The sequence below is a fragment of the Cupriavidus sp. 8B genome (assembly GCF_054589115.1).
Window position 1 is genome coordinate 30,282 of record NZ_BAAILO010000432.1, and the last position, 41,038, is coordinate 71,319.

31 protein-coding genes and 3 pseudogenes are annotated in these 41,038 nt (G+C 66.9%); 20 read left to right on the forward strand and 14 right to left on the reverse strand.

Features of this window, described 5'->3' with window-relative positions:
* Positions 1-89: 89 nt before the first annotated feature.
* Both ACYP5B_RS41150 and ACYP5B_RS41155 read right to left on the reverse strand, forming a co-directional pair.
* Positions 90-656, reverse strand: coding sequence for a TetR/AcrR family transcriptional regulator (locus tag ACYP5B_RS41150; protein ID WP_400096022.1), 567 nt, complete (start codon positions 654-656; stop codon positions 90-92).
* 310 nt (positions 657-966) lie between these two features.
* Positions 967-1,440 carry a copper resistance protein CopQ gene (locus ACYP5B_RS41155; protein ID WP_459573467.1) on the reverse strand — a complete coding sequence of 158 codons (474 nt, stop codon included), beginning with the start codon at positions 1,438-1,440 and terminating at the stop codon, positions 967-969.
* Positions 1,441-2,093: 653 nt separating this feature from the next.
* On the opposite strand from ACYP5B_RS41155, the gene ACYP5B_RS41160 reads away from it, so the two are divergent.
* The 7 genes and pseudogenes from ACYP5B_RS41160 (at position 2,094) to ACYP5B_RS41190 (ending at position 7,219) form a co-directional block, all read left to right on the forward strand.
* Complete coding sequence (locus ACYP5B_RS41160; protein WP_459573468.1) at positions 2,094-2,453, forward strand: hypothetical protein; 360 nt, start codon at positions 2,094-2,096, stop codon at positions 2,451-2,453.
* A gap of 415 nt (positions 2,454-2,868) precedes the next feature.
* Positions 2,869-3,306 (forward strand): MarR family winged helix-turn-helix transcriptional regulator, encoded by a 438-nt coding sequence (locus tag ACYP5B_RS41165; RefSeq protein ID WP_400096026.1) that lies wholly within the window; start codon positions 2,869-2,871, stop codon positions 3,304-3,306.
* Positions 3,307-3,346: 40 nt separating this feature from the next.
* A pseudogene (locus ACYP5B_RS41170) lies at positions 3,347-4,267 on the forward strand (TolC family protein); the annotation flags it as partial.
* Positions 4,266-4,832 (forward strand): annotated as a pseudogene (locus ACYP5B_RS41175) (efflux MFS transporter permease); the annotation flags it as partial. The pseudogenes ACYP5B_RS41170 and ACYP5B_RS41175, both read left to right, overlap by 2 nt.
* A 184-nt stretch (positions 4,833-5,016) precedes the next feature.
* Positions 5,017-6,447: a MocR-like pyridoxine biosynthesis transcription factor PdxR gene (pdxR, locus tag ACYP5B_RS41180; RefSeq protein ID WP_459573469.1), complete on the forward strand. Its 1,431-nt coding sequence runs from the start codon at positions 5,017-5,019 to the stop codon at positions 6,445-6,447.
* A gap of 129 nt (positions 6,448-6,576) precedes the next feature.
* Complete coding sequence (locus tag ACYP5B_RS41185) at positions 6,577-7,014, forward strand: carboxymuconolactone decarboxylase family protein (RefSeq protein ID WP_267602297.1); 438 nt, start codon at positions 6,577-6,579, stop codon at positions 7,012-7,014.
* 19 nt (positions 7,015-7,033) lie between these two features.
* Entirely contained in the window at positions 7,034-7,219 is a 186-nt protein-coding gene (locus tag ACYP5B_RS41190) for a hypothetical protein (protein ID WP_459573470.1), read from the forward strand.
* A 58-nt stretch (positions 7,220-7,277) separates the two neighbouring features.
* On the opposite strand, the gene ACYP5B_RS41195 is transcribed toward ACYP5B_RS41190, so the two are convergent.
* Positions 7,278-7,715 carry a carboxymuconolactone decarboxylase family protein gene (locus ACYP5B_RS41195; RefSeq protein WP_400096032.1) on the reverse strand — a complete coding sequence of 146 codons (438 nt, stop codon included), beginning with the start codon at positions 7,713-7,715 and terminating at the stop codon, positions 7,278-7,280.
* A 119-nt stretch (positions 7,716-7,834) separates the two neighbouring features.
* On the reverse strand, positions 7,835-8,359 hold the full coding sequence (locus ACYP5B_RS41200; RefSeq protein WP_400096033.1) for an RrF2 family transcriptional regulator: 525 nt from the start codon (positions 8,357-8,359) through the stop codon (positions 7,835-7,837).
* A gap of 301 nt (positions 8,360-8,660) precedes the next feature.
* Here ACYP5B_RS41200 and ACYP5B_RS41205 point away from each other — a divergent pair, with 301 nt between their 5' ends.
* A complete protein-coding gene (locus ACYP5B_RS41205; RefSeq protein ID WP_459573471.1) occupies positions 8,661-9,872 on the forward strand; it encodes a globin domain-containing protein in 1,212 nt (403 codons plus the stop codon).
* Between the two features lie 41 nt (positions 9,873-9,913).
* Here the strand turns inward: ACYP5B_RS41205 and ACYP5B_RS41210 are convergent, their stop codons facing one another.
* Positions 9,914-11,338 (reverse strand): heavy metal sensor histidine kinase, encoded by a 1,425-nt coding sequence (locus ACYP5B_RS41210; protein WP_318233514.1) that lies wholly within the window; start codon positions 11,336-11,338, stop codon positions 9,914-9,916.
* Positions 11,335-12,006 carry a heavy metal response regulator transcription factor gene (locus ACYP5B_RS41215; protein WP_318233539.1) on the reverse strand — a complete coding sequence of 224 codons (672 nt, stop codon included), beginning with the start codon at positions 12,004-12,006 and terminating at the stop codon, positions 11,335-11,337. The genes ACYP5B_RS41210 and ACYP5B_RS41215 overlap by 4 nt, the downstream gene beginning before the upstream one ends.
* Before the next feature lie 147 nt (positions 12,007-12,153).
* Here ACYP5B_RS41215 and ACYP5B_RS41220 point away from each other — a divergent pair, with 147 nt between their 5' ends.
* From ACYP5B_RS41220 to ACYP5B_RS41235, 4 genes are all read left to right on the forward strand, one after another.
* Positions 12,154-12,807: a hypothetical protein gene (locus ACYP5B_RS41220; protein ID WP_400096035.1), complete on the forward strand. Its 654-nt coding sequence runs from the start codon at positions 12,154-12,156 to the stop codon at positions 12,805-12,807.
* Positions 12,808-12,819: 12 nt separating this feature from the next.
* Positions 12,820-13,467 (forward strand): cytochrome b/b6 domain-containing protein, encoded by a 648-nt coding sequence (locus ACYP5B_RS41225; RefSeq protein WP_459573472.1) that lies wholly within the window; start codon positions 12,820-12,822, stop codon positions 13,465-13,467.
* 29 nt (positions 13,468-13,496) lie between these two features.
* Positions 13,497-14,249 carry a molybdopterin-dependent oxidoreductase gene (locus tag ACYP5B_RS41230; RefSeq protein ID WP_267606341.1) on the forward strand — a complete coding sequence of 251 codons (753 nt, stop codon included), beginning with the start codon at positions 13,497-13,499 and terminating at the stop codon, positions 14,247-14,249.
* A 244-nt stretch (positions 14,250-14,493) separates the two neighbouring features.
* Positions 14,494-14,805 carry a hypothetical protein gene (locus ACYP5B_RS41235; protein ID WP_318233518.1) on the forward strand — a complete coding sequence of 104 codons (312 nt, stop codon included), beginning with the start codon at positions 14,494-14,496 and terminating at the stop codon, positions 14,803-14,805.
* 200 nt (positions 14,806-15,005) lie between these two features.
* Here ACYP5B_RS41235 and purL read toward each other — a convergent pair whose 3' ends face one another.
* From purL to ACYP5B_RS41275, 8 genes are all read right to left on the reverse strand, one after another.
* Positions 15,006-19,052 (reverse strand): phosphoribosylformylglycinamidine synthase, encoded by a 4,047-nt coding sequence (gene purL / locus ACYP5B_RS41240; RefSeq protein WP_459573473.1) that lies wholly within the window; start codon positions 19,050-19,052, stop codon positions 15,006-15,008.
* A gap of 376 nt (positions 19,053-19,428) precedes the next feature.
* Positions 19,429-19,887 (reverse strand): (2Fe-2S)-binding protein, encoded by a 459-nt coding sequence (locus tag ACYP5B_RS41245; protein WP_400101405.1) that lies wholly within the window; start codon positions 19,885-19,887, stop codon positions 19,429-19,431.
* Between the two features lie 16 nt (positions 19,888-19,903).
* Complete coding sequence (locus ACYP5B_RS41250; RefSeq protein WP_459573474.1) at positions 19,904-22,180, reverse strand: xanthine dehydrogenase family protein molybdopterin-binding subunit; 2,277 nt, start codon at positions 22,178-22,180, stop codon at positions 19,904-19,906.
* Positions 22,180-22,611, reverse strand: a complete 432-nt coding sequence (locus ACYP5B_RS41255) for a hypothetical protein (protein ID WP_400101409.1) — start codon at positions 22,609-22,611, stop codon at positions 22,180-22,182. Before ACYP5B_RS41255 ends, ACYP5B_RS41250 begins: the two co-directional genes overlap by 1 nt.
* A gap of 28 nt (positions 22,612-22,639) precedes the next feature.
* Entirely contained in the window at positions 22,640-24,517 is a 1,878-nt protein-coding gene (locus ACYP5B_RS41260; RefSeq protein ID WP_459573475.1) for a GMC family oxidoreductase, read from the reverse strand.
* Positions 24,518-24,538: 21 nt separating this feature from the next.
* Entirely contained in the window at positions 24,539-27,040 is a 2,502-nt protein-coding gene (locus ACYP5B_RS41265; RefSeq protein ID WP_459573476.1) for a hypothetical protein, read from the reverse strand.
* A 319-nt stretch (positions 27,041-27,359) separates the two neighbouring features.
* Positions 27,360-31,004: a hydantoinase B/oxoprolinase family protein gene (locus ACYP5B_RS41270; RefSeq protein ID WP_459573567.1), complete on the reverse strand. Its 3,645-nt coding sequence runs from the start codon at positions 31,002-31,004 to the stop codon at positions 27,360-27,362.
* Positions 31,005-31,117: 113 nt separating this feature from the next.
* Positions 31,118-31,765: a winged helix DNA-binding protein gene (locus tag ACYP5B_RS41275; RefSeq protein ID WP_459573477.1), complete on the reverse strand. Its 648-nt coding sequence runs from the start codon at positions 31,763-31,765 to the stop codon at positions 31,118-31,120.
* Positions 31,766-32,071: 306 nt separating this feature from the next.
* Here ACYP5B_RS41275 and ACYP5B_RS41280 point away from each other — a divergent pair, with 306 nt between their 5' ends.
* From ACYP5B_RS41280 to ACYP5B_RS41315, 8 genes and pseudogenes are all read left to right on the forward strand, one after another.
* Positions 32,072-33,415 carry an amidase gene (locus ACYP5B_RS41280; RefSeq protein WP_459573478.1) on the forward strand — a complete coding sequence of 448 codons (1,344 nt, stop codon included), beginning with the start codon at positions 32,072-32,074 and terminating at the stop codon, positions 33,413-33,415.
* Positions 33,416-33,560: 145 nt separating this feature from the next.
* Positions 33,561-34,523: a TRAP transporter substrate-binding protein gene (locus ACYP5B_RS41285; RefSeq protein ID WP_267606340.1), complete on the forward strand. Its 963-nt coding sequence runs from the start codon at positions 33,561-33,563 to the stop codon at positions 34,521-34,523.
* Positions 34,524-34,688: 165 nt separating this feature from the next.
* Positions 34,689-35,240, forward strand: a complete 552-nt coding sequence (locus tag ACYP5B_RS41290) for a TRAP transporter small permease subunit (RefSeq protein ID WP_459573479.1) — start codon at positions 34,689-34,691, stop codon at positions 35,238-35,240.
* A complete protein-coding gene (locus tag ACYP5B_RS41295; RefSeq protein WP_318233528.1) occupies positions 35,240-36,550 on the forward strand; it encodes a TRAP transporter large permease in 1,311 nt (436 codons plus the stop codon). The genes ACYP5B_RS41290 and ACYP5B_RS41295 overlap by 1 nt, the downstream gene beginning before the upstream one ends.
* 63 nt (positions 36,551-36,613) lie before the next feature.
* Positions 36,614-37,903, forward strand: a complete 1,290-nt coding sequence (locus ACYP5B_RS41300; RefSeq protein ID WP_459573480.1) for a D-amino acid dehydrogenase — start codon at positions 36,614-36,616, stop codon at positions 37,901-37,903.
* A gap of 2 nt (positions 37,904-37,905) precedes the next feature.
* Complete coding sequence (locus tag ACYP5B_RS41305; protein ID WP_459573481.1) at positions 37,906-39,531, forward strand: NAD(P)H-hydrate dehydratase; 1,626 nt, start codon at positions 37,906-37,908, stop codon at positions 39,529-39,531.
* On the forward strand, positions 39,528-40,490 hold the full coding sequence (locus tag ACYP5B_RS41310) for a DMT family transporter (RefSeq protein WP_459573482.1): 963 nt from the start codon (positions 39,528-39,530) through the stop codon (positions 40,488-40,490). Before ACYP5B_RS41305 ends, ACYP5B_RS41310 begins: the two co-directional genes overlap by 4 nt.
* A gap of 240 nt (positions 40,491-40,730) precedes the next feature.
* A pseudogene (locus tag ACYP5B_RS41315) lies at positions 40,731-41,038 on the forward strand (glucose-6-phosphate isomerase); the annotation flags it as partial.

Below are 41,038 nucleotides of genomic sequence, written 5' to 3' on the forward strand. Positions count from 1 at the left end.
AGGGGAGAGGGAGTAACTGCCGTCGTCATGGCGCGCGGCTTTGGCCCGTTCGGCGGCCTCGGCCGATGCTTTCAGGTTTGCTATATGTCTTACTCGGATACCGAAGCCATCAGCAGGTCCGCGGCGGACTCCAGCCGCTCGGGCGCCCCGAACAGCCGCGCCACGATCAAGCCGTTCTGCAGCGCGCCGTAGATCACCTGCGCCAGCGCGCGTGGCGTCACCGGATAGACCTTGCCGTACTCCTTCTGCGCGCGCTCGATCAACCCCATCAGCCAGTTCTCGTTCATGCGGTAGAACGCCTTGAGCTCGGCGTGGACCGATTCCGGCAGGCACAGCGTCTCGGTGGACAACATGCCCGCGAGGCAGATCTGGTCGCCGCAGGCCGCGGTACGCAGGAAGTTAAGGTAACCCTCGGCCTGCACGGCAGGGGCAAGCGAGGCGTCCACGCTGCGCAGCCGTTCGGAGATACGGGCGCTGTATTCCTTCACTGCCTCCAGCACCAGGTCGTCCTTGGCGGGGAAGTAATAGTGGATGCTCGACGTCTTCACGCCGACCAGCTCGGCCAGGTCGCGATAGCTGAAACCATTGAAACCGCGCCGGCGGATCAGCACCAGCGTGTGTTCGAGCAGTTGTTCGCGTACGGATTGCGTTTTCATAGCGCGATCTTATCTATCTATCGATAGATCCTCAAGCCAATTTCATGTGCAGTCGCAACAAGCCAGCTTAGTTGGGCCTAAGTTGCACCTTAGTTGCGCTTAAAAGGCCTTAAGTCGGCTCACGCCGGGAGCACTTGCGCCACCACGGTGACCACAGAGCCACTGGCAACGCATAGAACCACCCAGCCAGCCAGGATCAGGAAACCGTCCCGTAAATTCATGATGCACTCCCACTCTATTTCACTCTCACTCTGTTTCCCAAGCGCTATCGGGCATCCGGGCGGCGATCGCCGGGATGCCCTGGCAGCGCTCAGGCATTGGCGCCATCGCTGAACACGTCGAACTTGCCACGCGCGCCATCGGTGTAGGCGTCAACGCTGCGGGCCGGGCTAGCGGACACCCCGCTGCGGTCCAGGCCGGCCACGGTGCGGGCACCGTCCGTGAACGGGTCGAACTTGCCGGTGCGGGCGCCATCGGTATAAGCGTCAACGCTGCGGGCCGGGCTAGCCGACACCCCGGTACGGTCCAGGCCGGCCACGATGCGGGCACCGTCCGTGTACGGGTCGGCCTTGCCAACGCGCAAACCGTCGGCGTATGGGTCGAACTTGCCGGTGCGGGCGCCATCGGTATAAGCGTCGGGTGTGGTGGTGCGGAACACGTAGCCGTACTTGTCACCCGAGAACGTGCTGTCCTTCGGGCCCGAAGCCTGGGCGGTACCCGCCACGAAGGCGGCAGCAAGGGCGGCGGCGGTGATGAGGGTCTTGGCGAAGAGGTTCGAGGTCATGACGTTCTCCATTCACATTGAGGATCCGCGCTTCGGGCGGAATCGATTCGGTACGCTTTGGAACCCTTGCTTTGACTGGCTGTTATCTACCAGTAGATAGATAAGCTGGCCAAAAAAAACGGGGACTCCCCGGGTGCTGCGTTGGATCCTCTTTCCTGCTTCAGCTTTCCTTGCTGGGGCGGAGCAGCGGCTTCCATGTCGTGAATATTATCTACTGGTAGATAGATAGTCAAGGAGTTTTTCAGACCGGATGTCAAATGCCCATAATATGGCGTGAAGTGCACATTGACCAAGTGGAGACGCTCGAAGAAGAAACCGGAAAAACCGGAAAAAGCACCGGTCGTTGCCCATTTTTCACGCGCCGGGAAAGGACGCGGCTGAAAGGAAAAAACGCAACAAGGATTTACAACGTTTTACTACGGCCTCTGCGCATTCACTCCTAGGATGAACTGTGCGGGACGCGGCATAAGCAGGCGTGGGGCGAGTATTCATGCGCCCTGGCCTGCCTTCGCTTGCGTGCCCCGCTGGCCCCACCGAGGTTACCGCCCCAGTTTGTCTGGCGTGGCGCAGATGCCAGCTATTCCAGCCAGCCTGTGCCCATGCGTTCCCTGGCTGAGCCACAGGCGACCACCTCCTTACCACCGGAGCAAGAGATGCGCAGAGTACTCACGTTGACGTTACTTGTCGCCGCCGCAACGGCTTCAGGCTTGAGTTATGGCCAGCAAAAGAAGGTCGACCCATACACCGACGGTGCCAAGGCCGGCAAGGCAGATCCTTATACGGATGGCGCCAAGTCCGGCAAGTTCGACCCGTACACGGATGGCGCGAAGAAATCCACGCAAATGGACCTGAATGCCACGCAGGGCAAGCCCGATCCCTACACGGACGGAGCCAAGGTCGGCAAGACCGACCCCTATACGGAGGGGGCCAAGGCAGGCAAGGCAGATCCCTATACCGATGGCGCCAAGGCCGGCAAGGCCGACCCGTACACGGACGGCGCGAAATCGAAGTAGCGAGCAGCCGCTAGACGCGGCCACCCACGTCGTTGTCGCCGCTACGCGGCGATGCTGACCCCGGGGCAGAGCCCCGGCCCGGAGCCTTTTCAACGGCAAACCCGCGCGGCCCCTGCCTTGGCCGCGCGGGATACGCTTGCGTGCGCAAGCTAGTCATCCCCCTCCCCGTTAATCACGCCTAGCCGGCCAGGATCCGCTCCGGGTGCCGGCCGCTGGCGCCGAGCAACACGTCCGTGCCCCGCTGCGATGCTTCGCGCGCGCCGACGATCGCCCAGTAGAAGTTGTCGTCGGGCATACCCAGGCGGTAGCTTGCAAGCGGCACGTTCGGCACCCTGTAAAGAATGTAGATTCTGACCTTGAATTTATCTGACTTATCAGATACTATCCGGCCAGCAGACGGAAGACAGGAGCCAGCATGAAGCACTACACGAAAGAGACCTATAACCTGACGCAGAGCGTCGGGTTCTACCTCAACAGGGCCCGCAATCTTGTGCTGATGGAGATGGACGCCGCCCTGAAGGAACTTGATATCACCGCCCAGCAGATGGGCATCCTGCTGTCGCTGTCGCTCGGCACGGCCACCACCCCGTTCGAGCTGAGCAAGCTGCTGGTGATCGACACCGGCCTGATGACCCGCATCCTCGACAAGCTGGAGCGCAAGGGCCTGCTGACCCGCTCGCGCAGCGTGGATGACCGCCGCGTGGTGAACCTGAAGCTCACCGCCAAGGGCCACAGCGTTGCCAACCAGATTCCGGAGATTGCCCCGGAGGTGCTGAATGCGCGCCTCAAGGATTTCAGCAAAAGCGAGTTCGACGAATTGTTACGCCTGCTCGACAAATTCTCGGCCGCCTGAGCGCGCGTCTTTTTTTAACCATTTATCTGCAAATCAGAAAATGAAAACGCAGACTTCTCGAATGACCGGCCGCGCCCTGCGCTCCGCCAAGGTCCTGCCCCTGCTGCTCAGCGCCTGGCTGGCCGGTTGCGCCAACTACGCGGGCATCTCCAGCGACAAGCACGTCACCGCACCCACCGCGCTGGAAACCACCGCCAGCCTGCCCGCCGAGCAAGGGCACTGGCCCGCGGCCGACTGAGCCGCCCAGTTCGGCGACGCGCAGTTGCGTGCGCTGATTGCAGAAGCGCTCGAAGGCAGTCCGTCGATCGACATGGCCAAGGCACGCCTGGCCGCCGCCGCGGCCTACAGCGAAGGCGCCAATGCCAACACCTTGCCGCGCGTGGACGCCGGTTACACGCTGACCCGCCAGCAATACTCGGGCACCGCCCTCGCGCCCCCGCCCATCGCCGGCTCCTGGCAAACCGAAAACCGTGGCGTGATCAGCGCCAGCTATGAACTCGACCTGTGGGGCAAGAACCGCGAAGCCCTGGCCTCCTCGATTTCGGCACGCCGTGCCGCCGAGGCGGAATCGGAACAGGTCCGCCTGTCCGTCAGTTCGGCCGTGGCCCGCGCCTACAACGAACTGGCCCGCCTGTACGCCCTGCTCGACATCGCCCAGGACGAAGTCAGGCAGCGCACCGCGCTGGCCCGTATCACCCACGCCCGCGCCGCCTCCGGCCTGGACACCGAAGTGGAACAACGCACCGCCGACGCCAACCTCGACGCCAGCAACGCGGCGGTCACGGCGCTTAACGGCGCCGTCCTCAACACTCGCTACCAGTTGGGCGCCCTGCTCGGCCGCGGCCCGGACCGCGGGCTGGCCGTCGCGCGACCCACGCTGAGCCCCGGCGACGAAGTGCGCCTGCCAGACAACCTCCCGGCCGACCTGGTCTCGCGCCGCCCCGACATCGTCGCCGCGCAAGATCATGCCGCGCTCCGATGCGCGGGTGCTGGCGACCATGGCCTTTGCCGGCTTCGCCGCGGTGTTCTTCATGCGCTCGGGCTACACCACCACCGTCGACACCTGGACGCTGGTGCTGCCCACGCTGTTGCAAGGCATCCCGACCGCGCTGTTCTTCGTGCCGTTGACCGCCATCCTCCTGTACGGTCTGTCGCCCGACAAGATCCCTGCCGCCGCGGGCCTGTCGAACTTCGCTCGCGTGTTCACCGGCGCGGTAGGCACGTCGCTGGCCAGTACAGCCTGGAACGACCGCAACATCCTGCATCACTCGCAACTCGCTGAGCAGGCCAGCCAGCACAACCCGCTTTTCGTGCACTCGCTGGAAGCCTTGCAGGCCACGGCCGGCTTCAGCCATGACCAGGCGATGGCGTTCTTCGAGCGCAGCCTCACCACGCAAGCGACCATGCTCGGCTTGAACGATATCTTCTGGATCTCGGGCGTGATCTTCATCGTGATCATCCCGCTGATCTGGTTCACCAAGCCGGCCAAGGGCGGTAATGCTGCCGCCGCTGCGGCCGCGCACTGAAGGTGGCGGGAGCTTGAATGACCTGACCCGGCCCCGGGGCCGATCGACGGGAAGGACAAAGCGTCAGTGCGCAATGGCGCACAAGCAGCAAAGCCGGGCAGCGCCGCTGCACGCCGGCAGCACTGGTACTAGAATTCGATCCAATCCCCGCCACTTCAGGTAACCACCAACACAAGATCAAGAGATGGATATCCATGTGAGCATGCACGGCCGGCAGGGCCTGGCCGGCCAACTCTATCGCCAGTTGCGGGCGGGCATCGTCGACGGCCGGCTGGCGCCGGGCGAACGGCTGCCGTCGACCCGCGACCTCGCCACCCAGCTTGGCGTATCGCGCAAGACCACGCTCGACGTGTTCGAGCGGCTGATTGCCGAGGGCTATCTGCGCGCCCGCGCCGGCGACGGTACCTTCGTCGCCCACGAGATGACGGGCCTGGCGCCCTCGCCGTCGCCGCTGTCCCCCAGCCCCGGCGCCGGCTCGATCTGGGAGCACCTGCCCGACGTCTTGCCCAGGACCGCGCCCGGCGCCGCGCCCGCGTTCGACTTCGTAGGTGGCGTCACCGACAAGGGCTTGTTCCCGTTCGACAAATGGCGCAGCTGCGTGAGCCACGCGCTACGCGTGCAGGCCCGCGGGCTCGGCAGCTACCGCGACCCCGCCGGGGAGCAGGAGCTGCGGCTTGCCGTGTCGCGCTACCTGGCGTTCAGCCGTGCCGTGGTGAGCAACTGGCAGGACGTCATCATCACGCAGGGCGCGCAGCAGGCGATCGACCTGATGGCGCGGGTGGTCATCCGCCCGGGCGATGTGGTGGCGGTGGAGGATCCCGGCTATCCGCCCGCGCGCATTGCGTGCTCCGCGCTGGGCGCGCAACTGGCCTATGTCCCGGTGGACGCGCAGGGGCTGGTGGTGGACGCCCTGCCGGACAACGCGCGCATTGTCTACGTCACGCCGTCCCACCAGTTTCCGCTGGGCATGGCCATGAGCCTGGAGCGGCGCGTGGCGCTGCTCGAGTGGGCGCAACGCCGCGGCGCGCTGGTGCTGGAGGACGACTACGACGGCGAGTACCGCTTCATGGGCCGCCCGATGGAGTCGCTCAAGAGCCTGGACAAGACGGGGGTGGTGGCGTACGTGGGCACCTTCTCCAAGACGATCTTCCCGGAGCTGCGCATTGGCTACGTGATTCCTCCTGCGCCGCTGGGCACCGCCGTGCGCCGGGCCAAGCAGGTCGGCGACTGGCACAGCTGCACCATGACACAGACGGCGCTGGCCAAGTTCATGCTCGACGGCTACTTCGCCAAGCACCTGCGGCGCATGCACAAGGAATACGCCGCGCGCCGCGCCAAGCTGCTCGAGCACCTGGAAGGCCCGCTGAGCCAGTGGTTCACGGCCCACGCGCCGGCCGCGGGGATCCACATGGTGGCGCACCTCAAGATGCCGCTGGACGAACGGGCGCTGATCGCGCGCGCCGCTGCCGCTTCGATCGGTCTTTACGGCATCGCAGGCATGTATGGCGGGCAGCCCCCGGCGCCGGGGATCCTGTTTGGCTACGGTGGCATCAGCGTGGCGGACATCCACGCCGGCATGGAAAAGCTGGCCGGGGCGCTAGCGGCGGCCGGCTAGCGGACAGCTTCCCACTGGTTACCTCATATTAGAGAAAACTGGCTATTTTATATAACCAGTTGCCGTCCTAATCTTGTTCCTGTCGCGCCCCCACCCTGCGGCGCAAAGCACAAAAAACAGGAGCAAACCATGGAACAACGCCTCGACTTCTACAAAGCCAGCCCCGCCGCCATCAAGGCCCTGATCGGCGTGGAAGAACGCATCGGCAAGAGCGGCCTGGAACAGCCGCTGGTGGAGCTGGTGCGCCTGCGCGCCTCGCAGATCAACGGCTGCGCCTATTGCATCGACCTGCACACCACCGACGCGCGCAAGGGCGGCGAAGACGACCGCCGCCTGGCCACCCTGTCGGTCTGGCGCGAAACGCCCTTTTTCTCCGAACGCGAACGTGCCGCGCTGGCCTGGACGGAAGCCGTCACGCTGGTCGCCCAGGACCATGTGCCCGATGCCGCATGGGAAGCGGTCCGCCCCCACTTCGGCGACGCCGAACTGGTCGACCTGACCCTGCTGATCTCCGCGATCAATAGCTGGAACCGCTTCGCCATCTCGTTTCGCAAGACGCCGGCCTGAACCCGGGGAGACGAAAAACATGACCCATTCGAAGATTGGGCGGGCCGTGTCCCGCCTGGCGATTGCCAGCATGATGCCGGCCGTGCTGGCACTGCTGGGCCCGGGCACCGTGCTTGCCCATGCGCCGGACGGCCAGCCTGGCAAAGCCGAGGAAACCGTGCAGCCGCTGATGAAGCAGCCGATCAAGCTGCCGCTGCCCCAGTGAACTGGCGGCCAGCCCCGGCCGCAGCCGCAATCCCCCTGCCCGCCGTCCCCGCCGTCCCCTACCCGGGAGACCGGCGGAACGCGATGCCAAAGCGGTTGAGGCTATTGACCGCGGTGACCAGCAAGGTCAGGTCCACTATCTCCCGCTCCGAAAAAACCCGCCTCACCGCTTCCCACACGGCGTTCGGCACCCCCGTGCCGGCGATGTCCGTCACCGCCTCGGCCCACGCCAGTGCCGCCCGCTCGCGATCCGTGTAGAGCGTGGTCTCGCGCCAGACTTCCAGCATCTCCAGCCGCGCCGCCATCTCGCCGTCCTTGCGCGCCCGCGCCGAATGCAGGTCCACGCAGTACGGGCAGCCGTTGATCTGCGACACGCGCAGGCGCACAAGGTCCACCAGCGAATGCTCGAGCCGGTAGCGCTCGCTGCGTCTGTCGAGGCGAAGCAATAGTTCGGTGCTGAGCCGGTTGGCCCGGTGGCTGTCGAGCCGCAATGTCATGCCGATCTCCCCTGCCGGCCCGGCCGGACGGCAGGACCCATGCCACAGGCTAGAGCCGCCGACCGGTGCAAACAATAGCCATTTTTACGCCGATGCAGGTAGCCAGCGGCAGGAGGGGCTTACCGCTCGCCGGCGTCCTCGGATGCCGCCTGCGAAGCCCTGGCCTTGCGCGTCACGCTCCTGACCGGGATGCCGATCATGGTGGCCGCGCCGCCGTCGCCAAGCGCCCGGGTGAGCGCGGCGGGCTTCTCCACCAGATCCTGCAGGCTATATGCGTCCAGCACCTCGAAATAAGCCCGCAATGCCGCGGACAGCACGCCGCGCAAGCCGCACACACGGGTGATGATGCAGTGGTTGTCGTCGCCCTGGAAGCACTCCACCAGGTTGAAATCCGACTCCATGGCCCGGATCACCTCGCCCACATTGATCTCCGACGCCGGCCGGCCCAGCTCGATGCCGCCGGCGCGCCCGCGCACCGTATGCAGGAAACCCGCCTGGCCAAGCTTTTGCACGATCTTGATCAGGTGGTTCTTGGGAATGCCGAACGCATCCGCGATGCGCTGGATGGTGACCAGCTCGCCCGGATGGACCGCGACATAGATCAGGGTCCGCAGACTGTAGTCGGTGTAGTCGGTCAGTCTCATGGAAAAGTCCGGTTCGCGGCGGTGATGTATGGGGCGGCCAGGATGGGGTTCCGGCGGGCATTGCGCCTTACTGTGAAGGCCGTCGCAGTCTAACATGGACTCCCGATGCATCTTTGCGCGCCGCCGCAAATTTTATGTTGCATTGAAAATGCATGTTTAATAAAATGGGCGCCAAGGCGTCGCCACCCGGCCGCATCCACACTGCACCAAGATTGCACCTGGACCGCGCGCCGCAACCGCACCAAGGTGCGGCGTCTTTTATCTTTTTTGTTGCATTATTTGTACATCTTTGGAGGTTGCCGTGCTGTCTGAACAATCGAGACCCCTGATCGACGCAAGCGTCCCCGTGCTGCGCGAACATGGCCTGGCCATTACCCAGGCCTTCTATCGCAACATGTTTGCCGATCGGCCCGAGCTGACCAATCTGTTCAACATGGGCAACCAGGCCAACGGCTCGCAGCAGCAGTCGCTCGCCTCCGCGGTGTTCGCCTACGCGGCCAACTATGGCGACAACAGCGCCCTGGCCCCGGTCGTCAGCCGCATCGTGCACAAGCACGCGTCGGTCGGCATCAAGCCCAGCCACTACGCCATCGTCGCCCGCCACCTGCTCGGTGCCATCGGCGAAGTGCTTGGCGACGCCGCCACCCCGGCGCTGGTCGCCGCATGGGACGAAGCCTACTGGCTGCTCGCCGCCGAACTGATCGCCGCGGAATCCCGCCTCTACGAGCGCGCGCAGACCGGCCCCGATCACCGCCAGCCCGTGCGCATCGTCGAGCGCGAAGCGCAAAGCGCCGACATCACCGCCTTCACGCTCGAAGCCATCGGCGGCACCACGCTGGCCGACTTCCTGCCCGGCCAGTACATCTCGGTCGTGGTGGAACTCACGCCCGGCGCCTTCCAGCAACGCCAGTACAGTTTGTCCGACGCACCCAACGGCAGCACCTGGCGCATCTCGGTCAAGCGCGATCGCGGCAATGGCGAGGACCTGCCCGCCGGCGCAGTCTCGAACTGGCTGCACGAAAACGCCCGCGAAGGCGACGTGCTGATGGTCAGCCAGCCCTTCGGCGACTTCGCCCCGCGCATCGAGCCCAGCACGCCCATCGTGCTGCTCTCGGCGGGCGTCGGCGTCACGCCCATGATCTGCGCGCTGAACGCCGTCGCGCAGCGCAACCCTTCACGCAAGGTCGTGTTCGGCCACGCCGCGCGCATGGTCTCGCACGTGGCGCACCTGAAGGACATCAAGCATGCCGCCCGCAACCTGCCCAGGCTGCGCACGCACTTCTTCCTGGAGTCCGCAGAGCCGGCGGAATTCCTGGCGCAACCCGCCCTGCCCGGCCGCATGGATATCGACGTGATCCTGGCCGACGACGATCTTGCCGATGCGGACTTCTACCTGTGCGGGCCGCTGCCGTTCATGCAGGCACAGCGGGCGGCGCTGCACGCGCGTGGGGTAAAGGCGGAACGGGTGCACCGGGAGGTGTTTGGGCCGGATTTGCTGGATGGATTGGTGTAACGCCAAAAGCGCACGGCCGGCAGGCGCCGGCCCTCACAACCTCAGGAAGCCAGCCCTTGCTGCCGCGGGAACCGCAGCGCAAACCGCACCAGCCCGGGCGTTGGGCAGCTGGCCTCCACGCCGCCGCCATGCAGCGCCATGATGGCCTTCACGATGGCCAGCCCCAGGCCATTGGATTCGGTGACCCGGCTGCGTGCGGCGTCGCCGCGATAAAAGCGGTCGAACAGCCGGTCCAGCTGGCCCTGTGGAATGGCTTCGCCCTGGTTCTCCACCGAGATGACGACCCCATCAGGCTGCTCGGTGCCGCTGAGCCGCACCACGCTGCCCGGCGCGCCATACCGCACGGCGTTGACCACGAGGTTGTTGATGGCGCGGCGGCACAGCAGCGGATTGGCCCAGAGCGTGCCGAGCGCCTCCACCTCGAATGTCATCGCCTTCTCGTCCGCCGGCCCTTCGAAATACTCGGCGATCTTGTTGAGCTCATCGGGCAGCGACACCTGGGCGCGCTCGATGACCAGGCCGGCGTGGTCGGCCTGCGCCAGGAACAGGATGTTCTCGGCGATATGGCCGAGCCGGTTCAGCTCCTCCAGGTTGGACTCGAGGACTTCCTGGTACTCCTCGGGATGGCGCGACTGGCTCAACGTCACCTGGGTCTGGCCGATCAGCGCGCCCACGGGCGTGCGGATCTCGTGGGCGAGGTCGGCGGAGAACTGGGATAGCCGCTCGTAGCCATCGGCCAGGCGGTCCAGCATGGCGTTGAATGCGCCGACGAGGCTGCGCAGCTCGGCCGGAGCATCCCGCTCGTCAAGGCGCACCGCGAGGCTGGCGGGGCTGATCTCGGCGGCGCGCGCGGCGATGCTGCCAACCGGCTTGAGTCCGCGCCGGATGGCGAAGAACGCGAGCGCGGTCGCCGCCAGCATGCCGACCAGCGCGGCCAGCACCACGCGGTCGCGGTAGGCGGCGAGCATCTGCACTTCGTTGCTCATCGGATGCGCGGCGATCACCTCGACCACGCTGCCGTCCTCATTGGAGCGCGCCATCGCGGCCGCCCAGTGCACCGGCACGCCGTTGTCCAGCCGGGTGCGCAGGATGCTGGCCGCGGTCGGGCCGGCGCCATCGCCCGGCGCCCAGGCGCCGAGCTTTGCCGGCACCGGCAGGTTGTCCGGGTTGACGTGGATAAACGGCGGTTCTCCCGGCTTGCGGAAGATCAGCACGTCGCGCTCGGCGCCAAGCATGGATTCGAACAGCAAGGGCCGGTCCTTGAGCTCGCCGACCGTGTACACATCGCTGGCCAGCCGGCGGAAATGCGCCACGCGCCCGATCAGCTGCAGATCGGCACGGGCTTCCATCGAGGTCTTGGCGGACTGGTAGAAATACATGCCCAGCGCACCGATCACCACGCAGGCAATCGCCGCGAACGACAATGTGGTGCGCGCGGTCAGCGAGCGCGAGGACCAGGCTTTCACGCGCCCTCGCCAAAGGTATAGCCGATGCTGCGCACCGTATGGATGAGCTTCTTGTCGAAGGGCAGATCGACCTTGGCGCGCAGCCGCTTGATGGCCACGTCGACGACATTGGTGTCGCTGTCGAAGTTCATGTCCCACACCTCGGCGGCAATCAGCGTGCGCGACAGCGCCTCGCCCTGGCGCTTGACCAGCAGGTGCAGCAGCAGGAATTCCTTGTTGGTCAGCACGATCTCCACGCCCTGGCGCGTCACTTTGCGGCGCAGCACGTCGAGCTTGAGGTCGGCGAACTCGAACAGCTCCGCCTCGCGCACCACGCCGCGCCGCAGCAGCGTGCGGATGCGCAGCACCAGCTCGATGAACGAGAACGGCTTGACCAGGTAATCGTCGGCACCGAGCTCAAGCCCGTGGATGCGGTCGTTGACGTGGTCGCGCGCGGTCAGGAAGATCACCGGCAGGTCGCGCCGCGCGCGCAGCGTGCGCATGATTTCCCAGCCGTCGATGCCGGGCAGCATCACGTCGAGCACGACGAGGTCGTAGGAATGCTCCAGCGCCATGTGCAGGCCGTCCGTGCCGGTACGCGCGAGATCCACGGCGTAGCCGCTTTCGCGCAACCCCTTCTTGAGGTAATCGCCAGTCTTGGGGTCGTCTTCGATGACGAGGATGCTCATGATGCGCAATGCCATTCAACGGTATGCTGCCATTCTAGCGGCGGCCGGAGCCGCGGTTTATGACATTTTGGTCATCAAAAAGTCACTCGGGCGACCTGCCCACTACCCTAACCTACGTAGCACTTTCCACGCACCAGGAGTTCCAGGATGAAGATCGTTTCGAGCAGTTTGACGCGTACCTTGGTTGCCCCGGCGCTGCTTGCCGGCGCCATGTTTGCCGCAGCCCCCGCGGTGCTGGCCCAGCCCGCTCCCCCCGCCGCTCCCGCCGCCACGCCCATCGGCGTGCGCGGCACCGTGACCGCCTTCGCCGGCGACACGCTGAAGGTGCGCACGCGCTCGGGACAGGACCTGGAAGTGGGCCTGACCAAGGACACGGCGGTGCGCGCGGTGACGCTGTCCAAGGTCGATGAGATCAAGGCCGGCAGCTACATTGGCTCGGCCGCCGTGCCGCAGGCGGACGGCTCGCTCAAGGCGCTCGAGGTGCACGTGTTCCCGCCCAGCATGCGCGGCAGCGGCGAAGGCCACCGAGCGTGGGATCTCGGCAAGAACAGCAGCATGACCAACGGCACCGTGGGCAACGTGGTGGTCAGCAACGGCCGCACCATCACCGTGAAGTACCCCGACGGCGAGAAGCGCATCGTGATCCCCAACGACGTGCCCATCGTCAACCTGGAACCCGGCGACCGCTCCTTGCTGGTTCCCGGCGCGCACATCGTGCTGTTTGCCAGCAAGGGCGCCGACGGTGCGCTGACCGCGCGTTTCATCTCCGCGGGCAAGGGCGGCGTCGTCCCGCCGATGTAAGGCCTGCTAGCCATGCGCAAGCTACCCTCCTCCAAACCCGCGCGGCGCGCCATCGTCCACCCGCTGGTGGTACGCGCCACGCACTGGGTCAACGCCTTCGCCATGACCTGCATGGTGATGAGCGGCTGGGCGATCTACAACGCCTCGCCGCTGTTTGCCTTCAAGTTTCCGGCATGGGCGACCGTGGGCGGCTGGCTGGGTGGCTCGATCGCATGGCATTTGGCGGCCATGTGGCTGCTGTTTGCAAATGGCCTCGTCTACCTGGTTTATGGACTCGCCACGCGGCATTTCCGGCGCCACTTCCTGCCGCTTGGCGCGCGCGGCGTCTTGCGTGATGCATTACTGGCCATCCGCCTGCGCCTGCCGCATCGGCCCGGTGCCTACAACGCGGTGCAGCGGATGATGTATGTGGGCGTGCTGCTGCTGGGCGTGCTGGTGGTGGCGTCCGGGCTGGCCATCTGGAAGCCCGTCCAGCTGGACTGGCTGGCGGCGCTGTTTGGCGGGTTCGACACGGCGCGCCATGTGCATTTCTTCGCCATGGCGGGAATCGTCGGCTTTGTGGTGGTTCACCTGGCGCTGGTCATCCTGGTGCCGGCCACCTTGTTGCCAATGCTGACCGGACGCGCCGGGCGCGCTGGCCATGGAGATGTCAAAGCATGAGCGCCCCCAACGATGACAAGCGGATCGTCATGCCGGCCTCGGAACCCCTGCGCGCGGCCGATTTCAAACCCCAGCTCGCGCAGCTCCAGCGGCGCTTGTTCCTGCGCTCTTCGCTATCGCTAGGCGCCCTGTCCATGCTGGCGGGCTGCACCTTGCAGGATGGCGATGCCGTGGACAAGGTGCTGTGGTCCATGTCGCGCTGGAACGATCGCGTGCAGGCCTGGCTGTTCAACCGTAACCGGCTCGCCCCCACCTATGCGCGCAGCCAGATCACGCAGCCCTTCCCGTTCAACGCCTTCTATCCCGAGTACGACGTACCCGAGGTCGACGGCACCGACTACCGCCTCGAAGTTTCCGGGCTGGTTGCCGACAAGCGCGCATGGAGCCTGGCGCAACTGCGCGCGCTGCCGCAGGCGGGGCAGATCACGCGGCATATCTGCATCGAAGGCTGGAGCGCGGTCGGCGAATGGCGCGGCGTGCCACTGCGCACCTTCCTGGAGCGCATCGGCGCGGACACCACCGCCCGCTATATCGGCTTCAAATGCGCGGACCGCTACTACTCCAGCCTCGACATGGAAACCGCGCTGCACCCGCAGACCATGCTGGCGCTGGATTTTGGCAGCGAGCCGCTGCCCGCCAAGTATGGCTACCCGCTCAAGCTACGGGTGCCGACCAAGCTAGGCTTCAAGAACCCCAAGCATATCGCCGCGCTCTTCGTGACCAACGAGAATCCGGGCGGTTATTGGGAAGACCAGGGCTACAACTGGTTCAGCGGGCTGTAGGACAATAAAGCACCGCCGCCGGCAAGTGACGAACTCCGGGTGATGCACTGTATGCCGGGCACCAAACACGGTGTCTGGTGTGCGCGTTGCCACACTCACGAAGGGCGCCAAGCATTCCCACCGTCGCCACACATAGGTAATATCAAGGCCATGCGCGCCGCCCACCCTGGCCGGTGCGCAGTCTGGATAGCGCAAGCCCGCCTGATCTCCCGCCGCGGGCACCAGCACGCGAACGAGGGAGACCATGGCTCCATTGGCTTCATTGGCATCATTGGCATCGGGCGGCAGCCCCTACCGGCAACTCTGGCACCTCACCTCGGAAGGATGGGGCTACTGCGCGCTCGGCACCTTCAGCCACGACGGCCTGCCCCCGGAGTGGCGCGCCGTACTGCCCATGCTGCCGCTGCGCGACCGCTACTCTCCCGTGAAAGCCGCGCGCATGGTGCTGGTCACCATGCAGATCCGCGGCGCGGCGCCTGCATCGGCAAAGCAGTCCGATCCGCAGCGGCCGTTGTATTACGTTTATCAGGCTTGGAGTACGCAGTTGGTGGCTTGAGCGGCTCCTTCAGCGCGGGACCGGCAATGGCGTGTCAGCGTTCGCGCTCCCCTCTCCCCATGAGGGGAGAGGGAGTAACAGCCGTCGTCATGGCACGCGGCTTGGCCCGTTCCCCGGCTTCGGCAAATGCCCCGGTCAGCAAAGACAAAAGCCCGCTTGCGGGCTTTTGTCTTTCTACAGCGTGAAGAACAGCAAGCCGTTCAACCCACCCATTTCCGCGCATTGCGGAACATGCGCATCCACGGGCTGCCGCCATCTTCCACCTGCTTCCAGGCGTCCGGCGCCCAGCTCATGGTGGCGGTGCGGAACACGCGTTCCGGGTGCGGCATCAGCACGGTGAAGCGGCCGTCGGTGGTGGTCACCGAGGTGATGCCGTCCGGCGAGCCGTTCGGGTTCAGCGGGTAGGTTTGCGTCGGCGCGCCGCGGTTGTCCACGAAGCGCAGCGCCACCTGGGCCTGGCTCTTGTCGCCTTGCTGCGAGAAGTCGGCGAAGCCTTCGCCGTGCGCCACCACGATGGGGATGCGGCTGCCTTCCATGCCGGCGAAGAAGATCGACGGCGAGGATTGCACTTCCACGGTGACGTAGCGCGCTTCGTACTGCTCGGACTGGTTGCGGGTGAACTTGGGCCATGCGCCCGCGCCCGGGATGATCGGGGCGAGGTTGCTCATCATCTGGCAGCCGTTGCACACGCCCAGCGCGAAGGTGTCCTGGCGGTTGAAGAAGGCCGCGAACTGCTCGGCCATCTGCGCGTTGAACAGGATGGTCTTGGCCCAGCCTTCGCCGGCGCCCAGCACATCGCCGTAGCTGAAGCCGCCGCAGGCGACAAAGCCGGAGAAGTCGGCCAGGTTGGCGCGCCCGGCGATCAGGTCGCTCATGTGGACGTCGTGCGTGTCGAAGCCCGCGCGGTCCATGCTGTACGCCATTTCGATCTGCGAGTTGACGCCCTGCTCGCGCAGGATCGCCACGCGCGGACGCGCGCCGGTGGCCACGAACGGCGCGGCGATGTCTTCTGCCGGATCGAAGGTCAGCACCGGCGAGATGCCCGGGTCCGCCGCGTCGAGCACGCGGTCGTATTCGCTGTCGGCGCAGGCCGGGTTGTCGCGCAGGCGCGCGATGCGCCAGCTGACTTCGCTCCAGGTGCGCTGCAGCTCGCCGCGCGCGGCGCCGAAGACCTTCTTGGCGTCGCGGAAGATCTCGATCTGGTCGGTGGCGTTGGGCTTGCCGACCACGTGGCTGCAGGCCGACAGGCCAACCTCGCGCAGCACGGCGAACACGGCGTCGCGCTCTTCCAGGCGGACCTGGATGACCGCGCCGAGCTCTTCCGAGAACAGCGCGCGCAGGGTCTGGTCGTCGCGGCGGCCGGAGATTTGCTGGGTCCAGTTCTTGGCGTCGCCGAAGTCCTGTTCCTGCACCGGGTCCAGCGCCAGCATGTCGACGTTGAGCGACAGGCCGCAATGGCCGGCAAAGGCCATCTCGGCCAGCGCTGCCATGAAGCCGCCGTCGGAGCGGTCGTGGTAGGCCAGCAGCTTGCCGTCGCGGTTCAGGCGCTGGATCACGTTGAAGAAGTTCTTCAGGTCCTCGGCGCTGTCCACGTCCGGCGTGGTGTCGCCCACCTGCTGCGTCACCTGGGCCAGGATGCTGCCGCCGAGGCGGTTCTTGCCGCGGCCGAGGTCGATGGCGATCAGCACGCTGTCGCCCGCATCGGTGCGCAGTTGCGGGGTCAGGGTGCGGTCGGTGTCATCCACGGCGGCAAACGCCGAGATGATCAGCGAGACCGGCGCGACCACTTCCTTGTCGACGCCGTTGTCCTGCCACTTGGTGCGCATCGACAGCGAATCCTTGCCCACCGGGATGCTGATGCCGAGCTCCGGGCACAATTCCATGCCAACCGCGTGCACGGTGTCGTACAGCTTGGCGTCCTCGCCTTCCACGCCGCAGGCGGCCATCCAGTTGGCGGACAGCTTGACCTTGCCCAGGTCCTTGACCGGCGCGGCGGCCAGGTTGGTCAGCGCCTCGCCGATGGCCATGCGGCCGGACGCGGGGGCGTTGATCACGGCCAGCGGCGTGCGCTCGCCCATGGTCATGGCTTCGCCGGCGCGGCCCTTGTAGTCGAGCGTGGTCACGGCCACGTCGGCCACCGGCACCTGCCAGGGGCCGACCATCTGGTCGCGCGCGTTCATGCCGCCGACGGTGCGGTCGCCGATGGTGATCAGGAAGGACTTGCTGGCTACGGTCGGGTGGCGCAGCACGTCACGCACGGCCTTGTCCAGCGCGATGCCGGTCACGTCCACCGGGGGCAGGCTTTGCTCGACATGCTTGACGTCGCGGTGCATGCGCGGCGGCTTGCCCAGCAGCACGTCCATCGGCATGTTCACGGCATAGTGTTCCTTGAGCGCCGCGTCGACGTGCGCTTCAACCAGTTGCAGCTGCTGCTCTTCGGTGGCGATGCCCACCACGGCAAACGGCGAACGCTCGCGCTGGCACATGGTCTGGAACAGCGGGAAGGATTCCGGCGCCACCGCCATCACATAGCGTTCCTGCGACTCGTTGCACCAGATCTCGGCCGGGCTCATGCCCGACTCTTCCAGGTGCACCTGGCGCAGGTCGAAGCGCGCGCCGCGGCCCGCGCCGTCCACCAGTTCGGGGAAGGCATTGGAGATGCCGCCCGCGCCCACGTCGTGGATCGACAGGATGGGGTTGTCGTCGCCGAGCTGCCAGCAGGCGTTGATGACTTCCTGCGCGCGCCGCTCCATTTCCGGGTTGCCGCGCTGGACCGAATCGAAGTCCAGGTCGGCGGTATTGGTGCCGGTCGCCATCGAGCTGGCGGCGCTGCCGCCCATGCCGATGCGCATGCCCGGGCCGCCCAGCTGGATCAGCAGGGAGCCTGCCGGCAGCGCCTTCTTGTGCGTGTGGCCGGCGTCGATGTTGCCGATGCCGCCGGCGATCATGATCGGCTTGTGATAGCCGCGCACGGTGCCGCCCACGTTTTGCTCGTAGACGCGGAAGTAACCGCCCAGGATGGCGCGGCCGAATTCATTGTTGAACGCGGCGCCGCCGAGCGGGCCTTCGGTCATGATCTGCAGCGGCGAGGCGATGCGGTCCGGCTTGCCGGTCACGCTGGCCTTGTCGTCCGGGTTGCGGTGCGCCACCGGCTGGGCGGCGTCGCGCGCGTTCTCCCAGCCTTCGACGGCGTCGGGCAGCATCAGGTTGGAGACCGTGAAGCCGGTCAGGCCAGCCTTGGGCTTGCCGCCACGGCCGGTGGCGCCTTCGTCGCGGATTTCACCGCCGGCGCCGGTGGAGGCACCGGGGAACGGCGAGATGGCGGTCGGGTGGTTATGCGTCTCCACCTTCATCAGCGTGTGGGTCAACGCCTCATGGCGGCCGTACTTCTGCTCGGTGCCGCGCGGGAACCAGCGCTCGGCCACGTCGCCTTCCATCACCGCGGAGTTGTCCGAGTACGCCACGATCGACCCTTGCGGGTTCAACTGGTGCGTATTGCGGATCATGGCGAACAGGGACTTGTCCTGCTGCACGCCGTCGATGGTCCAGGTGGCGTTGAAGATCTTGTGGCGGCAGTGCTCGCTGTTGGCCTGCGCGAACATCATCAGTTCGACGTCGGTCGGGTTGCGCTCCAGCTTGGCGTAGGCGTCGACCAGGTAGTCGATCTCGTCTTCCGACAGCGCCAGGCCCATCTCGGTATTGGCTTGCGCCAGCGCGGCGCGGCCACCGGAGATGTCGATGAAGCGCAGCGGCTTGGCCGGCAGTTCCTGGAACAGGCCGGCGGCGTCTTCACGCGAAGCCACCACGCTTTCGGTCATGCGATCGAACAGGTGGGCCGCTACCGCGGCGCGGGTGCCGGCATCCAGCGTCTTGCGCCCGCGCAGCAGGCCCTTCTTGCAGATCACGGTGATCTCGATGCCACGCTCGATGCGGTGCACGTGCTCGAAGCCGCAGTTATGCGCGATATCGGTCGCCTTGCTGGCCCACGGCGAGATGGTGCCGAAGCGCGGGATCACCACAAAGCGATCACCGTCGGTTTGTGCCTCGAAAGGCGCACCATAGGTCAGCAACGCGGCAATGCGGGCGCTGTCGTCTTGCGACAGCGGCACGTCGGTGTCGACAAAATGCAGGAACTGGCCGTGCACCGACTCGATGTCGGCGTCGATCTGCTTGAGGGCGGTGAGCAGGCGTTGCTGGCGAAAGGCGGAAAGCGCCAATGCACCGGGGAAGCACGAGAAATGCGCCATGGTCTGAGCGGTCGGGAGGGCAGGAGGTAGGGGCTGCTACCGGCCGGCGCCGCTGGTTGGGGCGCCGTGCTGGCGGGAAACCGGGATTATACCTTGTCGAGGGGGGGTTCCCGCGTTGCAGCAGAGGCGGCTTGATGGACAAAGGCGGCGGCGGCCCGGACAAGCTCCGCAGTCGTCACGCGCAACGCCCGGCGCCCGGCCTCGTTGTGCCGCGAAAAGCACCCGGATCTCCCCCCAGCGCCCTCCTGCCGCGCCATCTCCGCCGGCCCAACGCATCGCCGTCCAGCGCCTGCTATGCCTCCAGCGTCACCCCGTCACCTTGAACAGCCGGCCAGGACGGCCGCGATTTGCCGATCCCTCGCCGGGCGGGGCTGCCTCAGGTGCGTGGCTGTCCGGCGGCTTGGTGGATCGCAGCGCGGATCCGCGGGTAGGTGCCGCAGCGGCAGACGATGTGCTCCATCGCCTTGTCGATGTCGGCATCGCTGGGCTTTGGGATGCGTTTCAAGAGCGCGCTGGCCGTCATGAGCTGCGCGCTCTGGCAGTAGCCGCACTGCACCACGTCCAGATCGATCCAGGCGGCCTTCAAAGCCTGCGCCTGCGGGCCCCGCAAGCCTTCGATGGTCACGATCCTGGTAGTTGCCAGCCCGGAGATCGGGTTCATGCAGGCGACCTGCGGCTCGCCATTCAACTGCACCGTGCAGGCCCGGCAAACGCCGATGCCGCAGCCATACTTGGTGCCGGTCAACCCCAGTTCGCACCGGAGTACCCACAGCAACGGGGTGTCCGGATCGGACTGCACGGACACCGTCTTGCCGTTGATGTTCAGGGGCAGCATGACTTTCTCCCGGGACTCAGACCAGTTTCAAGGGCAACGCGCGCAGGCGTTGTCCCGTCAGCGCAAACAGGGCATTGGCCACCGCCGGCGCAATCGGCGGCGTGCCGGTTTCTCCCACACCCTGGGGATGCGCCTGGCTTGGCATGATGTAGGTTTCGATCGCCGGGCAGTTGTTCATGAAGATGACGGGGAAATCGCCAAACGTTTTCTGGTGCACCTGGCCGTCGACGATCGTGATCTCCTCGAACAGCGCGGCCGACAAGCCAAAGATGATCGCGCTCTCCATCTGCTGGCGGATCAGGTTCGGGTTCACCGGCATCCCGCAATCGATCGCGCAGACCACCCGGTGCACACGCACGGCCTTGTCCGGCGCCACGGATACCTCCGCCACCTGCGCGACGATGCTGCCGTATGCCTCGTGCAGCGCCACCCCGCGTGCGAGCGCGGCGCCGTCTGCCGTCTTCCCTGGCGGCTTTCCCCAGCCGGCCTTGTCCGCAGCCCTGTGCAACACGGCCAGATGGCGCGGATGCTTGGCCAACAGGCCGGCACGGAAGGCGACGGGATCCTTGCCAGCGGCTGCCGCCAGTTCGTCGATAAAGCTCTCGGTGAAAAATGCCTGGTGTGAGTGGCCAACCGAGCGCCAGAAGCCCACCGGCACCGGCAGGTCGACAATCACGTGCCCGACGCGCGCGTTCGGCCATTCGTAGGGCCGGTCGAACGCGCCTTCCGTGGTGGTCTTGTCGATGCCCAGGCCAGGCAGGCCAAGCAAGCGTGCCAGCATGGCGGGCACGATGGCCTGGCTGGCCGACGTGTTGTGCCATGCCACCAGGTTGCCCGCGCCATCGAGCCCGGCCTTGAAGCGCGAAAGGCAGGCCGGCCGATAGAAGTCGTGCGTGGTGTCCTGGATGCGCGACCAGATCGTCTGCACCGGCCGCCCACCGCCCTCGCGCGCGATCGCCGCCGCCTGGGAGATGAAATCCACCTCCAGCCGCCGTCCGAACGCGCCACCGATCAGTTGCGGCTGCACGTCGACCTTGTCGACATCGATCCCGAGCACCTTCGAGACCGCCCGGCGCGCCAGGCCCGGCAACTGCGTCGAGACCCAGACCCTGGCCGCGCCGTCGCGCACCTGCACCGTGCAGTTGATGGGTTCCACCGCCCCATGCGCGAGGTAGGGCGCGCTGTACTCGGCGTTGACGGGCTTCGCGGCGGACTTCAATGCCGCCTCGACATCGCCGTGCCGGTAGTAGGCGTGGCCGTCGGAGGCGTCCAGCGCCTGCGCGAGACGGCGGCTCACCTCCGGGCTGGACAGTGAGGCGGCCGGGCCGGGGTTCCATACGATCTTGACCGCATCCAGCGCCTTCATGGCCCGGTACGCATTGTCCGCGATGACCGCCACCCCGCCGGTGCCGCCGTTGTAGGCATCGACCGCGAGCACCTTGACGATGCCCGGCAACGCGGTGGCAGCCGCGCCGTCGAAGCTCGCCACCGTACCGCCCAGCGTCGGGCACATCGTCACGCTGGCGTACAGCAGGCCCTCGGGCAGCACGTCGATGCCAAAGCGCGCCGTGCCGTCGATCTTGGACGCGGCCTCGATGCGGTGTATGTCCTTGCCGATCAGCTTGAATTCGGATGGCTGCTTGAGCACCGCCTTGGCCGGCAGCGGGAGCTTGCCGGCCTGCGCCGCCAGTTCGCCGAAGGTGGCTGTTTTTCCCGAGGGGTGCAGCACCTTGCCGTCCTGCGCGCGGCACTCGCCCGCCGGCACGTTCCAGCGCGCGGCAGCGGCGCCGATCAGCATCGCGCGGGCGGATGCGCCGGCCTCGCGCATCGGGTCCCACAGGTCGTTGAGGCTCGACGAGCCGCCTGTCACCATCTCGCCGATCTCGCGCATGAGCTTGCGGGTCAGCCAGGCTGCCAGGTGTTTGGCCACGCCATCGTCGTCCGCGCGGAACGGGAGATCGTCGACGGCGACTTCCAGGTTGTTGTAGATCTTGTCCACGGGCGCATGCTCGACCTTCACGTGGGCCCAGTTGGCATCCAGCTCGTCGGCCAGCACCATGGCCAGGCCGGTGTGCGCGCCCTGCCCCATCTCGGAGCGGCACATCATGATGGTGACGGTGTTGTCCGCCGCCACCTTGACCCAGCCATTGAGCCCCACCTGCGTGCCGACCGCGGGCAACGGCTGCGATGTGGCCAGGCGCTGCCGTGGCGGCAGCACCGACCAGCCGATCAGCAATGCGCCGACCGCCCCGATGCCGCCAATGCCGCCGACCAGGAACGTTCTGCGCTTCATCAGAACTCGAGGCAGAAATCGATCAGGCGATGCTTGTCCCAGTACACCTTGCCGAGATACACGCCAGGCGCGATGCAGCGGATCTCGTCACGGATCCAGTGCGCGACCAGCGATGTGGCGGAATAGTCCAGGACGATGCATTCCTTCTGGTCGAGCCAGCTCTCGCCCTTGTACACCTTCGCCAGGATCGCCTCGAGCCCGAAGATGGAGATGCGGTTCTTGAGGACGCCTCGCTTGGCGTCGAAGACCTTTCCCTGCCAGGCAAAGAGGTTGATCATCTTGGCGATGCTCTCGCTAAACACCGTGCCGGGCGAGATGATGGCGGTGCCGGTGGCCTCGCCATCCGGAATGTCGCCGGCCGGGCTGTTGCGGAACAGGTCGTCAAGCTGTTCCTGGCTCATCGCCAGCAGCGTGCGTGTGTCGTATGCCATGTTTGCACCTCCAGTGTCGGTCGCCTGTCTATGCTGCCGCCGCCGCAGTAGCTTGCGCTCTCGCCGCGGCCTTCGCTTCGTGCAAGAGCACATCGGCGGCCTTCTCGGCGATCATGTAGACCGCGCTGGCCAGGAAGAAGCCGGGAATCCGCGGGAAGACCGACGCGTCGACCACCCGCAGCCCGCGCGTGCCATGCACTGAAAAATCGCTGCCCAGCACGCCGCCCGCCTCGCGTGCGCCAATGGCGCAGCTGCACGAGGCATGGTGCCCCCAGGCGTTATCGCGCACATAGCCGCCCAGCTCATCGTCGCTGCGCAGGTGAGCGCCAGGAAGCTGCTCCTGCGCGATCACGCCGCGCTCGACCAGCGGCGCTGCCAGCTTGCGCACAAACCGGATGGCGTCGATCACCGCGAGCAGGTCTTCATCCGCCCCGGCGCCGCCCTCTTCGAAATAGTGGAAATTGATCAAGGGCGGTTCGAGCGGATTCGCGGAGCGCAGCCGCACCGTGCCCGCGCGGTTCTGCGTGTGCGCCTTGAGAATGGCCCAGGTGAGCGCGTCGTCGCTCTGGGCGAAGAGCTTGGAGTAACCCGGGAAATAGCCGGTGAAATGCTCGACCAGCCCCATGCAGAACACGTCCGGCACGGGCACGGATTTGTGTGAGCGCCGTGCCACCGCGATCGCCACGCCGTTGGAGGTGTAGACGCCATGCCGGCGATCGCGCCAGCTGCAATAGGCCGGATCATCCTTCACGAAGCGGGCGCCATCGAGGATGCGCCACGGCTGCGCCATCCGGCTCACGACGCCCACCTCATAACGATCCTGCAGATTGCGCCCGACGCCCGGCAAGTCCACCTTCACGGGAATGCCGTGCGCGCGCAGGTGCTCGGCCGGGCCGATGCCCGACAGCATCAGCAACTGCGGCGTATTGAACGCGCCGCCCGCAAGGATCACCGCGCGGCGCGCGCGCACCTCATGGCGCACGCCGGGCGCCGTGCTTGGTGAGACATGCGCCTGGTAGAGGCGCCTGCCCTTCAGGTATTCGACACCGGTCGCCGTGCCATCCGCGTCCAGCAACACGCGCGTGGCCAGGGCGTCCATCTCGATATGCAAGCGCGAAGGAAAACGGGTTGCCACATCGAGCACCCGTTCGCGCGCGCCGTTGCGGGCATGCCCGCGCGTGGAAAGCGGCGTGTAGCAAACGCCTTTGAAACAGCGCCTTCCCCAGATCCTGGAGTTCGGATCGCCTTGCCAGCGCAAGAAGCTCAGGAACGCGTGCAGGCGCCGCGGCACACTGCGCGCCGCCAGTTCCATCGAGCCGAGGATCAGGCGCGTGAGCGCATTGTCGGTCAACGCTTCCAGCGGAAACGCGCGCTCGGTGCTGAGCCATCCGTCCCAGCCGTGCGCCGTGGGATCGATGCCAAGGCGGCGCGCGAGCGCCCACAGCGGACGGTGCCGGCATTGCTCCAGCGTCTTGGCGTACCGGCGCATGTGGGCGGCCTTCCACGAAGGGTCGCCGGTCAGCTCGGCAACGCCGTCCCAGTCCGAATCATGCGGATAGAGAAAGATCATGGCGTTGTGCGCCGTGCAGCCGCCCAGCGTCGCCGCCCGGGGATAGAGCACGCCTTCGCTGCCGTACTTCGGGTCCCGCCGCTGCTGCGCGTCATCCGCGTAGTGGCGCACGAAAAAATTCCAGCTCATCGCCGGGTTCTCGGAGGCGCACGCGTGAAACGCGGGCACCTCGTAGTCTTCCGGCATGCAAGCCGTGTCAGGCTCGCGCGCATCGTTGCCCGCCTCGAGCAGGCACACGCGCATGCCTGCCTCCGCCAGTCGCGCGGCGAGCGTGCCGCCCCCCGCGCCGGAACCGACGATCACGTAATCCCACCCTGGTTCGCCTGGAGCAGACATATCCCCGCCGCGCCGTCTTCTTCAAAACGTCTTGAGAAAGGCTATCAAGGCCCGTTTGTCGTCATCGCTCAATACCGGCTCCTGTCCGAACGACTGCTCATCGGCGCTCAGGCCGGCCTGGTTGTTGAACTCCGCCGTGCCGAAGTAATGGCCGCGGTTCACGATGAAATCCGGACACTTGCTGAGTTCCAGCATCGGCTTGACCAGGTTGGCGTAGGTCTTGCCCAGATCCGCGTCGGTCGCGCCCTCCGGCACCGAGGCCAGGTCCGATCTCAGCTTGACGGCCAGGCCCACCACCTTGGCCGCGTGCTCGGCCTTGGCACCGACATCGCTGGTCTCCGGCAGCGGCTGGACATTGGCCAGCAGGTTGACCGGCATCTGCTTGGGTGCGGGACCGATGGTCACGTCGCCTCCCGCCCCCACCAGCCACGGCGCATAGCGGTGCATGAAGCCTTGCAACGGCTTGAGCGCGTCCGGCACGAAGCCCTCCGGCACTGTGATCTGGCTACGCTCGGTAGTGCGGTCGATGGTGCCAGGGACCTTGGCGCCCAGGATGTCGTCATGCACGCGCTTGTCCGGCCACAGCAGTTGCTGGATGGACGCATCGAAGACCTTGATGCGGCTGGCGACCGACGGATCCTCGCTGAAGGGCCCGAGCGCGTTGTTGAGCAGGAACGGCGCCGTCGACCACACGCTGATCAGCGACGGCACGCGGGTATAGCCACGGCCGCCGGCCGGCATCCGGTATTGCCAGCGCTCCCCGGTGAAGGGGTCGTTCAACGTGACGGTGCCAACCGAGGGCAGCGTCTTGTACGACTCGGACGAGAAGTTGTCCCAGATATTCCCGCGCAGCGCATTGGTCGCGAGCGGGCTGCACACGTTGGTACGCAGCAGCGTGGCGGGAATACGCGCATCGGATGACAGGTAGTTGCCCTCCAGGAAGTCCGGCGCCTTGACCACCTCGCGCATCTGCGTCTTGAACTCGTCAGTCTGCGTCCATTTCCAGTACCGCATGAAGCAGGCAAGATAGTTCGGGCCCGCGCAGTGCTGCAGGTTCAGGCTGGCCGGCGGCGGCGGCGCCTTGCTGGAATGGCAGCGCGCGCAAGTGTCGGCGAACACGGCCTTGCCCCGGTCGAGCATCTGCGCACCGGCCGGCGTGCGGGGGTCGGCCAGCAAGCCGGCGCCGCCCGGGGCATCGGCCAGGTGGTCCGGCGGGGTCGACTTCAGCAGGAACAGCGCCATGTTGATCGTGCCGGCTTCCGTCGCCCCCCAGTAGCTTGAGTTCTTCTGCGCCACGGCGAGCGCGATGGGCGAGATCGGCTTGCCGCCGAGGATGGGGTTGAAGTGCAGCAGCCATTCCTCGCTGAACAGGCCGATGTTCAAATACACCCGGTTCAAGGCGCCGAGCACGCCGACCGAGTCGGCGCCGTCCTTGAGGACATGCGGCGTCCATACCGTGTCGGGCGGCGCGTAGAACTGCGTCAGCGCGCCGGACTTGACGAAGTCGTTGAGCTGCCGGTTGTTCAGCTCGCCCCCGGCCAGCTTTTCTTCGCCGATGCGCCTGGCCACGCCCATGCGCGACATCAGGTCGTAGAGCGCGTTCATGGTGCGGGGGTTGTTGATGTTGTCGGTCGACACCAGCGAGGTATCCATGGTGCCCGGGCGGAAGGTATGCACGAGCTGGAACATGAAGTTCTGCCGGCCTTCGGGAGTCGATGCGTTATGGATGAACAGCCGGTCCACCCACATGTACTGCGCGCCTACCGTGGAACTCAGCTCGGGCCATTGCGGATGCGCGGGATCCCCGGGCGGATGGATCGGGCTCGGGCCCGCGTGGCAAAAACCGCAGGCCATGCCAACGCGGTAGGGCCGCACGAGATCGGCACGGTTGTAGTATTTCGGATCGGTGTAGTAGCGTTGCGCATCCCACGCTTTCGCGGCCTTTTCGTCAAAGGCGGGGTTGGGGAACAGCCGCAAGCCGATGATGCCGGTGGGGTATCCGTAGTAGGAGCCGACGGGCAGCTTCTCGCCGTTGGAGAACGTGGTGCCCCGCGCGCCGGTCTTGACCCCGGGATAGGCCTGCTCGTTCTCGAAGGGATCGGCCGGGCAATCCTTGACCCGCTGATCCAGCCACAGGTTGAAGCGTTTCGGATCGGGACCGGTGGGCGCCTCGAAGCAGGGCTCGTTGAGCAGGCCCAGATAGCGCCAGCGGGTGTCGCGGGAATAGCCCTGGCTCGGATGCGAGCTGATGGACTTGAGCAGGTCGAACGCGCCGAACGTGAAGTTCGTCATGTCGTCCCAGAACCTGTCGTTGCCGCCACTCCACACCAGCCACATATTGCGGCCGGCGATTTCTTCCTTGGTCAGCGCGACGCCACGATCCATGTCGTGGAAATAGTCTTCGGAGGCGTGCCGGAACGTTTCCGGGCCACGGCCGGCCTGCCGCGCTTCGTCAAGAACGTGGCCAGGCTCCGGCCTGGAACACCCGCCCGCGGCGATCGCGCCGATCAATGCGCCAATCAATACGATACCAAGAACGATTGATCTGCTGCGTGGCGTCACTGCGGTCCCTCCCTTGCCCCCCGGGAAGGACCACATACTGCGATGGCCTCGTATCCCAGGGTCTTCATAAACCTAGGAATCACCTGAGGATAAGTCAAGGAAATTGCTGCAACGCGATGTGTCCGGCAGCAACGCCGCGTGTGCCGGATCTGTCGAAAATGATGGATTGGAAAATCAGGAAGTGACGAAAGACTGATCTGTTGGAAATGAAAATTCGTCGCGCCCGCGACGCGCCTGCAACGAGCCGAAGCATTGCGCCCCGGCTCGCCCTGGCCGGCCCTTACACCTTGCCGTAGCCCCCGCCGCCCGGCGTTTCCACCACGAAGATGTCGCCCGCCGCCATCTCGCAACGCCCGACATGGCCCAGCGCTTGCTCGGTGCCATCACCCCGCACCACGTAGTTGCGGCCCATGGCGCCGGGCTCGCCGCCGGCCATGCCGAACGGCGCATGCAAGCGGTTGTTGGACAGGATCGACGCTGTCATCGGCTCCAGGAAGCGCACCTTGCGGATGCCGCCGTTGCCCCCGTGCCACTGCCCTGCGCCGCCCGAGCCGGGCCGGATTTCATAGCTTTCCAGCCGCACCGGGAAGCGCCACTCCAGCACCTCCGGATCGGTCAGGCGCGAGTTGGTCATATTGGTCTGCACCACGTCGCAGCCGTTGAAGCCCTGCCCCGCGCCGCTGCCGCCGGAGATGGTCTCGTAGTACTGGTAGCGCGCGTTGCCGAAGGTGAAATTGTTCATGGTGCCCTGGCTGGCCGCCACCACGCCCAGCGCGCCATACAGCGCGTTGGTGATGCACGATGACGTTTCCACATTGCCGGACACCACCGAGGCCGGATAGCGCGGATTGAGCATCGAGCCTTCGGGGATGATCACGTTGATCGGCTTGAGGCAGCCGGCATTGAGCGGGATGTCCTCGTTCACCAGCGTGCGGAACACGTAGAGCACGGCCGCCATGCACACCGCGCGCGGCGCGTTGAAGTTGTTGGGCAGCTGCGCCGAAGTGCCGGTGAAGTCCACCACGGCTTCGCGCCTGGCCTGGTCCACGGTCACGCGTACCTGGATTTCCGCGCCATTGTCCAGCGGGTAGCGATAGGCGCCGTCCTTCAGCGCGGTGATGACGCGGCGCACCGCTTCCTCGGCGTTGTCCTGCACGTGGCCCATGTAAGCGCGCACCACCGGCAGGCCAAACTGCACCACCATCTTGCGCAGCTCTTCCACGCCCTTGGCGTTGGCCGCCACCTGGGCGCGCAGGTCGGCCATGTTCTGGTCGATATTGCGGGCCGGGTAGCGCGCGCCTGCCAGCAGTGCGCGCATGCCGGCATCGTCGAGCACGCCGGCCTTCACCAGCGGGAAGTTGTCGATCATCACGCCTTCTTCCTCCACCACCGTGGAGTCCGGCGGCATCGAGCCCGGCGTGATGCCGCCGATATCGGCGTGGTGGCCGCGCGAGCCGACGTAGAAGAGGATTTCCTCGCCGGCTTCGTCGAAGACCGGCGTGATCACCGTGACGTCCGGCAGGTGCGTGCCGCCGTTGTAGGGGTCGTTCAGCACGTAGACATCGCCGTCGGCCATGTGCCCGGCGTTGCGCGCGATCACGGTCTTGATGCTCTCGCCCATCGAGCCCAGGTGCACCGGCATGTGCGGGGCATTGGCGATCAGGTTGCCGCCGGCATCGAAGATGGCGCAGGAGAAGTCGAGCCGCTCCTTGATGTTGACCGAGTAGGCGGTGTTCTGCAGCCGCTGGCCCATCTGCTCGGCGATCGACATGAACAGGTTGTTGAACACTTCCAGCATCACCGGATCGGCGTCGGTGCCCATGGCGCGCCGCTGGGGACGCGGCACCGCGCGGGTCAGCACCAGGTGGTCGCGCGCGGTCAGCTCGGCCTGCCAGCCGGGCTCGACCACCGTGGTGGCGTTGCGCTCGGCAATGATGGCCGGGCCAGGCAGCACGTCGCCGGGGCGCAGCGTGTCGCGCGGGAACAGGCCCGTGTCGTGCCAGGTGCCGCCGCTGAACATGCGGACCTGTTCCGCCGGCACAGGGCCGCCGGTGCGCGGCTGCGGGTCGGGCAGTCTTTCCTCGGGCGGCTCGCTGCTGCCGATGGCTTCCACCGACAGTGCCTCCACGATCAGCGGCTTGCCCTGCATCAGGAAGGCATAGCGCTGGCGATAGGCGGCATCGAACGCCGCCTGCATGGCGGCCAGGGTGCCGAACGGCACAACCAGCGCCGAGTCGGTACCCTCATAGCGCAGATGCGCGCGGCGCACCACATCGATCTGCGCCTCGGCGACTTCCTGCTCCAGCAGTTCCTGCCGCGCTTCGCTTGCCAGCGCATCGAGCGTGGCTTGCAGGCCGGGCAGCGCGCTGTCGTCGAGGCGCGTCTCCACGGCACGCTCGCGCATGGCGGTGCGGTCGGCCAGGCCCATGCCGTAGGCCGACAGCACGCCGGCCAGCGGATGCACGAACACGGTCTGCATGCCGAGGGCGTCCGCCACCAGGCAGGCATGCTGCCCGCCGGCGCCGCCGAAGGTGGTCAGCGTGTAGCCCGTCACGTCGTGGCCGCGCTGCACGGAGATCTGCTTGATGGCGTTGGCCATATTGCCGACCGCGATCTCGATAAAACCTTCGGCCACCTGCTCGGCGCTGCGTTGATCGCCGGTAGCTTCCGTTACCGCTTGCGCCAGCGCCTCGAACTTGGCCACCACCGTGCCGCGGTCCAGCGCGGCATCGGCACGCGGCCCGAACACCGCGGGGAAATGCCCTGGCTGGATCTTGCCGAGCATGACGTTGCAATCGGTCACCGCCAGCGGGCCGCCGCGCCGGTAGCTGGCCGGCCCCGGGTTGGCGCCGGCCGAATCGGGACCAACGCGGAAGCGGCTGCCGTCGAAGTGCAGGATGGAGCCGCCGCCCGCGGCGACCGTGTGGATGCTCATCATCGGCGCGCGCATGCGCACACCCGCCACGCTGGTCTCGAACACGCGCTCGAAATCGTTGGGATGGTTGCCGTTGAAGTGCGAGACATCGGTCGACGTGCCGCCCATGTCGAAGCCGATGATGCGCCCGAAGCCCGCGCTCTGCGACGAGCGCACCATGCCGACGATGCCGCCGGCCGGGCCGGACAGGATGGCGTCCTTGCCCTGGAAGCGGTGCGCGTCGGTCAGGCCGCCGCTGCTCTGCATGAACTGCAGGCGCACGCCCGGCATCTGCTGCTCGACTTGCTCGACATAGCGGCGCAGGATCGGCGACAGGTAGGCGTCCACCACCGTGGTATCGCCACGCGACACCAGCTTCATCAGCGGCGACACCTGGTGCGAGACGGAGATCTGCGTAAAGCCGGTTTCGCGGGCGATGCGCGCGGCCGCCTGCTCGTGCGCCGCCTGCCGGTAGCCGTGCAGGAAGACGATGGCAATGGCGCGGATGCCGCTGTCGAACACGCGCCGCATATCGGCGCGCAGCGCGGCCTCGTCGAGCGGCGTCACCAATTCGCCCTGCGCATCCAGGCGCTCGCCCACTTCCACCACTTCGCCGTAGAGCAGCTCCGGCAGCACGATGTTCAGGTCGAACAGGCGCGGCCGGTTCTGGTAAGCGATGCGCAGCGCATCGCGAAAGCCGCGCGTGATGAACAGCGCCACCGGCTCGCCCTTGCGCTCCAGCAAGGCATTGGTCGCGACAGTGGTGCCCATCTTCACCACTTCCACCTGCGCCGGCGTGACCGGCTCGCCGGGCGCCAGCCCGAGCAGGTGGCGGATGCCGGCCACGGCGGCATCGGTGTACTGCTCCGGGTTCTCGGACAGCAGCTTGTGCGTGACTACCGTGCCGTCCGGCTGGAGCCCCACCACATCGGTGAAGGTGCCGCCGCGATCGATCCAGAATTGCCAGCGGCGACGGTCCGAAACAACGGCAGCGGAGGATGGCAGCGACATTGACATGCGGGACTTCCTTGTTTGGCGTGGTGGAAATGTCGGGGATAAAGCGGGCGCTCATGCGGCAGCGCGGCCGGGGTGCAGGCCGGCCGAACGCAGCGTCCTTGCTGCAACTACAGGGAGGTCGCCGAGCGCGCGGCCTGCTCGTACAGGCCGGTCAGCACCCGCAGCAGCCGCGCCAGCTCGCCGATCTCCACGTTCTCGGCACTGCCGGCGGAGAAATTGCTGGTCAGGCATTGCTCGCGGATCTCGCGGTAGCGGGCGCAGGCCTGCGTGCCGGCGGGCGTGGTGATGTAGGTGGCTTCCTTGCCGACGCGTTCGCCCTCCACCAGCGCCAGGCCCTGCAGCTTCTTGAGCGCGTAGGTGACCAGGTGGGTGTCTTCGACATTGAGCACAAAGCAGATATCGGCGAGCCGCTTGGGGCGCGCCCGGTGGTTGACGTGATGCAGCACCAGCACGTCCAGGAAGGTCAGGTCGCGCACGCCGGAAGCGCCCATGCAGCGCACTACCCAGCGGCTGTAGGCGTTGTAGGCCGTGTTCAGGCCGAACTCGAACTCCGACAACTCCGGGCTGCGTTCGGACACCAGGTGCGAAGACGAAACGATATTGGGGCCGGATGGGCGTACCAGCGCGCTGGCCGCGGATCTGGCGGATGCGTCGCGGCCCCCGGCGCCAGCGGCGGTTACTGGCTCGGTTACTGGCTCGGTTACTGGCTCGGTTACTGGCTCGGTTGCTGGCTCGGTTGCTGGCTTACGTGCCATGTCTTCACTCCTTTCATGGGTTGGTGTGCGCACGACATGACAAGGATGACTAGGTGTATCCCCGAGGTCCCGCCCACCATATTTGGCTTGACAGTTTATTAACAAATTATGAGGATAAACACAAAATAAATCCAAGCAAAACATCGGGGATGTCACCGTGGATTCTGCACGAAAAAAGGGCGGGAAATGCGGGTTGCGCACTATCGCGGGGACGCTGGCGCGCCCCGCCTTGGGCTGGTTGCGTAGCGCCGGCGCACTGGATAGACTCGATCCGACCCCTCCTGAGCGCGATTGATCGCGAACCCAATGCCCACGGATATCCAGACATTACAGACAAAACTTCGCGATGGCGCGATCTCCCGTGCCGACGTGATCGCCCAGGCTGCGCAGCACGCGCAGCAGCCGGCCGCCAACGCCGTGTTCCTGCACACCACCTTCGACGCGGCAACCCAGGTGGCCAAGGCCGCGGACGCGGCCGGCCTGGCGGGCAAGCCGCTGCATCCGCTGGCGGGCCTGCCGGTCTCGGTCAAGGACCTGTTCAACATCGCCGGCGAAGCCTCGCGCGCCGGCTCGCCGGTGCGCAGCGATGCGCTGGCGGCCACAGCCGATGCCACGGTGGTGCGCCGGCTGCGCGAGAGCGGCGCGGCGCTGGTCGGCCGCACCAACATGACGGAGTTCGCTTTCTCCGGCGTGGGCATCAACCCGCATTTCGGCACGCCGGTGAACCCGGCGGACAAGCAGGTGGCGCGCATTCCCGGCGGCTCGTCGTCGGGCGCCGCGGTGTCCGTGGCGCTGGGCCTGGCGGTGGCCGGGCTGGGCAGCGATACCGGCGGCTCCATCCGCATCCCCGCGGCGCTGTGCGGGCTGACCGGCTTCAAGCCGACCGCCCGGCGCGTGCCGCTGGACGGCGCCTTCCCGCTCTCCTACACCCTGGATACCGCCTGCGCCATGGCGCGCACGGTGCAGGACTGCGTGCTGGTGGACAGCGTGATCGCCGACCAGGCGGTGCTCCCAGTCATCAAGGCCGCGGCCGGCATCCGCCTGGCCATCCCCCGCCAGGTCCTGCTCGACGACCTCGATGACACGGTGGCGCGCGCCTTCGACCGCGCCCTCGGCCGGCTGTCCGCGGCCGGCGTGCAGATCGAGCACATCGACCTGCCGGAGCTGACCGAGCTGGCCACCATCAACGCTGGCGGCGGCTTCACCGCCGCCGAGGCGCATGCCATCCACCGCCACGTGCTGGCCACGCGGCGCGAGCAATACGACCCGCGCGTGGCCTCGCGCATCGACCGCGGCGCCGCCATGAGCGCGGCCGACTACGTGGACCTGATGCGCGCCCGCCTCGACTGGATCGCGCGGGTTGCGGCCCGCATCGAAGGCTTCGACGCCGTGGCCTGCCCCACGGTGCCGATGGTGGCGCCGCCGATCGCCCCGCTGGTGGCGGACGACGCTCTCTTTTTCCGCACCAACGCCCTGCTGCTGCGCAATACCTCGGCGTTCAACTTCCTCGATGGCTGCTCGATCTCGCTGCCCTGCCACCAGCCGGACGAATTGCCCGTGGGCCTGATGCTCTCGCACGGTGCGCTGCGCGACGCGCAACTGCTGGGCACGGCAATTGCATTGGAGTCCATCATCCAGCCGGCCGCCTGAGGCGCCGGAGCAAGACTGAGGTAAGCCGCGCCACCCCTGAGCCAGGTGGCGCGGGCAAGACGACTTCAGAACAAAAACCAAGACATAGGTAGCCGCAACGACCAACCAGGAGAGATCGATGCAAGGGAAGGCCACACTGAAGTGCATGCTGCTGGGCGGGGTGCTTGCCACCTCGGCCGTGATGACGTCCGCCGCGCGGGCGGATACCAAATGGGACCTGCCGACCGGCTACCCGGTCAGCAACCTCCATACCGAAAACCTGCAGCAGATGGCCACCGACGTGGAGAAGGCCACCGGCGGCAAGCTCAAGATCGTGATCCACCCCAACGGCTCGCTGCTCAAGGCCAACGAGATCAAGCGCGGCGTGCAGACCGGCCAGGTGCAGATGGGCGAGATCCTGATGTCGCTGCTGGCCAACGAGAACCCGGTGTTCGGCGTGGACGCGGTGCCCTTCCTGGCCACCAGCTACCAGGACTCCTACAAGCTGTGGCAGGCCTCGCGCGCGGTCACCGACAAGGTGCTGGACAAGCAAGGCATGAAGCTGCTGTACGCAGTGGCCTGGCCCCCGCAAGGCATCTACGCCAACAAGCCGATCAACGCCGCGGCCGACATGAAGGGCCTGAAGTGGCGTGCGTACAACCCCGCCACCTCCAAGATCGCCGAACTGGTGGGCGCGCAACCGGTGACCATCCAGGCCGCCGACCTGGCGCAGGCGCTGGCTACCGGCACCGTGAATTCGTTCATGTCCTCGGGCGCCACGGGCGTGGACACCAAGGTGTGGGAGAGCGTGAAGTACTTCTACACCGTCGATGCGTGGCTGCCCAAGAACATGCTGGTGGTCAGCAAGAAGGCATTCGCCGCGCTGGACAAGCCGACCCAGGACGCCCTGCTCAAGACCGTAGCCGACGCCGAGAAGCGCGGCTGGCAGGCATCGGAGCAAAAGACGCGTGAATACCTGGCCGTGCTCGGCAAGAACGGCATGGCCGTGCAGCCGCCTTCGCCCCAGCTGAAGCAGGACATGCAGAAGCTCGGCCAGGTGATGGTGGACGAATGGGCCAAGGGCGCCGGCGACGACGGCAAGGCCATCCTGGACGCGTACAAGAAGTGAGCGTTGTCGTCATTGCCATAGTCAGTGCCGTAGTTAGTGCCGTAATTAGTGCCTTAGCGAGAAACAAGCGATCCGTAGCCGGCCACGGCGGCGTTGCCCGCCGTGGCCTTGCCGCCGCAGCCTCCCGCGCCCTCTTTTTCACCGCATCAACCCTCCCCATTCGCCATGGAAGCTTCTTGCGTCAACAAGCGCTGGCTGGACCGGCTGCTTGACCTGTTCGCCGTGCTCGGCGCGCTCTGTATCCTCGGGGTCTGCCTCATCATGATCCTGATGTCGTTCTCGCGCGAGACCACGTTTATCTTCAAGGGCGGCGACGACATCGTTGCGTGGCTGTGCGCCGCCTCCGCCTTCCTCGTACTCGGCCAGACCTTCCAGCACGGCGGCATCGTCCGCGTGGAGATGCTGCTGGAAGCCGTGGGCCCGCGCCCGCGCTGGTGGCTGGAGCTGGTCTCGCTGACCATCTGCACGGTATTCGCCGCCTATGCGACCTGGGCCTTGTTCAGCTTCGCCTGGCAGAGCTGGGAAATCGGCGATGTGTCGCAGGGCCAGATCGTGGTGCCGCTGTGGATTCCGCAGAGCTTCGCGGTGCTGGGCTGCGCCGGCTTCATGCTGGCGGTGCTCGATGAGCTGGTGCGCGTGGCGCGCAAGCAAAAGCCGCGCTACCAGTTGGCGCAGGAAGCCAAGCTGGCCGCCGGCGACTTCGGGGAGACCGTCTGATGAGCACCGTCCTGATTTCCCTGATCCTGCTGGTGGTGATGATCGGCTTCCTGGTCATCGGCGCGTGGATTCCCGTGGCCATTGCCGTCACCTCGTGGGTGGGGCTGGTGGTGTTTGCCGAGCGCGATGCGCTGGTCAACCTGGCCAATGCGTGGTGGTCGTCCAGCGCGTCGTACACGCTGGCCTCGCTGCCGCTCTTTGTGTGGATGGGCGAGATACTCTTCCGCACCAAGTTGTCCGAGCAGATGTTCAACGGGCTGTCGCCGTGGCTGAACTGGCTCCCCGGGCGCCTGATGCACGTCAACATCCTGGGCTGCGGCATCTTCGGATCGGTGTCGGGCTCGTCCGCGGCCACCTGCGCCACCATCGCCAAGTCCGCGCTGCCCGAGCTGACCCGGCGCGGCTACGATGAGCGCGTGACGCTGGGCTCGCTGTCGTGCGCCGGCACGCTCGGCATCCTGATCCCCCCATCGATCACCATGGTGGTCTACGCGGTCTCGGCCGATGTGTCGATCATCCGCGTGTTCCTGGCCGGCTTCCTGCCCGGCCTGCTGCTGATGCTGCTGTTCTCCGGCTACATCGTGGTGTGGGCGCTGTCGAACCCGGACAAGACACCGAAGGCGGAAGCCTTCAACTGGCGCTCGCGGCTCGCCTCGATCCGCCAGCTGATGCCGTGCATCGTGCTGATCGCCTTTATCACGTGGATCATGATCACGGGCTACTCCACGGCCACGGAAGCGGCCGCCTACGGCGTGGTGGCGTCGCTGGCGCTGGCCTGGGTGGGCGGCTCGCTCACGCGCAAGGCGTTCTGGGAAAGCCTGATGTCGGCCACCCGGCTGACCGCGATGATCATGTTCGTGCTGGGCGCGACCTCGTTCCTGTCGGTAACCATGAGCTTCACGGGCATTCCGCGCGCGCTGGCCGAATGGGTGGCCTCGATGCACCTGTCGCCCTGGGCGCTCATTGCCGTGCTGACCGTGATCTATATCCTGCTGGGCACCGCGCTCGATGGCATTTCCATGATCGCGCTGACCACCGCCACGGTGCTGCCGATGGTGCAGGCCGCGGGCTTCGATCTGGTATGGTTCGGGATATTCATCGTGCTACTGGTGGAGATCGCCGAGGTGACGCCGCCGGTGGGGTTCAACCTGTTCGTGCTGCAGAGCATGACAGGCAAGGACAGTAATTACATAGCGAGGGTATCGCTGCCATTTTTCATGATGATGGTAGTGGCCATCGGCATCGTCACCGTGTGGCCGGAAATCGTCACCTGGCTGCCCGACGTGGTCATGCAGAAAGAGTTGAAGTAGCCATCGGCATCGCCGGTGGCATAGCGAGACAGCGAGGGCCCGCCCGGCCCTCTACGGAGTGCCATGCATGTGATCGTCATCGGCGCCGGCGTGATCGGCGTCTGTTCCGCCTGGTACCTGCGCGAGGCCGGCTTCGAGGTGACCGTGGTCGAGCGGCGCGCCGCGCCGGCGCAGGAATCCAGTTTCGGCAATGCCGGCGTGATCGCGCCCGGCTATGTCACCCCGTGGGCAGCGCCCGGCATGCCAGGCAAGGTGCTGCGCAACCTCTTCGCCAGCACCTCGCCCGTCCTGTTCCGGCCCAGCGCCGATCCGGCCATGTGGCGCTGGATCGTGCGCTGGCTGGGCGAATGCACGCTGGAGCGGTACCGCATCAACAAGCTGCGCATGCAGCGCCTGGCCTTCTACAGCCGCGAATGCCTGCATGCGCTTCGCAGCCAGCTTGAGATCGACTACGAGCAATCGCAAGGCTATCTGCAACTGTTCCGCACCCGGCGCGACCGGGACCTTGCCGAACCAGCGCTGGCCCTGCTGCGCGAACACAAGGTGCCGCACCGGCTGGTCGACGCCGACGGCTGCCGGCGCATCGAGCCTGGCCTCGCCACCGACACGCCGCTGGCCGGCGGCCTGCACCTGCCCGAGGACGAATCCGGCAACTGCCCGATGTTCGTGCGCCGGCTGCGCGTGCTGGCCGAGGCCGCGGGCGTGCGCTTTGTCATGGACAGCGACGCCGGCGCGCTGCGGCCGTTGCCGGGCGGCAAGCTCTCGCTTGACCTGCGTGGCACCGCTGCCGGCAATGCAGGCAGCGCGCGCGAGGCGCTCACCGCCGATCGTGTGCTGGTCAGCGCAGGCGTGGCCAGCGCCGCGTTGCTGCGCCCGCTGGGCCTGCGCATCCCGCTCTATCCGGTCAAAGGCTATTCCGCCACGGTGCAGGTCAGCGATGAGCTGCAGGCGCCGCTGGCCGCGTTGATGGACGAGTCGTACAAGGTCGCCATCACGCGCATGGGCAACCGCCTGCGGATCGCCGGCACCGCCGAGCTCGGCTCGCGCAAGCTCGACCTGCGTCCCGCGGCCGTCAACACCTTGCTCAAGGTAGCGCGCGACTGGTTTCCGGTTGCGGGCCACTATGGCGCGGCCACGCTGTGGGCCGGCGCCCGCCCGATGCTGCCCGATGGCCCGCCGCTGATCGGCGCCACCGCCGTGCCCGGGCTGTACCTCAACCTGGGCCACGGCTCCACAGGCTGGGCGATGGCATGCGGCTCAGGGCGCATTGCCGCGGACCTGATCGCAGGCAATCGCCCCGGCATCGAACTGGACGGCCTGACCCCCGACCGCTACGGCCTAGGCCCACGCTGACCATGCAAAGCTCTGCCCCGAACTCTCCCGCGCTGGCCGCCCCGCTGCCCGCCGATGCCTGGCTGCCCCTCGACGCGGCAAGCGCCAGCGCGATCCCGCTGTACGACGTGGCAGCCATCCGCCGTATCGAGGCGGCCGCCATGGCCAGCCTGCCCGCCTTCGAGCTGATGTCGCGAGCCGGCGCCGCCGCGGCGGCCTGGCTGGCGCACCACGCGCCGGCGGGCCCGCTGCTGCTGCTGGCCGGCCCGGGCAACAACGGCGGCGACGCGCTGGTGGCCGCCACCCACCTGCACCAGGCCGGGCGCCAGGTCCAGGTGTGGCTGACGGCCGAGCCCGATCGCCTGCCCGCCGACGCCGGGCGTGCGTGGCAGGAGGCGCGCTCGGCCGGCGTGGCGCTGCAGGCCGTGGCCGAGTCCGCCTGCCATGGCGGCCTGCCGCCGTTTCCGCCGCAGACTTGCGCGCTGGTCGACGGTTTGTTCGGCATTGGCCTGAATCGCGCCGCCGATGGCTTCACCGCGCAGTGGATCGCGCACCTGGCCGAGTCCCGGCTGCCGGTGTTGGCGCTCGACATCCCGAGCGGGCTGTTCGCCGACACCGGCGCCGGCGCGCCGGCGGTGCGCGCCTTGCGCACCCTCACCTTCATCGGCGCCAAGCCGGGCCTGCTGACGCTCGACGGGCGCGATTGCGCGGGCGAGGTCGATATCGCCCCGCTCGGGCTGTTCTACCCGCCGGCCCAGCCAGCCTGCGCCACGGTGAACGTGCCGGCGTCATTTGCCGCGGCGCTGCCCGCGCGGCGCCATGGCACCAACAAGGGCACGTTCGGCTCGCTGGCCGTGGTCGGCGGCGGCATCGGCATGACCGGCGCGCCGCTGCTTGGCGCGCGTGCCGCGCAGCACCTGGGCGCCGGGCGCGTGCACATCGCCTTCCTGGCGCAGCCCGCGCCGCTGCTCGACCTCGTGCATCCGGAGCTGATGCTGCACCCGATCGCGGATATCGAGCTGACCGCCATGTCCGCGCTGGTGATCGGCCCGGGCATGGGCACCGGCACCGCGGCGCGCAAGCAGCTGGCGCAGTTGCTGCATGCCAGCGCGGGCGCCACCGAGCCGCCCGCGCTGGTGCTCGATGCCGATGCGCTGAACCTGCTGGCCGCGGATCCCGCGCTTGCCGCCATGCTTGCCGGCGGGCCGCCGGTGCGCGTGATGACGCCGCATCCACTCGAAGCCGCGCGCCTGTCCGGCATCAGCGTGGCCGAGATCCAGCGCGACCGCCTGGCGGCGGCGCGCTCGCTCGCGGCCCAATGGCAGGCCGTGGTCGTGCTCAAGGGCTCGGGCACGGTGATCGCGTCGCCGCCGGATGCCGGCGCCAGCGTGTCACTGTCGATCAATCCCACCGGCAACGCCGGGCTGGCCACCGCCGGCACCGGCGACGTGCTGGCCGGCATGATCGGCGCGCTATTGGCCCAGGGCATGCCGGCGCTGCAGGCCGCGCAGGCCGCGGTCTGGCTGCACGGGCGCGCCGCCGACCACCTGGTGGCGCAGGGCACCGGCCCCGCGGGCCTGACCGCAAGCGAGCTCTACCTGCCGGTGCGCGACCTGTTCAATGCCCTGCTGCGGGCGCAGCGAGCATGAACAAGGCCACCGATGGCAGCACCCGCCTGCAGGCGGCCAACGCCTCGCCGGCACGGCGCCAGCTGCTCACCGGCGTTGCCCTGCTGGTGCTCGGCCAATGGATCCTCAGCCTGCTGGACGCCAGCAGCAAGACGCTGACCCAGCAGGGCCTGCCGGTGGTGGGCGTGGCCTGGGTACGTTATGTGGGCCATGTGGTCGCCATTTTCCTGCTGCTGGGGCCGGCGCGCTTCCGCCAGCAATGGCGCCCCATGAAACCGGGCCTGCAGTGGATGCGCGGGGGGATGATGCTGGTCTCGACGCTGGTGTTCTTCAGCGTGCTCAAGCTGATGCCGCTGGCCGAGGCCACGGCGCTGAATTTCTGCGCGCCGCTGTTCGTGGTGGCGTTGTCGCCCTGGCTGCTGGGCGAGCGCCCGAGCGCACATGCGCGCGTCAGCCGCTGGAGCGGCGTGGCCATCGGCTTCGTCGGCATGCTGATCGTGGTGCGCCCGGGTGGGGAGCTGAGCGGGGCCGGCATTGCGCTGGGCTTGTTGTCGGCACTGGTGTTCGCGCTGATGCAGATGCTGACGCGTCGCATTGCCGCGCATGACGCACCCATGACCACCTTGATCCAGAGCGGTGTGACCGGCGCGGCCCTGACCACCCTGCTGGTGCCCTTCTTCTGGTTCGAAGCGGCACCCACGCCCCTGCAAGCCGTGCTCCTGCTGAGCACCGGCATCACCGGCTCGATTGGCCACTATTTTGTGATTCGCGCGTTCCAATACGCCGACGCGTCATTTCTCAGCCCCTTCCTCTACCTGCAGATCCTGTCGGCGACGACCATCGGCTACCTGGCGTTCGGCCAGCTGCCAGACTGGATCACCGCGCTCGGCGTGGCGGTGATCTGCGTGGGTGGCCTGTGCGTGGCGGGGGGCGAGTCGGCGCTGCGGGCGGTCGCGCGCCGGCTTGGGCGGGCGGGCTGATGGTGGTGCCATGTTCCAGGTGTCAGAACACCGCCGATACCTGGCGCGAACGCACCCTGTTATTGTTGCCTTTATTGGCATGAATGCCATGTATTGCCGCCAAATCCTGAAGCTGGGCGTGCGGTCGCGTTATACTCGAATTGCCCGCGACCGCCGGTCCGGAAATGCCCGATTTCAGCTTGAAACGGTCAGTCCCGACTGCCCTCGCTGACCTTGCTTTCCTTAGAGAATCCCGCACGCATGCCCACAGACCTCCACGCCTGGCACTCTCTTTTGCAACACCATGACGCCATTCGCGAAACGCCAATGCGCGAGTGGTTTGCCGCCGGCTCCGCAGAACAACGCGTCGAGCAGTTCTCGCTGGAAGCCGCAGGCCTGTTCCTCGATTACTCCAAGAACCGCATCACGCCGCAGACCATGGCGTTACTGATGCAACTGGCGGATGAAGCCGGCGTGCCGAAGCGCCGCGATGCCATGTTTGCCGGTGACCATATCAACGCCACCGAGGACCGCGCGGTCCTGCACATCGCGCTGCGCGCCGGCGCCGG

Coding starts and splice junctions, on each gene's coding strand:
- ACYP5B_RS41185 (WP_267602297.1), top strand. CDS start 6,577: ATGGAACAACGCCTCGACTTCTACAAAGCCAGCCCCGCCGCCATCAAG.
- ACYP5B_RS41160 (WP_459573468.1), top strand. CDS start 2,094: ATGCGCAGAGTACTCACGTTGACGTTACTTGTCGCCGCCGCAACGGCT.
- ACYP5B_RS41260 (WP_459573475.1), bottom strand. CDS start 24,517: ATGTCTGCTCCAGGCGAACCAGGGTGGGATTACGTGATCGTCGGTTCC.
- ACYP5B_RS41190 (WP_459573470.1), top strand. CDS start 7,034: ATGACCCATTCGAAGATTGGGCGGGCCGTGTCCCGCCTGGCGATTGCC.
- ACYP5B_RS41310 (WP_459573482.1), top strand. CDS start 39,528: ATGAACAAGGCCACCGATGGCAGCACCCGCCTGCAGGCGGCCAACGCC.
- ACYP5B_RS41250 (WP_459573474.1), bottom strand. CDS start 22,180: ATGAAGCGCAGAACGTTCCTGGTCGGCGGCATTGGCGGCATCGGGGCG.
- ACYP5B_RS41200 (WP_400096033.1), bottom strand. CDS start 8,359: ATGAGACTGACCGACTACACCGACTACAGTCTGCGGACCCTGATCTAT.
- ACYP5B_RS41290 (WP_459573479.1), top strand. CDS start 34,689: ATGGAAGCTTCTTGCGTCAACAAGCGCTGGCTGGACCGGCTGCTTGAC.
- ACYP5B_RS41285 (WP_267606340.1), top strand. CDS start 33,561: ATGCTGCTGGGCGGGGTGCTTGCCACCTCGGCCGTGATGACGTCCGCC.
- ACYP5B_RS41195 (WP_400096032.1), bottom strand. CDS start 7,715: ATGACATTGCGGCTCGACAGCCACCGGGCCAACCGGCTCAGCACCGAA.
- ACYP5B_RS41270 (WP_459573567.1), bottom strand. CDS start 31,004: ATGTCGCTGCCATCCTCCGCTGCCGTTGTTTCGGACCGTCGCCGCTGG.
- ACYP5B_RS41295 (WP_318233528.1), top strand. CDS start 35,240: ATGAGCACCGTCCTGATTTCCCTGATCCTGCTGGTGGTGATGATCGGC.
- ACYP5B_RS41245 (WP_400101405.1), bottom strand. CDS start 19,887: ATGCTGCCCCTGAACATCAACGGCAAGACGGTGTCCGTGCAGTCCGAT.
- ACYP5B_RS41150 (WP_400096022.1), bottom strand. CDS start 656: ATGAAAACGCAATCCGTACGCGAACAACTGCTCGAACACACGCTGGTG.
- ACYP5B_RS41280 (WP_459573478.1), top strand. CDS start 32,072: ATGCCCACGGATATCCAGACATTACAGACAAAACTTCGCGATGGCGCG.
- ACYP5B_RS41165 (WP_400096026.1), top strand. CDS start 2,869: ATGAAGCACTACACGAAAGAGACCTATAACCTGACGCAGAGCGTCGGG.
- ACYP5B_RS41230 (WP_267606341.1), top strand. CDS start 13,497: ATGCCGGCCTCGGAACCCCTGCGCGCGGCCGATTTCAAACCCCAGCTC.
- pdxR (WP_459573469.1), top strand. CDS start 5,017: ATGGATATCCATGTGAGCATGCACGGCCGGCAGGGCCTGGCCGGCCAA.
- ACYP5B_RS41300 (WP_459573480.1), top strand. CDS start 36,614: ATGCATGTGATCGTCATCGGCGCCGGCGTGATCGGCGTCTGTTCCGCC.
- ACYP5B_RS41305 (WP_459573481.1), top strand. CDS start 37,906: ATGCAAAGCTCTGCCCCGAACTCTCCCGCGCTGGCCGCCCCGCTGCCC.
- ACYP5B_RS41220 (WP_400096035.1), top strand. CDS start 12,154: ATGAAGATCGTTTCGAGCAGTTTGACGCGTACCTTGGTTGCCCCGGCG.
- ACYP5B_RS41275 (WP_459573477.1), bottom strand. CDS start 31,765: ATGGCACGTAAGCCAGCAACCGAGCCAGCAACCGAGCCAGTAACCGAG.
- ACYP5B_RS41235 (WP_318233518.1), top strand. CDS start 14,494: ATGGCTCCATTGGCTTCATTGGCATCATTGGCATCGGGCGGCAGCCCC.
- ACYP5B_RS41215 (WP_318233539.1), bottom strand. CDS start 12,006: ATGAGCATCCTCGTCATCGAAGACGACCCCAAGACTGGCGATTACCTC.
- purL (WP_459573473.1), bottom strand. CDS start 19,052: ATGGCGCATTTCTCGTGCTTCCCCGGTGCATTGGCGCTTTCCGCCTTT.
- ACYP5B_RS41225 (WP_459573472.1), top strand. CDS start 12,820: ATGCGCAAGCTACCCTCCTCCAAACCCGCGCGGCGCGCCATCGTCCAC.
- ACYP5B_RS41155 (WP_459573467.1), bottom strand. CDS start 1,440: ATGACCTCGAACCTCTTCGCCAAGACCCTCATCACCGCCGCCGCCCTT.
- ACYP5B_RS41255 (WP_400101409.1), bottom strand. CDS start 22,611: ATGGCATACGACACACGCACGCTGCTGGCGATGAGCCAGGAACAGCTT.